The sequence below is a fragment of the Actinomycetospora aurantiaca genome (assembly GCF_037401875.1).
Lineage (GTDB): Bacteria > Actinomycetota > Actinomycetes > Mycobacteriales > Pseudonocardiaceae > Actinomycetospora > Actinomycetospora aurantiaca.
In genome coordinates this window covers 1-56316 of the sequence record NZ_JBBEGN010000001.1, presented here as the reverse complement: position 1 = coordinate 56316, position 56316 = coordinate 1, and the positions used below count along the sequence as shown (strand labels likewise).

The following is a 56316-nucleotide window of genomic DNA, read 5'->3' as shown; positions in this document are numbered from 1 at the left end:
TCGGTCTCGTCAACCGCGTGTACGCGACCCCCGACGAGCTGGCCGGCGCCGCCGTCGAGCTGGCGAGCCGCATCGCCGCCAACTCCCCGCTGGTGACCCGCGGCGTCAAGGACGTCCTGGACGCCGAGCGGGGCCCGCGCGTCGAGGCCGGGCTGCGCTACGTCGCCGCCTGGAACGCGGCGTTCCTGCCGAGCGCCGACCTGCAGGAGGCGTTCACCGCGTTCGCCGAGAAGCGGAAGCCGCAGTTCGGCTGACGGCGGGGCATCGCCCGAACCGTACGAACGGGCCGTTCATCACGGAAGAAGGTGACGAACGACCCGCTCGTCCGGATCGGGTCGCTGAGTCAGTCCGCCACCACCGCGAGCTCCCGCCGCCGGCCGAGCAGCCGCCGCAGCTCGCGCTCGACGTGGGCGTCCGACCGCCGCTCCAGCCACCGCCGGCCCGCAGCGCTGCGCGAGACCACGAACGACTCCAGCACCCCGCGGACCACCTGCGGCACCACCGTCCACGGCACGACGACGGGTTGACCCAGGTCGCGCAGCCCCTCGCGGCCGAGGAAGAGCCGCAGGTGACCCAGGACCCGCCGTCGTTCCCACCAGCCGCGCAGTCCGCCGCCGACCTTCGTGCGCTGGCCCTCGACGAGCGCCGTCGTCAGCGCCACCCCGGCGGGCGTCGGGCCGCCCTGCGCGAGCAGCAGGTGGTGGTCGAACGCGTGCTGGGCGCGCTCGGTGGTGAACAGCCAGTCCTCGTCGACCCCCAGGAGGAACCCGACGTAGCGCCACAGGTGCATCACCGCGTCCGACTCCGCGCGGGTGACCCGCCGGCCCAGCACCCGGGCACCGAGCAGCGTGGTCGCGCTGAACAGGGCCAACGTGCCGGCGAGGTCGCTGCGGTTGACCGGCAGGCCCAGCTGCGACGCGTCCCAGTCGGGCGAGCGCTCGAACCGGTCGTTCACCACGGCGTGCATCGCGCGGACGTGCGCGGTCAGCCGGAACCCCTCGCCGCCGCGGGCCATCCCGCCCGGCGCACTCACCGCCCGTCCCCAGACGAGCGTCTCGCCGAGCCGGCGCATCGCACCCGCCCCGGTCAGCCCGCCGGTGAGGACGAGCAGGTCGGCCGGCCCCTCGTACCGGTAGCCGCCGATCAGCGCGAGGGCGAGCAGCACGTCGTCGCGCGTGGACCCCAGGCGCCGGTAGACCGCCGCCCCCCGCTCGAGCAGGTCGCGGTCGAGCCACACCGGCTCGCGCTCGAGCTCGGCGACGAAGCGGCGCAGGGCGGGCGGGTCGGCGTCGGTGGTCCCGTCGGCGAGCGCCCGGTTCAGCGCAGCCATCGTGGTCCGGGCAGACGCGCCAGGGCGCATCGCCGCCGCGAGGTCGGCGCCGACCTCGTCGCGCAGCAGCATCCGCCGCCCGATCTCGTCGACGAGGTCCTCGTCGACCTCGCGCACCCGGCCCAGGAGCGCGAGCGGCCGGGCGATGCGGGCGTTGCGCTCGGGAGCGCCACGGAACCGGCGCGGGACGGTGACGGGGAGGGCGTCCGCGGTCATGCCATGACGCTCACACGAGCCGGTCGTCGGCTTCAACTCGCGTTCCCGACGGCGGTCGTGGCTGGTCAGGGCCTCGGTCCGCCGGGAGGACTCGCATCCGGTTCGCCGTGTCCCCCGACGGGGGGACACCGCTGTCGTCCGCAGGACCGGCCCGCCGGGGGACGGAGTCGACCCGGTCCCGGCGACAGGATTCTTCCTGTCAGCACGGAGAACGACCCCACCGGGACCGCTCCCCGCACCACCTCCCTCACCCTCGGGAGCACGTCATGCGCCTCACCCGGATCGCCGCCGCCACCCTGATCGCCGGCTCGCTCACCTTCGCCGGCACCGGCGTCGCCCTCGCCGACACGATCACCCCGGCCACCGCCCAGAGCACCCAGGGCAGCGCCGCCGCCCAGGCCGAGCCCGGCGACCTCATGCTGTCGGCCACCTCGGTGAAGCCCGGGCAGAGCGTCACCTTCTCCGGCTCGGTCGCCACGCCGACCACCGGCTCCGGCGCGATCTCCGTGACCTCGCCGGCCTTCGCGGGCGGCGCCACCATGACCCGCACCGACCCGACCGCGTTCTCCGGCTCGGCCACGGTCGCGAGCGGCGTGCAGCCCGGCACCTACACCGTCACGGCGTCGTCGTCGGCCGGGACGGTGAGCGCGAAGCTGACGGTCGTCGGGGCCGGCCCGGCGCCCACCCCCGCTCACCACGGCGGGACCGGCACCCACACCTCGGGGCACGGCCCGGCGTCGACGGAGACGGCGTCGACCAGCACCGACACCCTGAGCACGATCACCGACACCACCGGCGCCGACCTCCTGCCCTGGGCGCTCGGCGGGCTCGGCGCGATCGTCCTGGTGGGCGGCGGCGCGTACGCGATCGGCCGCGGGCGCAACGCCGACCGCCGCACCGAGCAGGCCGCCGAGGCCCGCCAGCAGTACCGCGAGCCGCGCACGGAGGTCATGCACCGCCGGTGAGCCGGAGCGACCTCAGCCGGGGACGTGGACCACGGTCCGCGTCCCCGGCCCCGTCGTGTCCAGGGTGAAGCGGCCGCCCACGCCCTCCACCCGCGCGCGGGTCGAGGCCAGTCCCAGGTGCCCGTCGGCGAGGCGGGCGGAGAGCACCGCCGGGTCGAGTCCCACGCCGTCGTCGGCGACCTCCAGCCACCGGCCGCCCTCGTCGTCGCCCAGGCGCACCGACACCGACGAGGCGTGCGCGTGCTTCGCGACGTTCGTGAGCAGTTCCCGGGCCACGCCGAACAGCAGCCGGTCGCGGGGGCCGGTGATGAGCGGCTCGGCCTCCACGGACACGGCGAACCCGCCCTGGGCGGCCGCCCGCTCGGCCACCCGGCGCACCGCAGCCACCAGCCCGGCCTCGTCGAGCACGTAGGGGTGCAGCGCGAACACCACCTCCCGGAGCTCCCGGACGCCGGCCCGCAGCGCCTCGTCGGCGGCCTCCGCCCCGGGGACCTCGTCCAGCTCCTGGCCGGCGACGAGCAGGGTCTGCAGCGCGTGGTCGTGGAGGTCCTCGGCCAGCCGGCGGCGCTCGCGGGCCTCGGCGTCGAGCACCTGCGCGGTCAGCGCGTCCGCGTCGAGGAGCAGGGCCCGGACCCGGTCGGAGCGGCGGGCGAGGACCACCGAGAGCAGGAAGGTCGCCACGGCGACCACCGCGAGCACGGCCGCCTCGGCGCCCAGCGTCGTCGCCGCGACCGGCGGACGCTCGATCGCGGCCGTCGTCAGGAAGGAGAGGATCGTGGCGACGCCGACGACGGCCGAGAGTCCCGGGCGGTACCGGAAGGCCGCGAGGACGGGGACCACGACGTAGGCCAGCGTCGGCAGCGTCCCCCCACCCCCGGCGAGCAGCGACAGCACCGTGATCGCGACGAGGTCCGCCGCGGTCGCGACGAGCCCGGTCCGCGGGCCGGCCGGACGGGCGACCACCCACGCGAGCCAGGCCGCCGCGAACCCCGCATACACCGCGAGCGTCGTCCAGAACGCCGGGCCCTCCGCGCGCGCCGGGTCGAGCACCGCGGCGAGCGCGACGAGCCCGACCAGCCCGAAGCGCAGCAGGCTCGTCGTCCGGGACGCCTCGGCGGAGAACTGCGCGAGCGCCCGGTCGGCGGGCGTGCTCACTCGAGCAGTCCCCGCCGCATCGCCTCGGCCACGGCCGCCGCCCGCTCGGTGACCTCCAGCTTCTCGTACATCCGCTGCACGTGGGTCTTCACCGTGCTCGGCGCGACGTAGAGCTGCTTCGCGATCGCAGGCGTCGAGAGCCCGGTCGCCATGAGGCGCAGGATCTCGGTCTCGCGCTCGGAGAGCTGCGGTCCGCGGTCGGCGCGCCGGTGCCGGATCTCCCCGGCCAGCCCGGACGCGAGCTCGGCCGGCAGCACCGTCCCGCCCTCGGCCACCGTCCGGACCGCCTCCACCAGTTCCCGACGGCGGGTCTCCTTGGGTAGGTAGCCCGCCGCGCCCTCCTCGAGCGCGCCGTAGACGATCGCGGGGTCGGTGAACGCGGAGAGGACGACGATCCGGGTGCGGACCCCGTCGCGGGCGGCCCGCCGGACGATCTCCGTGCCCTCCAGCCCCGGCATGCGGTGGTCGACGAGCGCCACCTCGGGGCGGTGCTCGACGATCGCCGCGAGGGCCGCGTCGCCGTCCTCGGCCTGCGCGACGACGTCGATCCACCCGCTGCCGGTCAGGGCGCGGACGACCCCGTCGCGGTACATCTCGTGGTCGTCGGCCACGACCACGGTGACCGGCGAGCGGGAGTCACGCACTCGCCCAGAACTCCGTCGCGACCGCCAGCCAACGCTCGGCCGCGTCGACGTGCGGGCCATGGCCGGAGCCCTCGAACATCTCCATCCGCACGGTGCCGCCGGCGTCGGCGTAGCGCTCCAGCACGGTGCGGACTTGGGCGACCATCGGCTGCGGCGGGAAGGCGTCCGCGCCCGGCCAGCCCGGCACGATCCCCGCCTGCCCGAGCGTGCCGAGCTCCAGCATCGACCCGTCGGCGACGACGACGTCGCCGGTCCCGTGGGTCCACAGCACCGGCGGCTTCGGGTCGAGGTCGGGCAGCCACGACCAGTCGCAGTACTTCGGCGAGAGCGCGTTGAGCAGACCGCGGGTCCCGGGGGCCGCCCCGGGCCAGTGCTCCGAGGTCGTGAAGTCGCCGGGGTAGCCGTCCTCGCTGATCTGCGACAGCAGGATCTCGTCGACGAGGAGATCCTCCCGCTCCGGCGGCAGGCGTAACTCGGGGTTCCAGTACGTGTTCGTCATGACGGCGCGCGGGCTCAGCGCGTCGTCGGCCGAGCGGTCGCCCTCGCGCAGCTTCGCGACGAACTGCGGGTTGGCGACGCCGGCGCCGGAGCCGGCGAAGTCGTCCCAGCAGGGCCGGCCGTCGGGGAACGTGCCGCCGTAGCCGTAGGGGGAGACCGGGTCGAGGAAGGTCAGCGACGCCACCGGCCGCTCCCGCGCCACCAGCGCGATCGCCGCGCCCGCGGTCGACCAGCCGACCAGGTGCGGCCGCTCGATCCCGAGGGTGTCGAGGTAGGAGCCGAGGTCGTCGGCCCAGTCGCCGAGCCCGCGGGTGGCGTCGATCGGCGCGGGCTCGGTGCGGCCGAACCCGCGCATGTCCGGGGCGAGGAACCGCCACCGGTCGCTCGCCGGACTCATCAGGTGTTCGAAGAAACGACCGGTGGACAGGTTGCCGTGCACCAGCACCACCGGCTCGCCGTCCGCGGGCCCGGACGTGAGGTGGTGGATGCGGATGCGGGCCTCGACGGTGCCGGCCTCGACGCCGGGGAGCAGCTCACTCATGGTGCGCGGAACGCTAGTGGCGTGCGGCCGCGGAGGGGAGTCCTCACACGGCGGGACCGCGCGTGACCCGGCGCGGGTGCAGCACGATCCGGACCAGGTCCTCGGCCGCCCAGACCGCCTTCGACTCGGCGCGCTTGTCCTCGTCGTCCCAGTAGCGGTCGGTGAGCCGGTCGGCCAGCTCGCGCCCGCCGTCGTCGTGCACGGTCGCGTCCGCCTCCACCGACACCCAGGCCTCCGGCTCACCGGGTGGGGTGGCGACGACGAACGACGCCTGCGGGTCGGCGGCGAGACGGCGGACCTTGAGCGAGCCCGCGAGCGAGAACATCTGGAGCTCGCCGTCGTCGGTCGCCTCGAACCACACGGGACGGGGCGCCGGGAGCCTGGTGCCCGCGGGCGTCACGGTGATCAGGCCGTAGAGGCGGCGGTCGAACAGGGCACGGTCGGAGTCGGTGAACACTGTTCAGACCCCCCACGCGCCGACGGCGGCCTGCTCCACGGCCCAGTCGCCGAAGGCGCGGGCGGGGCGGCCGAGAAGCCGTGGCACGTCGTCGCTGACCCCGTCGAGGTGGCCCTCGGCCATGATCGCCCAGAGCCCGACGAGCTCGGCGACGTCCGCCTCGCCCAGCCCGAGGGTGCGCAGCTCGTCGGCGTAGGCCTCGGGGGTGAGCGGCTCGTAGCGCAGGTCGCGGTCGGTGGCGGCGGCGAGGATCGCGAGCGCGGACTCGAGGGTGAGCGACTCGGGACCGGTCAGCTCGTAGACGCGGTCCTCGTGCCCCGGCTCGGTGAGCACGCGGGCGGCGACCGCGGCGACGTCGCCGAGGTCGATCAGGGAGTCCGCGATCCGCTGCCCGGGGAGGGCCAGCCGCCCGGTGCGCACGGCGGGCTCCCACAGCTCCTCGGTGAAGTTCTGCGCGAAGTTCGACGAGCGCAGGACGGTGCCGCGCCCGGACGCCCGGACGGCCTGCTCGGTCGCGACCATCGTGTCGCCGAACCGGCCGTCCCAGTGGTCGAACCCGCGCCCGGAGAGCATCACCAGCCGCGCGACCCCGGCCGCGACCGCCGCGTCGACGAACGACGGCACCGGCCCGGCGTCGTCCCCGGGTGCGACGACGTAGACCGCGTCCGCGCCGTCGAGCAGCTCCGGCCACGTCGCCGGCTCGTGCCAGTCGAAGCGCACCGGGCCCTTCCGGCCCGCGACCCGCGTGCGGTGCCCCGCGACGCGCAGCGCCGCCGCGACCCGTCGTCCGGACTTCCCGTTGCCTGCCAGTACCGCGATGTCTGCGCTGTTCATGCCGTCGAGCCTGCGCCGATCCGGACACCGCGCCCATCGGTACTCCTCCAGGACACCTTCGCGAGCGTCTACCCTCGGCTGCGTGGACGCCGTCGGGACGCTGCTGGGGACGGTCCACGTCGACGACCCGGTGCTGCGGGTGGAGCGGCTGGCCCCCGGGCGGGCGTCGATCCCGACCGGGCACCGCTGGGCCCTGGTCACCCTCGCCGCCGGCGAGCTCGCCCTGCCCGACGCCGTCCTCGGGCCGGGCGACGCGCTCCTGACCCGCGGCCGCGGGCCGATGCCGGGGAAGGTCGGGGACGCCGGCACCACGGTGCTGGTGGCCGACTTCGCGCTGCAGGGCGAGGTCGGGCTGGCCCGGTTGCCCGAGGCGGTGGTGTGCCCCGCGGACTCCGAGATGTGCCGGCTGCTCATCGAGCGCCTCGCCGAGCAGCTCGACGCCGCCCCGTCCCAGGACGTCGTGTCCGCGCGGCTGCTCGACTGGATCGTCACCGAGACGGTCCGCGACGCCCTCGTGGCCGCCCCGACGGCCTCGGTGTCCGACCCCGTCGTCGCGGCCGCCCTCGCCGCCGTGCACGCCGACCCGGCGGGCGGGTGGACCGTGGAGGAGCTCGCCCGGCGCGCCGGGGTCAGCCGCGCGGGGTTCGCGCAGCGGTTCCGTGACGCCGTCGGGGTCGCCCCGCTGGCCTACGTCCGCGCGCTGCGGTTCGACCTCGCCGAGCGCGCCCTGCTGACCGAACCCGACGTCACCGTCGCCGCCGTCGCCCGCCGCGTCGGCTACGCGAACCCGTTCAGCTTCTCGACGGCGTTCCGGCGGGACCGCGGGGTCGCGCCCAGCGAGGTCCGGGCCCGGGCCTGATCAGCCGAGCGGGACCCGCGCGAGGATGCCGTCGACGTCCACGCCGCGGGGGAGCGTGCCGAAGGCGGCGCCGTGCTCGCCCGCCACGCGGGAGCCGACGAACGCGTCGGCCACCGCCGCGGGCGCGTGCCGGACCAGGAGCGCCCCCTGCAGGACGACGGCCATCCGCTCCGCGAGCCAGCGGGCGCGGTCCTCGGCGACGTCGCGCAGGTCGTCCTGGACCGCCTTCCACGCGACGTCGAGCCGGTGGTCGGCGCCGGCCGCGGCCTCGACCTCCGCGCGGTAGGCCTCGACGGCCGCCGGCTCACGGGACAGGACCCGCAGCAGGTCGAGCGCGTTGACGTTGCCCGAGCCCTCCCAGATCGAGTTCAGCGGCGATTCGCGGAACAGCCGCGGCATGCCGGACTCCTCGACGAACCCGTTCCCGCCCAGGCACTCCAGCGCCTCGCCGACCAGCGACGTCTGGCGCTTGCAGATCCAGTACTTGCCGAGCGTGACGCCGATCCGCCGGAACGCGGCCTCGTGCTCGTCGGTCGCCGACCGGTCCTGCGCGCCCGCGAGCCGCAGCGCGAGCGTCACCGCGGCCTCCGACTCCAGCGTCAGGTCCGCGAGCACCGCCCGCATCAGGGGCTTCTCGGCGAGCGTCGAGCCGAACGCCGACCGGTGCTGCGTGTGCCAGACCGCCCGCCGGACCGCGTCGCGCATCCCGGCGGCCGAGCCCAGCGCGTTGTCCAGCCGGGTGCACGCGACCATCTCGATGATCGTCCGCACGCCGCGACCCTCGTCGCCGACCCGGAACCCGATCGTGCCGTCGAACTCCGGCTCCGACGAGGCGTTGGAGCGGTTGCCGAGCTTGTCCTTCAGCCGCTGGATCGCGAACGGGTTGCGGGCGCCGTCGGGAAGGATCCGCGGGACGAGGAAGCACGTGACGCCGGCTGCGGTCTGCGCGAGCACGAGGAACACGTCGCACATCGGCGCGCTCGTGAACCACTTGTGGCCGGTGAGGGAGTACGTGCCGTCGGCGTTCGGGGTCGCCGTCGTGGTGTTGGCGCGGACGTCCGAGCCGCCCTGCTTCTCGGTCATCCCCATGCCCGCCAGCAGACCCGTCTTCGATGACGGGTCGGTGAGCCCGGGCTGGTAGCTCCGGGCCATGAGCCCCGGCCCGTACTGCGCGAACAGCTCCGGCGCGTGCTTCAGGGCCGGCACCACGGCGTGCGTCATCGACACCGGGCAGCCGTGGCCGGCCTCGGCCTGCGACCACACCAGGAACCCCGCCGCCCGTGCCACGTGCTGACCGGGGCGGCCCTCCCACACGGCGCCGGCGAAGCCTCGTTCGACCGCTTCGCCGAGCAGCGCGTGGTAGCCCGGGTCGTAGTCGACCTCGTCGACGCGGTGCCCGAACCGGTCGTGCGTACGCAGCCGCGGCTCGTTGCGGTGCGCCGCGTCGGCCCACTCCCGGACCTCCGCGCTCCCGGCACGGCGCCCCGTCTCGTGCAGCTCGTCCAGCGCCCACCCCGCGCCCTCGCGGTCGACCGCCTCCAGCAGGGGCGGGTCGGCCGCGAGGTCGACGTCGACGAGGTCGGGAGCCTGGTTCGTGACGACGTGCGTGGGGGCCATCGCCCGATTCCACCACGCCGGGTTACCTGTGGGTAGGCCCTCAGGTGAGCACGGCGAAGACACCGGCCGCGACGGCGAGGAACACCAGCGAGGCCACGGTGCCGAGGACATCCGTGCGCGGCTGCGGCGCGTCCCGGGTCGGCTCGAGCCACCGACCCAGCGCCCGCGTGACGACCGGCATGACGACCCACGTCAGCAGCCCCACCGACAGCACGTTCCCCACCAGCAGGCTCGCCCACAGCGGGGCCGCCGGCCACAGCGCGGAGAGCCCCAGGGTGAGCAGCACGACCGTCGGGTAGAGCCCGACCAGCACCGACAGCGCCGTCTTCCACGACGGCGTGGCCGGGCCCGCCGCACCCGTCGTCGGGAACCAGCTGCCGAACGACGCGGGGACCCGCTGGAGCCGGAAGTCGCGGAAGCGCTCGCTCTCGCGGATCAGGTGCTCGCGCTCCGGGGAGGCGAGCCAGGTCTCCAGCGCGTCCTCGGAGGCGAACCGCGTGACCGCGACCCAGTCGTCCTGGACTCCGCTCACCGGCGGGTGCAGCTCCGTGCCGCGGTGCCCCGGCGACCGGCGCTCGGCCTCGGTCATCCGGTGCTGCCAGGCGAGGAAGTCCGCCTCGTCGTGGGGCGGGACGTGGTGCGCGACGACGACGGTGACGAGGTCCGTCGCCGGCTCGACGCTCATCAGTAGGGGTGGCGGTCGGGGGTGGCCAGGTACTCCTCGTACACCTTCGCGCCGAGGTCCGGGCGGAGCTGCTCGATCTTGATGCGCCGCTCGCTGAGGGGCCGGCCGAAGTCCTCGTACTGGAACTGGTCGTCGAAGCCGACGCCGCGGGTGGCCTCGAGGTCGTTGGCGAAGTAGACGGCGTCGCAGCGCGCCCAGTAGATGGCGCCCATGCACATCGGGCAGGGGATCCCGCTGGTGTAGACCTCGGTGCCCATGAACATCCGGGCGCGGGCCTCGACGACGTCGGGGGACCCCTCGGGGCGGGGGACGAGGGCGAGGTGGTGGTCGGCGCGCTGGTCGGGGGCGATGCTCGGCACGTACGGGTTGAGCACCGTCGCGGCCTTGCGGAGCATCTCGACCTCGGCGTGCGCGGTGACGTCGCCGGTCAGCAGCACCCGGTTCTGCCCGCGGGCGACGATCTCGCCGTCCTTCGCGAGCACGGCGCCGAACGGCCCGCCCCAGCCCCTGCTCACGGACTCCGCCGCCAGCCGGCAGGCCTCCGCCATCAACTCGTCGTGGGTCATGCCTGGCCTCTCGCCGTGGGTCGCGCGGGGTTGCGGACGTGGCGGAACGCTAGGCCGAATGCGGGTGTACGAATAGCTCGTTCGGAGCAACGGATGATCTCGCGTCGGACTCGGGACGCTGCGTGCTCGATCGGGCACGGTCCGTCACCTCGGGTCGCGGACCGTGCGCGAGAACCGATTCCGCCGGAATCGGTTCTCGCGCAGGATGCGGAGGTGCCGGGCCGCCGTGGCCCGGCGGCTGCCCCCTCGGCGAGTGCTCCGTGAGGCAGCCTCGGCGGCCTCGGAACCTGCGCGATGTCGCACTCGGCGCGACGATCCGCCGCTCCGGCGGCTGCCTCACCAGCGAGTGCTACGTCAGGCAGCTCCGGCGGCCCCGGAACCTGCGCCAGGTCGCACTCGGCGCGACGATGCGGACCATGGCGACGTCCCACGACCACGACGCCGGGGGAGACCCGGAGACCCTCGCCGCGAAGCAGGAGCTGCGCGAGCACGTGTGGGCGCGGCTGACCGAGGAGAAGCAGGCCCGCTTCCCGGGCGCGCGGAACCGCATCCCGAACTTCGTGGGCGCCGAGAAGGCCGCCGACCGGCTCCGGGACACCGACGTCTGGCACAACGCCCGGACGATCAAGTGCAATCCGGACTCCGCCCAGTGGCCGGTGCGGCAGCGGGCGCTCGAGGACGGCAAGACGGTGTACATGGCGGTGCCGCGCCTGGCCGAGGCGAACCCCTTCTTCCTCCTGGACCCCGACGACCTCGGCGACCGCACCCCGCGCCAGGCCTCCTCGATCAAGGGCGCCACCGCCGCGGGGCGCACCGTCGCCGTCGAGGACCTGGAGCCGGTCGACCTCGTCGTCGCCGGGTGCGTGGCGGTCACCGAGGACGGCGCGCGGCTGGGCAAGGGCGGCGGCTTCTCGGACTTGGAGTTCGCGGTCGCGTTCGCGACGGGCCTGGTCACCACGACCACGCCCGTCGTCACGACCGTGCACGAGCTGCAGGTCGTCGACGCCATCCCGACCGTCGCCCACGACGTCACGCTCGACCTGATCGTCACCCCGGAACGCGCCCACACCAGCCGTCACGAACCGCGTCACGAACCCGCGATCGCCTGGGACGAGCTGACCGCACAGAAGATCGAGTCGATCCCGCTGCTCGCTTCCCGGAGCCGGATGCGCATGGCACGGTGAGAGCCGGGTCACCCACTCGACGACGAGGAGACAGACGATGGCCGACGTGCCCTCGATGCGAGACCTGCTCGGCGACAACCCGCCGCAGAACTGGGGCAAGTGGGGTGACGACGACGAGGTCGGCTCGCTGAACTACCTCGACTCCGCCCAGGTGCTCCGGGGCGTCGCGAGTGTGAAGAGCGGCCAGGTGTTCACGCTGCAGTGCCCGATGGGCCACCCGCACGGCGACCCGGTCTTCCCGGGCCGCGAGGGCATCAAGCGCGAGATGGTCTGGGACCAGGAGCTGTTCGAGTCCGGGCAGGGTCCGTCGTTCCCCGGCGGCATCCGCGCGACCGACGACAAGGCCGAGATCTTCCTGCAGGGCTCCTCGCAGTACGACGCGCTCGGCCACGCCTGGTACGACGACACCCTGTGGAACGGCCGCTCGGCCGACACCACCAACGGTGGCGGGATGAGCTGGGCGTCGGTGCTGCCGATCGCCGAGCGCGGGATCGCGGGACGCGGCGTGCTCATCGACATGGCCCGCCACCGCGGCAAGGAGTGGCTGGACAAGGGCGAGACCTTCACCCACGACGACCTGCAGGAGGCGGCGTCGAAGCAGGGGACCTCCATCGAGGACCGCGACATCCTGCTGATCCGCACCGGCTTCCTGAAGTACTTCTACGCCACGCCGGCCGAGGAGTTCTACGAGGGCTTCGTCGAGCCGGGCCTGACGTACTCGCGCGAACTGGTCGAGTGGTTCCAGTCCAAGGAGATCCCGAACCTCGTCACGGACACGATCGCCAACGAGGTCACGGCGAACCCCGAGACGGGCGTCCTGCTCCCGCTGCACGCCTCCCTGCTGCGCAACCTCGGCGTGAGCCTCGCCGAGATCATCTGGCTCGACGACCTCGCCGACGCCTGCGCCGCTGACGGCCGCTGGGACTTCCTCTACACCGCCGCGCCGCTGAAGATCCACGAGGCGACCGGTTCCCCGGTGAACCCGGTGGTGATCCGGTGAGCGACTCCGTCTACGAGTCCAAGCCCTGGCTCGCGCGCTACCGCGACGACTACAACCACGGCGCCGTCACGATCGAGTTCGCGAGCGCGCTGGACATGTTCCGCGCGGCGCTCGAGCGCGACCCGGACTGCGAGATCGTCCGCTACTTCGACGGCACGCTGACGATGCGCGAGCTCGACGAGCTCTCGGACGCGTTCGCCGTCGCGCTCGTCGACCGCGGCTTCGCCGAGGGCGACCGGCTCGCCACGTACCTGCAGAACATCCCGCAGGTGCTGGTGGTCGTCGTCGGGACCTGGAAGGCCGGCGGCATCGTCGTCAGCGTCAACCCGATGTCGCGGCAGCGCGAGCTCACGACGATCCTGACCGACTGCGAGGCGACCGCGATCGTCTCGCAGGAGGACCTCTGGTCGATCGCGAGCGAGGTCGTCCCGAACACGAGCGTGCGGATCGCGTTCTCCACCTCGCCGCTGGAGTTCCAGACCCGCCACGACGAGCGCCTCTTCTCCGGCATGGAGCGGACCGACTGCGCGGGGGCCGAGGACCTGACGACGGTCCTGGAGCAGTTCCGCGGGCGGAAGCCGGAGCCGGTGACGCTGACCGGCGACGACGTCGCGTTCCTCGGCTACACGAGCGGGACGACGGGCCCGCCCAAGGGCGCGATGAACACCCACGCCAACATCGTGTTCAACGCGCAGACCTACCGGGACTGGATCCAGCTGGGGCGCGAGGACTCCGTGTTCGGGGTGGCGCCGCTGTTCCACATCACCGGGGTGGTCGGGCACCTGGCGATCGCGCTGCTGCTGCCGTGCCCGCTGGTGCTGGCCTACCGGTTCGAGCCGTCCGTGGTGGTCGAGGCGATCCGGGAGCACCGGCCGACGTTCTCGATCGGCTCGATCACCGTGTTCATCGCGATGATGAACGCGCCGGGTGCGGACAAGGACGCGCTGGCGTCGCTGGTCAAGGTCTACAGCGGTGGCGCGCCGATCCCGCCGTCGACCGTGAAGGCGTTCCAGGACCAGTTCGGGCACTACATCCACAACTTCTACGGGCTCACCGAGACGAACTCCCCGTCGCACGGGGTCCCGCTGGGGGCGACGGCGCCGGTCGACGAGGCGTCGGGCGCGTTGTCGGTGGGCGTGCCGATCTTCGACACCGTCGTGCGGATCGTGCGCGACGACGGGTCCGAGGCCGACGTGGGCGAGGTCGGGGAGATCACGACCAAGGGCCCGCAGGTGGTGCCGGCCTACTGGGGCAAGCCCGAGGAGACCGAGAAGGCGCTGCGCGGCCCGGGCGGGATCGTCGAGCTGAAGACCGGCGACGTCGGCTACATGGACGCCGAGGGCTGGTTCTACGTCGTCGACCGCAAGAAGGACCAGATCAACGCCGGCGGCTACAAGGTCTGGCCCCGCGAGGTGGAGGACGTCCTCTACGAGCACCCGGCGGTCCGCGAGGCGGCCGTCGTCGGGGTCCCGGACGAGTACCGGGGCGAGACGGTGAAGGCGTTCGTCTCGCTGCGGCCGGGGCAGACGGCGGAGCCCGACGAGCTCATCGCGTTCTGCAAGGAGCGGATGTCGGCCTACAAGTACCCGCGCCAGATCGAGCTGCGGGACGAACTGCCGAAGACGGTCACCGGGAAGCTGCTCCGGCGGGAGCTGCGGGGGACCTGATCCGTACGAGCGGGCCGTTCGTCACGATCTACCGTGACGAACGGCCCGTTCGTACGTTTCCGGCCCGGCGCCTCAGCGCGAGGAGCGCCGCAGGCTGAGGGCGAGACCGATCTCCGACGCGCCGCGCAGCAGGAAGCCGAACCCGGCGAGCAGCGCGATCGTCCCGACGGCGGCTCCGGGCGAGAACAGCAGGACCATCGCGGCCAGCAGGGCGAGCACGCCCATGCCGATGTTCCAGCCGCGGTGCTCCTTCGAGCGCGCGGCGACGAACAGGTCGTTGATCCCGGCGAAGAGGAACCACAGCAGCAGGCCGACGACCATGATCGTCACGCCCGTGCCCGGGAAGAAGATCACCAGGATGCCGGCGAGCGCGGTGATGATCCCGAAGATCGCCACCCACCACCGGCCCGGCGCGCCGTGCTGCACGCGCAGGGCCACGGTCGCCTCGATGATGCCGGAGATGAGCAGGCCGATCCCCAGGAAGATCGCGAGCACGAGGACCGTGGCGATCGGGAAGACGAGGGCGATCAGGCCGACGACGACGCCGAGGATGCCGTCGGCGAGGATCCAGCCCCAGCGCTTGGCGACGTGGGACATGTCGATCGTGGAGGTCACGTCTCGTTGCGTACACCCTGGGTGGTTCGCGCACCAGCACGGCGCGCTCACACGTGATCAGGGAGGCTGGCCCGCGTGCTCCGGTTGCTCGTCCTCGTGTTCCTGACGGCGGGATGTGCGGCGGCTCCCGCGCCCGCCCCGGCGGCCCCCGACCCGGACGTGCAGTTCGCGTCGATGATGATCCCGCACCACGAGCAGGCGCTGGAGCTCTCCGCTCTCGTCGCCGGGCGCACCACGGACCCGACCGTCACCGACCTCGCGTTCCGCATCGACCGCGACCAGGTCGAGGAGGTCGGCCAGCTCCAGGGCTTCCTCAACCTCCGCGGCGGACCGCCCCCGATGCCGATGCACGCGATGGCGGGCATGGCGGACGCCCCGACGCTCGAGGCGCTCCGGACCTCGTCGGGACCGGCCTTCGACCGACTCTGGCTCCGCACGATGATCGCCCACCACGAGGGTGCGCTCACGATGGCGCGGGACTACCCCGGCGGTGCGCTGACCGAGTTCGCGCGGACGTTGACGCTCACCCAGCAGGCCGAGATCGACCGGATGCGAGGTGCGCTGGGCTGACGGGCAGCTACCGGTAGCGCTCCTCCAGTTCCCGGATCTCGGTGATCCCGACGATCTCGGTGAACGCGTCGAGGCCGGGCACGTCCAACTGCTCCAGGGCGCCCGTGGGAGAGCCCTCCTTCGCCAGGTGCTCCAGCATCTGCCGCACCCCCGAGGCCGCCGCCAGCAGCGTCGAGACCGGGTAGAGCACGAGCGCGAAGCCCAGGTCCGTCAGCCGCGACAGGGGCGGCAGCGGGGTCCGCCCACCCTCGGCGCCGTTGAAGACCAGCTTGTACCCGGAGAGCTCGGAGGCGACCTTCTCCAGGTCGTCGCCGGAGGTCGGGGCCTCGACGAACAGCACGTCCGCGCCGGCCTCGGCGAACGCCCGGGCCCGGTCGATCGCCGCGTCGACCCCGGACACCTGACCGACGTCGGTCCGCGCGATCAGCACCAGGTCGGGGTCGGTCCGGGCGTCCACCGCCGCCCGGATCTTCGCGGTCATCTCCTCCAGCGGCACGACCTGCTTGCCCGCCAGGTGTCCGCACTTCTTCGGCATCACCTGGTCCTCCAGGTGCAGCCCCGCGACGCCCGCCTGCTCGTACTCCCGCACGGTGCGGATGACGTTGATCGGGTTGCCGTAGCCGGTGTCGGCGTCCGCGATCAGCGGCACGTCGACCGTCGACACCATCCGGCGGGCGTTGTCGACCATCTCGGCCTGCCCCAGCAGCCCCACGTCCGGGCGGCCGAGCAGACCCGCCGTCGTCCCGAAGCCGGTCATGTAGACGACGTCGAACCCGGCCTGCTCGACGAGCCGCGCGGTCAGCGCGTCGTAGGCGCCGGGCGCGACGACGGGCCGCCCGGAGTCGAGCAGGCTCCGCAGCCGGGCCCGTCGGCCGGTGGGGTGACTGAGCAGGTCGGCCATGACCCGTCCTCTCGTTGTGTACAAACTTGCGCTGGAAGCTGGTCAGATGCTGCCCGGAACCCTACGTTGCGTACAACACCGCGGGAGGGTGCATGACGACGACCACGGGACGCGCGCACGTCGCGCTCCGCGAGTCGATCCTGCGCGGCGACCTGGCACCGGGCGCCCACCTCGGCGAGGTCGAGCTCGCGGAGCGGCTGGGCGTCTCGCGGACCCCCGTGCGCGAGGCGCTCTCCCGGCTCGCCGCGGAGGGCCTGGTGGAGGTGCTGCCGCACCGGGGCGCCCGCGTCGTCCGGCTCTCGCCCGAGGACCTCGACGGCATCTTCGACGTCCGGCTCTCCCTCGAACCGCGGGCGACCGCCCGGGCCGCCACCCGGGCCACGGCGGAGGACCTGGATGTCCTGGACGACCTCGCCCGCCGGATGCTCGAGGTCGGCGCGCCCGGCCCCGACCAGGACCTCGACGCGATCGTGCCGCTCAACCGCGACTTCCACGCGCGGCTGCTGACGACGGCCGACGCCCCGGCGCTGTCGGCCGCGCTCAGCAACGTGGTGCACACCCCCGTCGTCCTGCGCACCTTCCACACCTACGACCCGGCGTCGCTGGCCCGCAGCCTCGCCCACCACGCCGAGATCGTCGCCGCGATGCGCGCCGGCGACGCGGACTGGGCGTCCTCGGTGATGCGCAGCCACATCGGCAACGCGCGCGCGGTGATGGTGAGGAGCCGATGAGCAATCCGCACGGGACGAACTTCGCCGGCCGGCTCGGGTGGGGGAGCAGCCCTGCCCTCGTCGTCGTGGACCTGGTCCGCGCGTACACCGAGCCCGGCGGCCCGTTCTTCCTCGACGGCCACCAGGACCGCGTCCTCGCCGCGACGGCGGACCTGGTCGCGGCGGCAAGGCAGGCGGCGGTCCCCGTCGTCTGGACCGTCGTGCGCTACGCCCCGGACCTCTCCGACGGCGGGTTCTTCACGGCGAAGGTGCCCGCCCTCGCCTGCTTCGCCGAGGGTGCCGACGGCGGGTGGGGCGAGCTCGCGCTCGCACCCGCGGCCGACGACGCCCTGCTCGTCAAGCAGCACGCCTCGTCGTTCGCCGGGACGTCGCTGGCCGGGACGCTGCGGGCGCAGGGCGTGGACACGGTCGTCGTCGCCGGCGTCTCCACCTCGGGCTGCGTGCGCGCCACCGCGACCGACGCGCTCGCCGAGGGCTTCCGACCCGTCGTCGTGACGGAGGCCTGCGGCGACCGCAGCGACGCGCTGCACGAGAACAACCTGGCCGACCTGGACGCGAAGTACGCCGACGTCGTCGGACTTCCCGAAGCCCTCACCCATCTCGGAGGTCACCGGTAATGCAGTACGGCGTCTTCATCCCGAACGCGACCAACGGCTACATCATCTCCACCGGCAGCCCGTTGTACCGGCCGAGCTTCGCGCACAACGTCGCGATCACGCAGGAGGCCGAGCGTCAGGGGCTCGACTTCGTCCTGTCGATGATGAAGCACCGCGGCACCGGCGGACCGAGCGACTTCTGGGGCGAGTGCCTGGAGTCGTTCACGCTGTTCGGCGGGCTCGCGGCCGTGACCGAGCGGATCGGGCTCTACCCCTCGGTGACCACCCTCGCGACGCACCCGATCATGGCCGCACGCATGGTGGCGACGATCGACGAGATCTCCGGCGGTCGCTGCGGGCTCAACATCGTCACCGGGTGGAACAAGCCGGAGTACACGCAGATGGGGCTGTGGCCCGGCGACGACTACTTCAACCGCCGCTACGAGTTCGCCGCCGAGTACGTCCAGGTGCTGCGGGCGCTCTGGAGCGAGGGCCCGACGACCTTCCACGGCGAGTTCTTCGACTTCGACGAGGCCGACATGCGCCCGAAGCCGCTGCACACCCCGACGGTGGTCTGCGCCGGGCAGTCGCCCGCCGGCCAGGCGTTCACCGCGAGGTACGGGGACCGGAACTTCATCATGGCCGAGCGCTCGAAGGTCGGGTCGATCGCGACCGGGGTGAAGGAGCTGGGCACGGGCGAGGGTCGCGACGTCGGCACGTTCGCGCTCTACTGCATCATCGCCGAGGAGACCGACGAGGCGGCGGACGCGCTCTGCGACCACATCGTCGCGAACGCGGACCTCGAGGCGATCAGCGTCATGACGACGGGTGCCTCGCTCGACACGAACCCCGACGGCACCTCGGCCCAGTTGCTCGCCTCGTTGGAGCGCCCGGCCGCCGAGGGCAACATGGCGTTCCTGTCGCTGCCGGTGATCAAGGGTTCCTACGAGCGGGTCGCCGCGCAGCTCGACGAGATCGCGGTGACCACCGGGATCGACGGCGCGCTGCTGACCTGGCCGGACTTCGTGGACGGCGTCACCAAGTTCGGCGAGCGCGTGAAGCCGCTGCTGAAGGAGGCCGCGCACACGCCCGTCGGGGTCTGATCGACGAGGATGGGCGCGTGAGCGTCCTGTCCGCCCCCCAGATCCCGATGCTCTTCGTCGAGCTGGACGCCGTGCGCCGGACCGAGGAGGACCTCGGCCGGCCGTACAAGGGCCCGCTCGACGTCGAGGTCCACCTCGACGCCGTCGAGCGGCTGCGGCTGTGGAAGGCCGGGGGCGGGCGGGTCGTCGGGTTCGCGCACCTGCCGGGCGTGGCGCGCGGGGAGCTCGCCGAGGACGTGGCGGTCCGCCTGCTCTGGACGGTCCACGAGCGGGCGGGCAACCCGTTCGACACGCTGGTCCACTGCCCGCACGACCCGGAGGCCCCCACCCCGGACCTGTCCCGCTGCTGGTGCCGGCCCCCGCTGCCGGGTCTGCTGATCGCCGGGCAGGAGCAGGTCGCGCTGCGCCAGCGGGAGCGCTACCCGGTCTGGATGGCGCTCGTCGTGGCCGCGAGCGCCCCGGTGCGGGAGTGCGCCGAGGGACTCGGCCTCGACGTCGTCGACGCCGCCGAGTGGCGGTGGGGCGCCGCCGGGTGATGTTCCCCGGATCACCGTCCGAAACGCGCTGACCTGGGCGGATGGCGCAGAACGTCCCGTGGTCGGCGCGCGGCCACAGGTGTATGCCGGAGCTACGCAACTATCGGCTCCGAGGTGACCACCATGTCCGACCGACCCATGTCCGAGCGCAAGCACGTCGTGCCCGCGCCTCCGTCCCACTGCTGGGAGGTGCGGGGCTGGCAGCCGCCGCCCCCGCCGTCGGAGGAGGAGTCCGGCTGGCGCACCGTGGCGTTCTGCCCGACCCACGACGACGCGGTCGCCATCGCGCACGCGCTCGTGGCCACCGGGGCGGACGGGTCGTTCGAGTACGCCGAGGTGTGGGGGCCGTCCGAGGACGACGGCGGACGATCCCACGTCTGCGAGCGCTACCCCGAGCCGGACTCCGACGAGCGGCGCGCCATGTGGTTGCGCGCAGCTTCATCGCTGTACACGGACGGCCTGACCGTCTGACCGGGAAGGGCCCGGCCCGTGTCAGGATGGCCGCATGGGCCAGGCCACCCGGGACGGGTTCTTCGACGCGGCCCTGCGCCTGCTCGCGGCCGGTCACGACGACGGGTCGGAGGGCGCCCGCCCCCGCCCCGGCCTGCGGCTGGCGCCGCTGTGTCGGGCCGTCGGCGTCACGACCGGCTCGTTCTACCACCACTTCGAGGGCTGGGACGGGTTCGTCGCGGCCCTGCTCGAGCACTGGGAGACCACCGAGACGGCGCGGCTCGTGGAGGCGGCGGGCCGCGAGGCGGACGCGGTCCAGCGGCTGTCGCTGCTCACCCACCTCGCGCTGACGTTCCCGCACGAGGCCGAGGCCGCGATCCGCGCGTGGGCGCACGTCGACCCGCGGGTCGCGGTGGTGCAGCGGCGGGTGGACGACGCCCGGAGGGCCGCGGTCGCCGAGTGCGCCGACGAGGTGCTGCCCGGCCAGGGCGAGCAGGTCGCGTCGCTGGCCCTGGACACGCTGATCGGGTTCCAGTGCCGCCTGCGCCCGCTGGAGGTCGACGACCTGCGCGCCCGCTTCGCCCTGATCCTGCGGCTCAGCGGGCTGCCGACCCCGGACGGACTGCTGCCGCGCCGCTAGGGTGATCACCATGGCGGCCGTTCGCATTGCTAACTGTGCCGGGTGGTTGTGGGACCGGTCCTCCGGTCTGCGGGACGCGCTGGCGGGTCCCGTCGACGTGGTCACCGGGGATTACCTGGCCGAGCCGACGCTGCGGCAGCTGGCGCTCGAACGCACGAAGGACCCCGCGCTCGGCTACGCCCGCTCCTTCCTCGCCCAGTTCACCGACGGTGTGGACCTGCTGGTGGAGCGCGGGGCGAAGCTGGTCGTGGACGCGGGTGGGCTGAACCCGGCCGGCCTCGCCGACGAGTGCCGCCGCGTGCTCGCCGAGCGCGGCCACGCCCTCGTCGTCGCCCACGTCGAGGGGGACGACGTCCTCGGCCGCCTCGGTGAGTTCGGGGCCCTGGAGCACCTCGACGACGGCCGGCCGCTCGCGGAGTGGGGCCACGACCCGGGCACCGCCAACGCCTACCTCGGTGGCTGGGGCATCACCGCGGCGCTGGGCGCGGGCGCCGACGTCGTGATCACGGGCCGCGTCACGGACGCCTCCCTGACGACCGGGGTGGCCGCCTGGTGGCACGGCTGGGGCCTCGAGGACTGGGACGCGCTGGCCGGCGCGGTGGCCGCGGCCCACGTCATCGAGTGCGGGCCGCAGGCCACCGGCGGCAACTTCTCCGGGTTCACCGAGGTCCCGCGCGTCGACGACCTCGGCTACCCAATCGCCGAGATCGCCGCCGACGGCACCGCGGTGATCACCAAGCACGACGACGCGGGCGGCACCGTCACCACCGACACCGTCACCGCGCAGCTGCTCTACGAGATCCAGGGGCCGACCTACCTCAACCCGGACGTCACGGTCGACCTCGCCGACGTCGTCGTCACGCAGGAGGGGCCGGACCGGGTCCTGCTGAGCGGCGTCCGCGGCACCCCGCCGAGCCCGACGACCAAGCTCGCGATCACCGCGCCCGGCGGGTTCGAGTCGAGCGTCTCCTTCTACGCCACCGGACTCGACCTCGAGGCCAAGGCGGACCTCCTGCGCACCCACGTCGACCGGATCACCGCGCCGCTCGACCTCTCCCTGCTCCGCGTCGACCGGATCGGCACGCCCGTGGAGGACCCCCGCGACCAGTGGGCCGCCGCCCAGCAGATCCTCGTGACCGCGCAGGCCCGGGACCGCGGCCAGGTCGGCGCCGAACGCTTCATCGCCCCGCTGACCGGCCTGTTCCTGCCCGGCTACCCGGGGCTCTACGTCAACCCGCTCCGGGTCGCGAACCCCGTCGTCGAGTACTGGCCGACGCTCGTGCCGACCGGGGCCCTGCACCACGAGGTCGTCCTCGCCGACGGCAGCCGCGTGCCGGTGAAGGACACGCCGGTGCGCGCGGAGTTCCGAGGGCAGCCGCCGTCCGTGCCGGCCGCGAGCGGCTCCTCTCACGACAGAGCAACGAGCACGCCGATAGGGAGGCGTGCCCCGCTCGGGCTCGTCGCGCACGGCCGGTGCGGGGACAAGGGCGGCAACTCCAACGTCGGGTTCTGGCCGCGCGGGACGTCCGACGCGGCGTGGAACTGGCTGCGCGCTGCGATCACCACCGATTGGATCGCCGAGGTCTACCCGGGCGTGGAGATCGAGCGCCACGAGTTCCCCGGCCTGCGCGCCGTGCACCTGGTGATCCACGGGATCCTGGGGAAGGGTGCCTCGTCGAACGGCCGCCCGGACATCGCGGGCAAGGCCGTCGCCGAGTTCCTCCGCGCCCGGCACGTCGACGTCCCCGAGGAGCTGCTGCCGTGACCCTGACGCAGCGGCTGGAGCGCGCGTGGGCGCACCCGGTCGCCTCCGACGAGCCGTTCGACCTGCTCGGGGAGCTGGAGACGGTCCTCGGCGGGGTCGGGCTCTCGGCGGCGGACGCCGGCGGGGCCATCACGACGACGGGTGCCGATCCGGTCGTGCCCTCCCCGATGCGCGTCGGCGGGGCGGCGACCGTCGGGCTGCTCGCGAAGTCGGTGGCCGCCGCCGCGGTGCACCGGTGGCGCGGCGGGCCCGGCCAGGACGTGCACGTCGACCTGCGCCGCGCCCCGCACCGGCTCTGCCCGTTCTACGACCGCACGTGGGAGCGGCTGGGGCGCTACCCGGTGGGGTCGTCGCTGGAGACCGGCAACGCCATGGGGTTCTCGTTCTTCCGGTGCGCCGACGACCGCTGGGTGATGCCGCAGAACATGTACGCGGGCCTGCGCACCCGCGCCCAGGAGCTGCTCGGCGTGCCGCTGACGAAGGAGCGGGTCGCGGCCGCGATCGGGGAATGGACGGCGCTGGAGCTCGAGGCGGCGGCCGCGGAGGCCGGCGTCGTCATGCCGATGGTGCGCTCCCTGCCCGAGTTCCTCGCCTCCGAGCAGTACCCGCACCTCGCCGACCTCCCGCTGATCGAGGTCACGAAGGTGGCGGACTCGGATCCGCAGCCCCTGCCCGCCGTCGGGAACGCGCCGTTCGACGGGCTGCGGGCGCTCGGCATGGGGCACGTGATCGCGGGCGCGGGGTTCGGGCGGTCCTTCGCCCTGCACGGCGCGGACGTGCTCAACCTGTGGCGGCCCGGGGAGGGGGAGCACGAGTCGACGTACGCGTCGGCGAACGTCGGGATGCGCTCGGCCTGGCTCGACCCGCGCGCCGACCGCGCCGTGCTCGCCGACCTGCTCTCCGGCGCCGACGTCTTCTTCCACAACCGGCGGCAGCAGTTCCTGGCCGAGGCCGGGCTGACCCCGCAGGAGGTGGGCGCCGAGCACCCGGGGCTGATCTCGGTGACGGTGTCGCTGCACGGGCTGACCGGACCCTGGGCCGGGCGGCCCGGCTTCGACCAGTCGGCCGGGTCGGTGACCGGGATGATGCTGCTGGAGGGGTCGCCCGACCGGCCCCGGCTCCCGCCGATCCTGGTGGTCAACGACTACATCGTCCCGTGGCTCGCCCAGGCGGGGGTGGCGGCGGCGCTGCGCCGGCGGGCGGACGAGGGCGGCTCGTACCACGTGCACGTGTCGCTGACGCGGGTCGCGCTGTGGATCCTGTCGCTGGGGATCTTCGAGAAGGAGTGGGCGCACTCGGCGGCCGGGTCGGCCGGGGAGCACGAGTACCTGGACCCCGAGACCTTCACCGCCGCGACGCCGATGGGCGACTACCAGGGCGTCACCGACCAGGTGGACATGTCGGTGACGCCCGGGTCCTACGACCCGGTGCTGGACGCGCGCGGGTCGTCGGCCCCGGCCTGGCGTCAGAGCTCGTAGAGCAGCTCCAGGAACTCCGGGTTGTTCAGCGCGCCGTGCCGGGCCTCGCGGACGGCGGCGATCGCGTCGTCCGGGGTGTGGCCGTCGCGGATCAGCGACGCCGCGGAGAGCAGGCCGGACCGGTTCATCCCCGCTGCGCAGTGGATCAGCACCCGCTTGCCGGACGCCCGCATCGAGCGCACCAGGTCGGCCAGCGCGACCAACGTCTCGCGGTCGGGCTTCGGGCCGTCCTCGATGAGCCAGTGGACGTAGAACTCCACGTCCTCGAGCGGGGGCTCCTCGCCGGAGAGGTCGAAGACGGCGTCCCACGGCTCGCCGGGGCTGGGGTGGCCGGACTGCCAGAGACCGGGCACGACCTCGTTCGCCGGCCACGGGGGCGCCTCGTCGACCAGGTCGTCACGGAGATGGGCGGGGACGTAGCCCTCGAGGGGTTCAGAGCTCACCCGGTTCCTGTACCCGCTCCGCCCGCGGTCGCGCCCGAGGATTTCGGCGGTCGGTCACGGGCCGGGGTCCGGGCGCCGGTGCGACGGCGCGCCCGGGCGGCCGCCGACGAGGTCGGCGACGGTCCGGCGGCGCGGGGCGCCGGCGTCGTGCCGTCCCGACGACGGCTGCGGCCCCGACGCCGGGCCGCGCGGGCCGGGTACGGGGCCCCGCGGCGTCACGAGCGGGCCGTTCGTCACCGAAGAGCGTGACGAACGGCCCGGTCGTGGGTCCGGGGGTGGGGCGCCGTGACGCGGACGACGGGGCGTCGGGTGGCCCGGAGGCGGCGGCGCGACGGTGCCGGATTCCCTGGCACTGGGTGCAAGCAGTGCCGCATTGCTCGCACGGCCACTCACGGCGGTGCGGGCGGTGACGGCGGCCTCCGCCGCGGCGAGGGCGAGCAGGCGCAGCGGGTTCGTGACGGCGTCGGGGACGACCTCGACGGGACGGCGCGGCGGCACGGGTACCGGGCGCGGCGGAGCCGGGACCGGCACCGGCCCGTCGTCGGGAAGGGCCCCCTGCTGCGCCGCCCAGAGGTCGGCGTAGACGCCGGGGCGGGCGAGCAACTCGTGGTGGCGCCCACGCGCGACGATGCGGCCGGCGTCGAGGACGACGACGAGGTCGGCGTCCCGGGCGGGGGTGAGGTCGTGGCTGACGACGATGGTCGTGCGCCCGCCGGAGAGGCGTTTCAGCGGGTCGAGGACGGCGCGGGCAGTGGGGGCGTCGAGGCCGGTGGTGGGCTCGTCGAGCACGAGCACCGGCGAGGTCCGGAGCAGGGCCCGGGCGATGGCGAGGCGCTGGCGCTGGCCGCCGGAGAGGGTCGCGCCGTCCTCACCGATGGGCGTGTCGAAGCCCTGCGGGAGCTCGCGGACGAACGCGAGCGCGCCGGCGTCGCGGGCGGCCGCCTCGACCTCGGCGCGGGTCGCGTCCGGTCGGGCGTAGGCGATGTTCTCGGCGACGGTCAGGTCGAACAACATCGGCTTCTGCGGCAGCAGCGTGATCGCGTCGCGCACCGCCGCGATCGTCCGGTCCCGGACGTCGACGCCGTCGAGCAGCACCGCCCCGTCCTGGGGGTCCACGAACCGCAGCAGCATCCGGGTCAACGTCGACTTCCCGGCGCCGCTGGGGCCGGTGACCAGCACGAACCGGCCCGGTTCCACCGTGAGCGACACGCCGTCGAGCCCGGCGGAGTCGGTGCCGGGGTAGACGTAGCGCAGGTCGCGCAGCTCCAGGCGGCCTCGACGGACGGGGGAGGGGTCCGCGTCGGCGGCGTCGACGACCTCGGGCTCGGCGTCGAGGACCTCCAGGAGCCGCTCGCACGAGGCCGACGCCGAGGTGATCGTCAGGTGCAGCGAGCCGAGCTGGGACAGCGGCGGGTAGAGGTAGCCGAGGTAGGCCGCGAACCCGAAGAGCCCGCCGACCGTGAGCTCGCCCGAGGCGATGAAGGCGGCCCCGGCGACGAGGACGGCGAGCAGGGCACCGCTCTGGATGATCGTCGTGATCGGCGCGTAGACCATCTGCAGCCGGCTCTCGCGGGCCCGGGCGCGCCACCAGACCTCGCCGTGATGGTCCAGCCGCGCGCTCTCCACCGCCTCGGTGCCGTACGCCTGCACGAGCGGGAGGTTCTGCAGCGACTGCTGGATGGCGTTGCCGACCTCACCGGCCGCGGCCCGCTCGGTGCGCGCGGCGGTGCGGGTGAAGCGCCCGGTGATCCGGCTCGTCAGCCACATCAGCGGGGCGAGCGCGACGACGATCAGCGCGAGCTGCCACTGCACGATCACCGCGGCCGCGGCGTAGGCGGCCGCCGTGCCGACCGCGATCACCGTCGTGACGATCCCGGAGGAGGCGAGGGCCTCGACCCCGTCGATGTCGGTGGAGAGCCGGGAGATCAGGTCGCCGGTCGGGTGCCCGGAGAAGAACGACGGCCCGAGCCGCTGCAGGTGGGCGAAGACCTCGTGCCGCAGCCGGAAGACGAAGCGCTCCGCGGCCCCGACCATCAGCCACCCGCCGACGACCGACAGCACCCCGCCCACGGCCGTGAGGACCATCCAGTCGACCGCCGAGGGCCAGACCGCGTCCATGGACCGGGCGACGGTGGCGCCGTCGACGATGCGGGCGAACATCGTGACGACGGCGGTGTCGCAGGCCGTCGAGGCGGCCATCGCGACGAAGGCCGCGACGAGTTTCGCGCGGTCGGTCCGGGTGTAGGGCCAGAACCGCCGGAGGATCTCCCGGAGGGTCAGCATGGGCTTCGCTCGTGAGTACTTCCGGCGGCTATGGCCGCCGGAAGTACTCACGAGACGCAGTCACCTAGTCGTTGCAGCAGGACTTCGGCGTGCACTCCCGCTTGGGGGCGCAGTCCTGCGGCTTGCACTCGTGGCAGCCACAGCCGCGGTGGTGGTGGTGACGGTGCTTCGGGGGAGCGCACGCGTCGAGGAGCCGGAAGCTCATGATCGATCCTCTCGGGGGAAGGAACATCCCTCGCCGGACGGCGAGGCCCGGTCACGATCAGGTCACGAGCTGTGAGCCGGCTGTGCGTGGGCTGTCACCCCGTCGAGTGATGCGCACCTGTCTCTGTGAGCGCACCCATGGCGTGGTCAAGAGCCGGCCGCCGAGGTCAAGGAGGGTTCACGCGTCCCCCGGACGACGTTGATGGCGACGGCGACGAGGCCCAGCGCCACGACGACCCCGCCGTAGACCTCGGCGGCCGTCGCGAGCCCGACGAGCCCGACGCCGATCCCCGCGACGACCGCCGGCACGGAGAACGCGGTGTAGGAGATGACGTAGGCGACCGCGAACAGCTCCCCGCGCTCGTCGGGCGCCGCGATCTCGGCGAAGACGCCGAAGCAGGCGAGCGCCGCGGCGCCGAACCCGACCCCGGCGACGACCGTGCCCAGCCCCGCGACCACGACGGACCCGAGCGCCATCCCGCCCAGCGTCACCGCCGTCCCGACCGCGAGCAGTCCCGCGGCCGGCGCGACCAGCGAGCGCACCGGGCGGTCCCGGAGCAGGTAGGAGGTCAGCGCTCCCGTCCCGCAGAGCAGGGTCACGACGAGGCCGCCCACCAGCCGGGACTGCACCCCCAGCAGCGTCGAGGCGATCGACGGGCCGAGCGACATGTAGAGCCCGCCGAGCGCCCAGCTCGTGATGAGGACCGGGGTGATCGCGAGGACCTCGCCGCGCAGCCGGGGCGCCACCCCGACCCGCGGGATCAGCGACGACCACACCCCGGGCCGTCGCGTCGAGGTCTCGGGCAGGACGGCCACGACGACCGCCGAGACCACGAGCAGCGCCAGCAGGACGATCCACACCAGCCGCGTGGGAGCCGGGGCGAGCTGGATCAGTGCCCCCGCGCCGACCGCTCCCGCGGCGAGGCCCGCCAGGGTGCCGACCCCCGTGACCATCCCGGCACGGTGCGGCGCCTCGCGGGGGGCGAGGTCGACCATGGTGGCGCCGAGGGTCGTGATCGCGGCGCCGGTCGCGATCCCCTGCAGGACGCGCGCGACGATCAGCGCCGGGACCCCACCCGCCGTCAGGAAGACGACGAAGGAGACGGCCTCGAGAGCGATCGCGCCCGCGAGGACCGGTCGGCGGCCGACGTGGTCCGACAGCGCCCCGACGACGAGCAGCGCGCCCAGCAGGCCGAGGACGTACACCGCGAACACGACGGTCAGCGTCGCGGCGGAGAAACCGAACAGCTGCTGGTAGAGCGGGTAGAGCGGGCTGGGCACGCTGGAGGCGGCCGGGAAGAGCACGACGATGCCGCCGACGGCCGCGAACAGCCGCGCCCGGGTCCGATCCTCGGATCGCACAGATCGCTGCGTTTGCACGGGTCAACGCTAGCACGAGTTCAGCAACGATCATTGCGTTAGGTAGAGTCGGCTGCGTGAACGATGCGAGCGGGAGCCGCCCGGGCGGCCGGTCGGCCCGGGTGCGGGCGGCCGTGCACCGGGCGGTGGAGGACCTCGTCGCGGAAGGCGTGCGCACCGAGGACCTGACGATCCCGGTGGTCGCCACCCGGGCGGGCGTGCACGCGACCACGGTCTATCGGCGCTGGGGATCGGTCGCCGAGCTGCTGGCGGCCGTGGCGGAGCACCGGTTCACCGGCGACGTCGTGGTCCCCGACACCGGCGGGCTCGGCGGCGACCTGGAGCGCTGGGCCGGCGACGTGGCCCGCGACCTCGCCGACCCCGACGCCCTCGCCCTCATGCGCGCCTCCATCGGCGCGGGGGAGACCGCGTCCTGCGCCTGCACGGCCGACCGGCGCACGCAGATCGCGGCGATCCTCGACCGCGAGCGGGCCCGTGGGGGAGCGGTGCCGGACGTGGACGCGGTGGTGGACGGTCTGCTGTCCCCGCTCTACTACCGGGCCCTCTTCGAGCCGGTCGTGAGACGGAGCGGAGCGGAGCTCGACCCGAGGGCGGAGCACGACGACGGGCCCGTACCCGGGGATCGGGTACGGACCCTCGTCGGGAACCTGCTCGGGGCTCAGCTCACGCCGTAGCGGGTGCGCTTGCGCGGGAGGACGTTGGCCTGCGTGAGGTCGCCGTCGTAGTGGGCGCGGACCTTGGGGTCCATGATCGCCCGCCAGAGCGGCGGGATCACGGCGGCCACGATCATCGTCCCGTAGCCGCTGGGCAGCTGCGGGGACTCCTCGAAGTGGCGCAGCGTCTGGTAGCGGCGGACCGGGTTCGCGTGGTGGTCGGAGTGGCGCTGCAGCTGGTAGAGCAGCAGGTTCGAGACCGTGTGGTCGGCGTTCCAGGAGTGCCGCGGGTCGACGCGCTCGTAGCGCCCGTCCTCGCGCCGGCCCCGCTTGAGGCCGTAGTGCTCCAGGTAGTTCACGACCTCGAGCAGGCTGAACCCGACGACCGCCTGCACCACCAGCCACGGCAGGACCGCCCAGCCGAAGACGGCGACGAGCGCGCCGAACAGCACGAGGGTCATGGCCCAGGCGATCAGGATGTCGTTGCGCCAGGTCCAGTGCGACTTCTGGTGGCGGGCGAAGCGCTTCTTCTCGAGCTCCCAGCTGCTGGTGAGCGAGCCCCACACGCTGCGCGGCAGGAAGCTGAGCCAGAAGCTCTCCCCGAGACGGCTGCTCGCCGGGTCCTCGGGCGTCGCGACCCGCACGTGGTGGCCCCGGTTGTGCTCGACGTAGAAGTGGCCGTACGCGGAGCTCGCCAGCGCGATCTTGGACAGCCAGCGCTCGTTCTCCTCGCGCTTGTGCCCGAGCTCGTGGGCGGTGTTGATCGCGATCCCGGAGACCACGCCCATCGTCAGGGCGAGCCCGATGTCGCTCAGGAGACCCAGGTCCTGCGTGGCCCAGACCCAGCAGCTGAACACGAGGCTGACGTACTGCACCGGCAGGAACAGGTAGGTGATCCAGCGGTAGTACTTGTCGGCCTCCAGGCGCGCGCGCTCGGAGTCCGGCGGGTTGTCGTTGGTGCGGCCGATCAGCAGATCGAGCGTCGGCAGGACGACGAACAGGATGATCGGGCCGAGCCACCAGAACAGCTCCAGCCCGGTGGCGTGCACCAGGCCGTACGCCGCGATCGGCAGCGCCGGCATCACGGTGCCCAGCGGCCAGAGGTAGCGGCGCTTGTCGCGCCACGGCTCCTGGTCCTCGAGACGCTCCTCGCGCGCCTGCTCGATCGTCATCGTTCGGCCTCCTCGCGTTCCCCGGACACCGATAACCGTGACATGGTGTCGCACTAGAAACAAGACCGAGTTTTTGTCTCAGTTCGGGCACTTTGGTCGTGCCAGCCATGCGTCACTGCTGGCACCCAGTGCAAGGAAAGGCCGCATCGTCGGGGACGCCGAGTCGCCGCAGTGACGTCAGCGGCGTGTCGCATCTCCGCATGAGCACGTCGCCACTGACGTCACGTCGGCAGAAGCGGACGCATGAAGGTGCGCTCGTGGCGCAGGACGCAGCTGGACTCGTCGCGGATAGGGTCGGCCGCGACGAAGCAGCGGGACGACCGACAACGGAGGCAGACGACCGGGCTGTCGTTGAGGTAGTCCCCGGTCGGACCTGCTCCTTACCGAGTCCTTGCCCTTTGCTGACGGCCGCACCAGCTCCTTCTTCACCGCCCGGCCGAACCATGAGCCGAGGGGCCCTACGCGACGAACGCTAGGTCCGCTGCCAAGGAGAACTAGTGAGCTGACAGCGAACGGTTGCAAGCGATGACTCAGCAGATGTAGTACCGAACGGTTGGAGCGACGGCTCAACCTGGGCGCCTACCGACCGAAGCGAGACTCCGGCGAGACGACGTGATAACCCCTGTTATCGCTGCGTCCGCCCGTCTACGCAGCTCCTTCGCTTGTGACGACTGCAAGCGCTTCGGAGGTCGCGAAGATGCTGCGGACAGCTCAGCGTCATGGCTCCTTCGCCTAGGGGTTCGAGGCCGGCGGGCTACGGACGGCAATGATGAGGTTCGATCATAGTAATCAGTGGGCAGGTCCGAACGAGTTGATGGTTTAGGCCGTTGGAGTGGCCCAATGACGGAAGGCAGGAAACTTTCATGACACTTTGTCATATGGTGAAGAACCTGCAGCCGGACCAGATAAGGCGGGGCGTCGAATGACCATACTTCCGGTTCCGGGGATCGGGGCGTCGCGACCGGTGGTTGCCGGCCTGGACGGCACGCCCACAGAGAGCTCCGATAACGTACCCACCTCAGTGGAGCTTGGCGATTGGGTTCAAGAGCAAAGCTCTATGAGCTGGAACGCTGCAGTGCGAGCCGGCTTCGCTGTTGCAGAGCTTTCCACGAGCTACAACAGGAAGGTGTTTCTCGGCTCATTCAGTCGCTCCGCTTCCGTGTATAGGGCCGACGAGGAATTCGTATATGGAGTCTCCCTGCGTCTCTTGGTCAGCGTCTCCTCGTTAGACGCTTCGGCTTCACTCACTCTCCCGATTGTCGCGGCGCAGGCGCAGCTTGGTAGAGTTGAGGCAAGCGCTCGCTTGTCACTGGTGGGATTTCGCGACAATGCAGTAGGCACGCTCATCCCACCCTTGTCGGAGTTCAATGTCACTGCGTTTGGCGAGTACCTCGAAGCGGCTACCAAGATACAAGCGTACGTGGGGGCGCACTCGGAGTCGATTGCACCCACATTGCTAATGAGGCGAAGCCGAACAGCTCAACCCTTCGACTTCAACGAGAGTATCGGTGTCGTACTTGCTCTACGGTCGATCACTGCAGGAGACTCGCTCCAAGCGGCCGTCGAAAATAACTCAGACGTCGCGGGCATCGAGGAGGTCATACGATCTACCTACTCGCAACTTGCTCCGAACCTTCTGCCAGAACAGGCGCCAACCGGGGCGATTAAGCTCGACGCTGAAAGGGCGCTCGGTCCGCTGAGCTAGGAGGCGTGCATCGCGTGCTGCGGCTCGCGAGGCAGAGCTTTGATACGGGCAGGGGCGTGGAACGCAGCTGAAGTCGTTGTAAGATCTTCGGCCACCGTGATAACTCCAACTATCGCGGCACCGGCGATCGTCCCTGGCCTGCTGCGTCTCCACGAGCCGGATGTTGTCGTCCCGGCGTCGATGGGCCTGCGGCGACGGCGCGGGCGCCGGTGTAGGCCGGAGGGAGCGACTCGAGCGGAGGCCGTTCGGCACGCGTCCGGAGGCTCTAGGATCCGCTCCATGACCTCGTCCCTGCGTACCCTTGAGCAGCGCCTGCGGGCGGTCGAGGCCCGACTGACCGAGGTCGGGGGCGGGTACGGCGACACGCTCTACGAGCTCCGGCGCGCGAGCGTGCGCAACGAACTGCGTCTCGGGCGGGTGCTGGAGCATCTGGCGATTAGCGACGTGACAGACGACGAGGTCGACGAGGCGCTCGACGCTGATTGAGCGGACGTCGTTCCTCGAGGCACTGCTCCCTCACGTCGGGCCGCCGTCTGAAATTGGGGCCTCAGTGAGTGTCAGCCACTTGGTTAGGGCGTAGGTGGGGGGAGCGGTCCAGGTCCTCGCGAGCGCGGTCGTAACGCCGGGTGGTGCGGGCGTCGCGGTGCCCGGCGAAGTCCTGGACGTCGCGCAACGGTGCGCCGGCGTCCAGAGCGAGGGTGATGGCGGTGTGGCGCAGCGAGTGCGGGGAGAGCTTCGCCCATGACTCGATCGCAGCCTCGCGAGCAGTGCGGCGCACCAGTACCCAGACCGCCTTCGGGGTCAGCCGTAGCCCGGTGCGAGAGGCGAACAGCGGCCCGGCCAGCTCGGTCTGATCACAGTCCTCGACAGCGGCGCGGTGCTCGAGATAGCGGTGCACCGACTCGACCGTGCGAGGGGCGAGGGCGATGCGGGCTCGGCGGCCACCCTTGCGGCGGATGGTCAGGGTGTCGTGTACGTCCTCTCGACCGGGGTGGCGGCCAAGGTCGATCACGTCGGCCCTGAGGAGCTCATCGACGCGGAGCGCGTTGTGCAGGAGCAGACGCAGCATTGCTGCGTTCCGGCGCCGTTGGGGTCCTCGGCTGCGGTCGACGGCGTCGAGTAGGGCGACGGCTTCGTCGCGGGTCAACCCGAGGGTGGGGGGGGTGTTGAGCGTCGACGGCGGGGCGTCGGACCGCGGCCGCGGGGTTGGTGCGGGCGATGTCGAGGTCGTCTTGGTCGAGTAGGAAGCCGTAGAACGAGGACAGCGCGGACAGTCGCCGCCCGGCGGAGGTGGGAGCGGCGCCGCCGTCGAGGAGGTGGGCGAGGTAGAGATCGACCTGCACCCGGCGCGCCCGCAGGGGGTCGACCTCCCGTGCGGTGCACCATCGCTGCCAGAGCAGCAGGTCGCCGGCGTAGGCGCGGCGTGTCCTCGGTGATCGGAATCCGGATAGCCAGCCGCTCACGAGCAGCCGGACCCTGACGTCGGTCCACAGCGCGGCAGGCAGGTACTCGTCGGCGAGACCACCGAGCAGCTCCGGGGGCGGCGCCGAGCGCTGCTCCGGGACCCGAGCAGGTACCCGCCGATCATCACCGGCCGCGTGCTCGTGGTTGCTGTGGCCTGTGGTGCTCACGAGGCTCGACGCTAGGACCGAGATCTGTCAACGCGGTGACCCGGGGCCCTCTGACCTGCGTCGATGCCGCGATAATTACGCCCACGTGACCTCGACGCGAAGGCGGCGAACCTGGACGAAAGCTGGCAGGTCGGCAGGATGTCGATCTCGGGACCGACACGGCACGGCGGCTGTGGTCCGCGGGTTAGAGGAGATCGACTTCTAGGTCGGGGTGGACGCGACGGAGCCGGTCTGGGTCGCTGGAGATAGCGGGCCAGCCGCGTTCCTGGCAGATCGCTGAGACCCAGGAGGCGACCGGGTCGAAGAGGCCGTGACGTTCCCGAGCCGCGTCGATAGCAGCGCGAACAGCTGCGGCGGGCTCATCGAGTACGAGGACCGTGGGCTGGCCCAACAGGACGTCGATGTCGGCGCCGTGGTTGGGCAGGGCAAGGAGGGCCTCGGATACCACGGCGGAGGGGACGAGCAGGGTCACACCGAGCTCGGAGGCGATGGTCGACCAGCTCGCCATGGCCAGTCCGCCGCGCGCCCAAGATGCGAGCGCGCTCGCATCGAGAACCTTGCCTCCGGCGAGCAGCGGTGGCGGCTCGTCGGTCGGTGGCAGTGCGCTCAGGAGGCGTCCCCTACGGGGTAGTAGCGCCGGACGAACGCTTCACCTGGCCAGGAGACGCCGGCCTGGGCGTACACCGCGCGGTAGTGCTCAAGGGTGGGAGCTCCGAACCGTGCGGCGTGGTACTCGCTGGCGGCCGCGCACGCGGCGGGTCGTTCGGCCGCCCGCTGCGCGCGCGCCGCCATCTCGGCACCGTCGAGCTCGGCGTCCTCCGACGGGACCGGGGCCGCAGCGGAGTTGGCGGGCACGATGTCCGCGATGGGACGCCCGTCGCGGACGAGATGAACGACTGAGCCCGTCGCGGCACGCCGAATCCCCTCGGCGACGCCCTCGGCGTCGTCCGCGGAGATCTCGAACGCCTCGCTCATGGAACCAAGGTTATCGGACAGGGTCGGAGGACGGAACGCGAGCCGCTGAGCAGAGTGAGCACCCACCCGCAGAGGTGTCCGGCTTCGCCTGCGCCCGCCCGGGCAGCTTGATTGTCCCGCGGCGTCGCCGGGACGGGCTCGCATACAGACGGACGGTCTCTCCAGAACGTCGCGATAACGCCGCTTATCGGGACCTTGAGGGTTTCGGGTCCTTCGAACTGAGCAGCGGGAACAAGTCAGGCCAGCAGGACGTCGATCTCGACGTGGGGCAACCAGCTGCTCGCTGGGATGACCGGCCGTCCGCGTTGGGGACCGAGGACGAGGAAGTAGAGGAAGTAGAGTCAAGGGTTGAAAGCACGTTCATCCTCCGTAGCAAGTACGCGGCTAGCGCGTGTGAACGCTGCCAATCGGTCCGATCACGACAATGTTATTCCGCTTCTCGCGGCTCGATAGAATCGTCGCGAAGAGCCACTAGGGGTTGGAATAGGAGGAAGACAATTGCGACGATTCCCGCAGTCTCGCTGAAGGGTGCGCCGGTCCCGGTCGAGCGCATCGCCGAGTTCGCGCCGCACAAGGTCGTGAGCGACGGCGTCCGGACGAACACCCCGGCCGCGATCGAGGCGCGGGCCGTCCTCGCCCGGAGGTCGAGGGCCCGGCTGTAGTCCTCGTCCGGCGCGCGACGGCCAGACACCCCGCAGCGCCGGACCTACTGACACCCCCGACTCCCCGTCACCTTCTTGCGGCGGGTCGGGGGTGTCGCACGTCCAGGGCCCACTAGCTCGCATTCCGTCGCTGTGTCGCGCCGATCAACTTGGCGATGCGCGATGTCGCTAGGAGCTGCCCGGTCCGACACTCCTTGCGGCCGCAAGTGCACTTTTCGACGCCCATCCAGTGCTCTTCTCGAACCTCCGCGAGGGCGTTCATGGCTTGGTCTCGGGTGTGGAGCGCAGCGTCGGCGCGCATGTGCGCTCGCTTCTCCTCGCGGACCGCTTCCTCCACCCGCTCCCAGTAGAGAGTCGCATGATCGAACGCGAGTTGCGTGTACTTCTCGTGTCCCTGGTGTCCGGCGCACTCTCCACACACGTCGGGCAGATCATGACCAACTACATCGCGAACCCGCGCCACTAGGCGGCAGCAGCGACAGGTGATCTTGGCGGAGTCAACGACACTCATGGGGCCTCCCTGCGGTCGACGACCCGAAGTTACAGAGGGGGTCCGACAGTCTCGGCCTATTGAGCACGAGACACCCGCGCGATGAACTCAATCCAGTCCGGGATCATCGCGAACGCTGCGATGCCTATAGCTACGAAAGTCGCGCGGCGGGGTGTCGGGCGTCACCGCTCGACGGGCGCCGCACGGCAGTGGTCGATGCGGCCCGGTCGTTGATCGACTTACGCCGCAACTCTCCGCCGGGCGGGCGAGGAGCCCCCGCAGGAGGTTGATCACGCCGTGACGGTAGGAGCCTCAACCAATGTTGGGGAGGGCTCCGATTCGCACGTATCGCACGAGGGCGCCGGCCAACAAGATCCGCGCCCCCTACGCGCCCCCTACAAACGGCGGATCGCAGCGGGCGGCGCCGGTCGGGCCCCGGTCGACGGCGGGCACCCGGCTGTTGTCCTGACGAGCAACAACGCGGCCCATCAGGTCATCGCGAAGGGTGTCTATCGGGTATTCAGGAGACCGGCGGCCACGGACTGTAAATCCCTCTCGGATGTCGACGCATTCCCGAGCTCGAGTTCTGGGCGTTCGATGAGGGACCGATAACTCCATCTATCGCGGTGCGGTATCGCGCGAGGAGCTGTGGGCATGTAGGCGATCGGAGACTTTGCTGCGCTAATAGCAACGCTACCGGCGGCGCGCATGAATTTCAGCGAGTCGACGCTCGTGCTCGGCCATTCGCTGGTCGTGCTCAGCCTTTCGTCGGTCAGACTCTTCTTGGGTTGGCACGTTCGCCAGGATGGCGGCCATACGCTGCTCGTGCTCGACCCTCCGCTGATCCGACTCCGCTCGGGTCGGGATGTGGGCGGGTTCGGGAGTCCGATACCGGCACCGGTCCGCCGCGCCCTGACTTCGGTGCTGGATGTCGCAGCCGGGGTGCGTCCAGTGCCTGGCGGCAGCCCCACTGCCTCCGCCCCCGCCTCCGCTGCGACGCCGGCGCTTGGTCAACGGCACGTACACCCGCAGCGGTCCGATGCCGAACCCGAGCCCGATCCCCATGGCCGTCCTCCCTGTGCCAGTACGTCTGGGCATCGACCTGCCAAGTGGTCGTGTTACGGAGGCGAAGTACGCCTCGCCGCCTTCCATCGGTACAGGTGCGCCAACCGGGCCGTTCGGAGGCACGCACCGCGATAACTCCGTTTATCGCGGCACCACGGGTCGGGTGGCCAAGCTCGAACCAGAAGTAAGCCGCCCGAGTCAGACCAGTAGGACGTCGACATCGGGATCTAGGCGACGAAGGCGGCCGGCGTCGGATGTGATGACAGGCCAGCCGCGCTGCCGGGCGATGACGCATGCGTGGCCTGCACTTACGTCGAAGGTGCTCGTGCTCTCGAGCAGAGCCGCCACCTCGGCGGCCGTCGCTGGGTCGAGGTCCCGGCGCACGATCGAGGGGTGCTCAAGCAGTTCGTAGAGCTCGGTCAGGGCTTCTGGCGTCGCGGCAGGCGTGCGCAACGCTCGAACCTCGGAGAGCGCCAAGGATGGTAGGTACAGCGGTGTGGAGGCCTGGCGGGCGGTGATCAGCCAGACATTCGCAGATCGAAGGGGGTCGAGGATGGCGTCGAGGCCAGAAGGGTCGACGACCTGACCGAGCACGCCCGCACTATGTCGCGAGTTCTGGCGGAGTCAGGCTGCGGGGTGGCCGGTGGAGTCCGCCACCGGGTGGCGCCGGCGGATCTCGTCTTCGCCCGGCCAGGTCAACCCACAGGCTGCATAGCTGCGCTGGTAGTCCTCAAGGCTGGGGGCAGACCGTCTCCGAGCGACCATCCGTGCCTCGATGGCAGCGCCCCGCTCGTCAGCGCTTGCCGCAGGCGAGGCCAGAGGTGGGAGCGCGTGGCTGCTCATGTCTGCACTGTAGCCGCGCAGCGCGTCCGGCTAGAAGACACACGCTGCGAGCCCCGTCGCTTGAGCTGGGATCGGCCCCGCTTGCGCGGGCTCGACGAGCCCGCGCGCCGCGCCACCTCGGCGGCGACCAGGGGCTCGGACCGGACTCCTCCTCGGGAGCGCTCCATGCGAGCCACGGCACCTCCCGACTCACTCACCTCTGGCGTCCGGGTGTCTCCTGCCGGTGCAACTCGTCCGAGCAGCGCATCTCGCTAGGTGACGCCAGCACCCGCGGTAGTAACGCTGCGTCTGGCACAAGGCGATCTAGGCACTGACGTCGACGGCCGAGAGCGACGTGCGTACCGGGGGGATCGTGATGGGCTTCTTCACTCGCATGCTCGTGCCGCGCAAGGTTCGACGGGCGGTGCACCCTGTCCGAGCGGCCAAACGAGCGGTTACTCCCAAGCCGATCAAGAAGGCTCAACGAGCGCTTCACCCCATCGACAACGCGATCTACAGTCTCGAGCGCTCGTTCACTAGCAAGCCACGTCCGAGCCGTCGGTCGGCATCAGGCGCGAAGGCGAAGAGCAAAGCTCCGATGTTCAACCATGGGTCTTGTCCGGTCAACCACCGATCCGCGACGGCTGCAGCAAACTGTCGCCACCGCTAGGCCATGAGTTCGTCTATGCCGCGATAACTCCGAGTATCGCGGCGTCTCTCACCAACGGTTCCCGAGCGCGTCGCTCCTGAGGAGAGATCGATGAGACCCGGCGGCGCTCATCTGGTCGAGACGCGACCGCGTTAGGAAATCGATCGTTCCGGGTGGTCGTCGTAGCGCGGTACCTGACCTCCTCACGCTCGTCAGGTGTATCGGCCGGACACGTTGATGAGACCGGTGTGACGGCGCCGTTCAGATGGTGGCCCACGCTACGAGGCGTTGACCCTGCCCTGCCGATCTGACGGCTCACGCGTCTGGTCGTCGACGGAATGGGCCGATGCGCAGGCCGCGGTCGGCCTCCAAGTGTGATGGCTGACGGCGTGGCGGTGGTCGGATCGCCATCACGAGGTCGGTGAGGCCCGCGCCCACCGCTCGCCCGCCGGCGCGACGGGCCCGAAAGTATCGACGACGAGGTCCAACAGGACCGACAGGCTCGGGACGATCGCCACGCCGGTGGTGGGGGGCGGTGGTCGTTGTGGTCACGCCGGTCCCGGGGTCGATCGATGCTCGCGACCACTTTTCCGACGACGGGTCGGAGGTCCCGGCGGACGTGCCCGGAGGTCCCTGGGACCCGTCGTCGCCACGGGCCAGGCTCAGTGGCGGGCCGGGCCCCCGGCCCGCGGGAGGAGGACAGCGGCATGAAGCAGGACGAACCCTCGGTCGGGACGGGCAGCGTCGTCGTCGGGGTGGACGGGTCGCCGGGCGCGCGGACCGCCCTCGACCGCGCCCTGCGGGAGGCGGCGCGGCTGTCCGCGCCCGTCGTCGCGGTGATGGCCTACGACCCGCCCGACCTGTGGGCGATGGAGCTCGGCGCGCTGCCGCTGGACGTCGCCGAGATCGCCCGCGAGGTGCAGAAGAACACGCAGCAGGCCGTGGACGAGGCGGTGGCGCGTGCCCGGGAGGAGGGCGTGACCGTCGGCGAGGTCCGGGTCGTCGCGGCGGCCGGGTCCGCTGCCGACGTGCTCTGCCGGGTGGCGCGCGACGCCGAGCTCCTCGTCGTCGGGCACCGCGGGCGGGGCGCCTTCGCAAGCCGGTTGATCGGCTCGGTCGGCCTCGGTGTCGTGGTGCACGCCACGTGCCCGGTCCTCGTGGTCCGGCCCGTCGGCGCGGCCACCGGGACGTGAGTGCGGCGGCGCCGGCGGTGTGCGCAGGAGCGGGGCCCCGCGCCGAGGTGGGCGGCGACGACGCGTAGCGCGCCCACGTCGCCGCGAGGGCCCGACGCCCCGCACCGGGTCTCGGTCCGCGGGGACGTCTCAGTCCGCGAGGACGGTGAGCACGACGGCGACGTCGGTGACGGCCTGCAGGCCGTGCCGGCGGTGCGGGACGTCGGTGAGCGTGCCGGACGGGAGCTCCACGCCGTCCTCGCCGACGACGAGCCGGGCGGTGCCCTGCAGGACGTGCAGGATGGCCGCCCGCGGTGCCGCGTGCTCGTGCAGGGCGGCGCCGGCGGCGAGCGCGATGAGGGTCTGGCGCAGCTCCCCCTGGTGGCTCAGCGTGGCCGAGCTGCGCTGCGACGACGCGGCCCGCGCGGCCGCGAGGTGCGCTTCGACGAGGTCGGGGACGTGGTGGAGGGTCACCGCGCCACCTTCTCGCGCGGTGTCGGCGAACCGGCCGAGGCGGACGTCCCGTCGGCCGGGGACCGAGGTCCCTTCACCGTCCGGCCACGGACGAGCATCGTGACGGGGGACGGGACACGGCTCGAGGAGGGATCGGGATGACCGAGCAGTTCGACGTGGCGGGGCTCGGGGCCGGAGCGGTGGTCGTGGGGGTCGACGCCTCGCCGAGCGCCCGGGTCGCGCTGGCCGCGGCCCTCCGCGAGGGGGAGCGGCGTGGGGTACCGGTGCTGGCGGTCACCGCGTTCGACCCGCCGGACCTGTGGGGCCTGGACTCGGCGGGCCTCGTCGACGTCGAGCTCGTCGAGCGCGAGATGCGGCGGGTGACCACCGGGATCGTCGACGAGGTCGCCCGCGATCTACGGGCCGCGGGGACCGTCGTGCCCGAGGTGCGCGTCGAGGTCGCGCCCGGACCCGCGGTGAGCACGCTGTGCCTCGTGGCGCGCGGGGCGGAGCTGCTCGTCGTCGGGCACCGCGGGCGGGGCGCCGTCGCGAGCCGGTTGATCGGCTCGGTCGGCCTCGGCGTCGTCGTGCACGCGACGTGCCCGGTGCTGATCATGCGGGCGGGGGTCCCGGCCGCGGTCTGAACCCGCCGCTACCGTGACGGGCGGTCCGGACCGGGAGGAGCGGGATGGTCGACGTGCCCGACCCGACGCCCGACGAGGAGCTGCTGCGCGGGGATCCGTCGCGGTGGCGCCTGCGGGACCTGCTCGACGAGGTGGCGACGCGCGTCGAGACGCTCGGCCGCACCCGCGTGCGCACCGAGGGCCTGCTCGACGCCGTCCTCGCCGTCGCCTCCGGGCTCGACCTCGACGCCACGCTGCGCCAGGTGGTGCGGGCCGCGGCCGACCTCGTGGACGCCCGGTACGCCGCCCTCGGGGTGCTCGCCGACGACCGCGCGTCGCTCTCGGAGTTCGTGTTCACGGGCCTCGGCGACGACGTCCGGGAACGGATCGGGCACCTGCCCCACGGCGAGGGCCTGCTGGGCCGGTTGATCGAGGACCCGCGGCCGCTGCGGCTCGACGAGCTCTCCGCGCACGCCTCGTCGGTCGGTTTCCCGCCCGGCCACCCCCCGATGCACTCTTTCCTGGGGGTACCGGTCCGGGTCCGCGGCGAGGTCTTCGGCAACCTCTACCTCACCGAGAAGCACGACGGCGGGTCGTTCACCGCCGACGACGAGGCGGTGGTCTCGGCCCTCGCCACCGCCGCCGGCGTCGCCATCGACAACGCCCGCCTCTACGGGCGAACTGCGGCGCTCGGGCGCGAGGCCCGCCGTCGGGAACGGTGGCTGGAGGCGACCGGGGAGATCACCACCGAGCTCCTCGCCGGCACCGACCCCCGGGAGGCGCTCGCGCTGGTCGCGCAGCGGGCGCTGGAGCTGACCGACGCGACGTGCGCGCTGGTGGTGGAACCGGCGGGCGGGGACGCCTCGACGGTGACCGCCTCGGTCGGGATGGAGGACGTGTTCCCGCTCGGGTCCGCGGTGCGGACCGGGGAGTCGGTGCTCGGCGAGGTCGCCCGCGCCCGCACCCCGCGCCGCGAGGCCGCGCTGCGCCTGGTCGGCGGGGACGGCGGGCCCACGGACCTCGGGCCCGCGCTCGTCGTGCCGCTGCGCGCGGGTGACGACGTCACCGGCGTCCTGGTCGCCGCCCGGCGGCCCGACGCGGCCGCGTTCGACGCCGAGCAGCTCCCCGTCGTCGCCTCGTTCGCCGACCAGGCGGCCCTCGCCCTCGCGCTCGCCGCGAGCCGGCACGCCGAGCGCGAGCTGGACGTGCTCGCCGACCGCGACCGGATTGCCGCGGACCTGCACGACCACGTCATCCAGCGGCTCTTCGCCGTCGGGCTCGGCCTGCAGAGCGCCCAGCGCCGCACGACCCGCCCGGACGTGGCCGAGCGGGTCGCGGAGGCGGTCGACCAGCTCGACCAGGTGGTGCGCGAGATCCGCACGACCATCTTCGACCTGCACGCCGACACCGCCGGGCGACCCGGCGTGGGCGGCCGGATCCGCGCCGTCGTCACCGAGCTCACCGCGCACAGCGGCGTCCGCCCGGTGATCCGGGTGACGGGGCCGATCGAGGTCGTGCCCGACGTGCTCGCCGACCAGGTCGAGGCGGTCGTGCGCGAGGCCGTGAGCAACGCGGTCCGGCACGCGGGCGCCGAGGTGGTGACGGTGACGGTCTCGGTGGGCGACGAGGTGGTCGTGGACGTCGCCGACGACGGCCGCGGGATGCCCGAGGCCGCGGCGCTGTCCGGGCTGCTCAACCTGGAGCGGCGGGCCCGGGCGCACGGCGGTGACCTGATCGTCGCCGCGCGGGAGGCCGGCAGCGGGACACGGCTGCTCTGGCGGGTCCCGCTGCCCGCCTCCTGACCGGTCAGGCCCCGGCGACCGGTCGCCGGGGTACGGGCACGCCGTCGACACCGTGACCCACCCGCAGCATCGCCTGCGGCCACAGCCCGCCGCCGAGCAGCCCGCGCAGCGCCGCCCGGTGCTCCGGGACCTCGAGCGGCGGGGCGACGAACGACGCGGCGAGACCGTAGACCGTGGCGGTGAGCAGGACCCGCTGGAGGGCCTGGCCCGCCTGGACCTGGGCCAGCGGCCGGTCGACGAAGGTCCCGAGCACCAGGATCAGCGGTTCGGACTCGCGGCCGTCCGGTTCCCCTCGCCCGCCGGTGAGGTCGACGCGCCACGGGTCGTCGACGGGCGGGCGGGGGCCGCCGGCGTCGGCGGTGAGCCCGTCGAGCGCGCCCCGCGCGCAGCCGGTGTGCGCCGACCGCTCCGCGACCCAGGCCGGGTCGGCCTCCTGCGCCCGGCGGGCCGCTGCGACGAGGAGCTCGACCTCGCGTCGCTGGGTGGGGTCGTCCAGCCAGCACAGCCAGCCGCGTTCGGCTTCCGCGGCGCGGCGCAGGGCGGCGCGCGCCGCGAGGGCCACGGGCAGGTCGAGGAAGGCCCGCCGGGTCGTGTGGCGGCGGGGGATCGCGTCGGCGAGCGCCCGCTCGGGCGCGGTCGGCGCCAGGGGACCCCCGACCTGCAGGCGGGCGAGCGACCACGGGTCCGCCGGGTCGGGCAGCAGGTGCACGTGGGCGCGCCGTCCGCGGGCCCGCACCGCGAACCGCATGTTGAGCAGCGCCGCCCCGCCCGCGACGCGCACCGCCCGGCCGTCGGGGTCGGAGACCGGGAGTGCGCGCCGCGGGTCGCCCCGCACCTCGTACACGTCGGAGGCCACGGCCCGGAGCTCCCACGGCTGGCTGTTGTGCGCCGACGGCGCGAGCGCGCCGGCGGCGAGAACCTCCTCCGCACCCGACGGGGCCCGGGTCACGACGCGTCCCCCGCGACGAGCGCCCGCAGGGCGTCGGTGCCGGTGACGATGCCGACCAGGCGACCGCGCTCGACCACGAGGGCGGCCTCGAGACCGCCGTCGAGGATCGCGCGGGCGACCCGGGCGGGCGGATCCGACGGCGCGACCCGCGGTACGACGGCGTGCACGAATCCCGCGACGGTCCGGAGCGCGACGTGGCGGTCGGCGCCGAGGACCCCGACGAGGTCGCCCTGCACCACCAGGCCCACGCAGTCGGTGCCGTGCACCACCGGCAGGTGCCGGATCCGTTCGCGGTGCATCGTCTCCAGCGCCTCGGCCACGGTCGCGGCGGTCGGCACGACGACGACGCGCGTCGACACCGGGAGCGTCACACCGTCACCTCCGCCCGGGTCCCGACGGACAGGACCGGCACACCCGGGAACTCGGCGGGGCGGTGGCTGACCACGAGCAGCGTGCGGTCCGCGGCGAGCGCCGCCAGGTCGTCGCACAGGGCGGTCGCCGTGGCCGCGTCGAGGTGCGCGGCGGGTTCGTCGAGGACGAGGACCGGGCGGTCGGCGAGCAGGGCCCGCGCGACGCCGAGCCGCTGGCGCTCGCCGCCGGACACCGCCCCGCCGTGTGTCCCGAGGGAGGTGTCCAGACCGGCGGGCAGGCCGGCGGCCCACCCGCCGAGCCGGGCGCGGCGCAGGACCTCGCGGAGGTCGTCGTCGGCCGCGTCGGGGCGGGCGAGCAGGAGGTTCTCGCGCAGCGTGGAGTCGAACAGGTGCGTCGCCGGGCCGCACCACGCCTGGCGGGCGCGGACCGCGTCCCCGGCCTGGGCGGCGACGTCCACCCCGTCGACGAGGGCGTGCCCGGCGCGGGCGGGCAGGCCGGCCGCCAGGGCCGCGAGCAGGGTGGACTTCCCGGAACCCGACGGTCCCGTGACCACGAGGCGCCCGCCCGCGGGCAGGTCGAGGGTCACGTCCCGCAGCGCGTCGCGGTCCGCGCCGGGCCAGCGCACGGCGAGCCGGTTGGCGCCCAGCGCGCCGTGGCGCGGCGGGTCGACGGGCGCGGCCGGATCGACCACGGTGGCCGGGGCCGCCTCCAGGTCGGCGAGGCGGGCCAGCGAGGGCAGGGCGGCCGCCAGCCGGGTCGCGGCCTCGGGGAGGCCCGCGACGACCTCGGCGCAGGCGAGCGGGAGCAGGGCCAGCACGGCGAGCGTGGTGCCGCCGATCTCGCCGGCCCGCAGCGCGACGACCCCGAGGGCCGTGGTGGCGACGGTCGTCGCGCCCAGGGCGAGCGTCCCGAGGGTCGTCCCGGCGGCGGCGGACCACGCCGACCGCGCGAGCAGCCGGGTGAGTACGGCGTCGCGCCCGACGAGCGCGCGCAGCCGCGCGGGGCCGGCGCCGAGGGACACGAGCTCCTCGGCCGCCTCCAGGGTCTCGACGGCGGCGGTGACGACCGCGCCGCGCGCCGCCGCGGTCCGGGCGGCGGCCGCCCGCACGGACCACCACGACACGGCGGCCGCGACCGGCCCGGCGAGGACCAGCCCGACCGCGAGGGCCGTCCCCGCGGCCGGGAGCAGCCACGCCGCGGCGGCCACGGCGGCGGTCCCCACCAGCACGCCCTGCACGCCCGGGAGCACGGCCCGCACGACGGCGTCCTCGCCGGCCTCGACGTCGCCCACCAGGCGGGCGAGCAGATCCCCGCGCCGGCGGCGTGCGGTCGCGGCGGGGCCGACGCGCACGAGCGCGTTCCAGATCCGCACGCGCAGGTCGGCGCCGAGGCGCAGCGCCGTGTCGTGGGCCACGAGCCGCTCGGCGTAGCGCAGGACGCCGCGGGCCAGGCCGAACGTGCGGACGGCGACGATCGCGACCATGAGGGTGAGCACCGGCGGGTGCAGCGCGGCGCTCGAGATCAGCCAGGCCGACGTGGCGGTCAGCGCGACGCCGCAGGCCAGGGCACCCGCGCCGAGGCCGACGGCGGCCGACCACCGCCCCCGTCGCTCACGCAGCGCCCGGGCGAGCACCCGCCACGGGCCGGGCGAGCCGGGCGCCCCGCCGTCGAGGTCGACCGGCGTGGGGACGGGCACGGGGGCCCGGCGGGTCGGTGCGGGGGCCGGCGGCGGGGTCGCCGCCAGGGTCTGTGGGGCCGGGGCGGGGAGCGTGAGGACCCGGTCGCAGCGGGCGAGCACGGTGTCCCGGTGGCTCACGACGACGGCGCTACGCCCCGCGAGCACGGCCGGGAGCGCGGCGAGGATCGCATCCTCGGCGTCGCCGTCGACGCCCTCGGTCGGCTCGTCGAGCAGCAGCAGGGGCCGGTCGGCGACCAGGGCCCGCGCGAGCGCGACCCGGCGCCGCTGGCCGGTGGACAGGCCCGCCCCACCGTCCCCGACGACCGTCCCGAGGTCGACGTCGAGGGCGGCGGCCGCGGCGGCGGCGGCCAGTTCGGCGTCGTCGGCGTGGGGTGCGGCGAGGCGGAGGTTGTCGGCCACGGTGCCGGCGAGCAGCACCGGGCGCTGCGGGACCCAGGCGATGCGGCCGGCCCAGGAGGCCGGGTCGACGTCGGCGAGGTCGACGCCGCCGACCTCCACCGCGCCGCCGTCGGGACGGCGTACCCCGCGCAGCACGTCGAGCAGGGTCGTCTTCCCGGCACCACTGGGGCCGGCGACGCCGAGCACCTCGCCGGGCGCGAGCTCGAGCGAGACGGAGGTGAGGACGGGGCCACCGCGACCGGTGACCCCGACCTCGCGGAGACGCACCGGCACCCGACGGGGGTCGGGGGCGGGCCGTCCGGCTCCGGGCGCCGCGGCCGGCAGCTCCAGGATCGAGAGGACCTCCTGCGCGGCGGTGAGGCCGTCGAGGCTGTCGTGGAACCGGGCGCCGACCGCGCGCAGCGGCAGGTAGACCTCGGGGGCGAGCACGATGATGAGCAGGGCGGTGTGCAGGTCGAGCTCGCCCTGCACCAGGCGGAGGCCGACCGCCACCGCCACGAGCGCCACCGACAGCGTCGCGAGCAGCTCGAGCACGAGCGCGGAGAGGAACGCCACCCGGAGCGTCGCCATCGTCGCGGTGCGGTGGCGGTCGGCGATCTCGCGGAGCCGCCCGGCCTGGCGGCGGGCACGACCGAAGGCGACGAGGACGTCGAGACCCGCGACGAGGTCGAGGAAGTGGTGTCCGAGCACGGCCAGCGTGCGGGACCGTCGCGCCACCGCCGACTCGGTGAAGCGTCCGATCAGGATCATGAAGACCGGGATCAGCGGCACGGTCCCGGCGACGATCAGGGCGGCCACGAGGTCGGCGCCGAGGATGCGCAGGCTGACCGCGAGGGGGACGACGGCGGCCACGAGCAGCGTCGGGAGGTAGCGGCGCACGTACCCGTCGAGCCCGTCGACGCCGCGGGTGGCGAGCGTCGACAGCTCCGCGGCGGAGGGCAGCCGCGGGTCGCGCGGACCGAGCTCCAGGGCCTTCCCGACGAGGCGGGCGCGCAGGGCCGCGACGACGTCGGCGGCGGCGCGGGCCCCGGCGACCTCGCTCGCCCCGGCGAGCAGGGCCCGCCCCGCGACCACCGCGAGCAGGGCGGCCAGCGTCCCGCCGAGCGCCGCGAGGCCCGCGCCGCCGAGGAAGCCGCGGGTCACCGCGCACGCGATCAGGTCGGCCTGGGCGACGACGAGCCCCGCGGTCGCGATGCCCACCCCGGCGCAGAGCACCACGTGCCGCCGCGCGGCGGCGACGTGGCGCAGCAGGCGCGGGTCGAGGGGCTTCACGCGTGCTCCCCGACCGGGGCCTCGTGCGTGGGGGCGGGCGTGGGGATGTGGCTGCGCGAGATGCGGCGCCGGAAGACCCAGTAGGTCCACGCCTGGTAGCAGAGGACGACCGGGGTCATCACGGCCGCGACCCAGGTCATGATCGTCAGCGTGTAGGGCGTCGAGGCGGCGTTGGTCGTGGTCAGACCGAACGCGGGGTCGATCGTCGAGGGGAGCACGAACGGGTACAGCGAGGTGAACAGGAACGCGGTCGCGGCGACGATCGTCGCCGCGGTCAGCGTGAATGCCCAGCCCTCGCGGCCCGCCGTCGTCGCGAGCAGGCCTCCGACCAGCGCGAGCGCCGCGACCAGCGCGAGCGCCAGGGCCACGGGACCCTCGTGGTCGAGCCACGTCCACGCCAGGAACACCGCCGCCACCGGCACGGCACCCACGCCGAGCCGCACGGCCAGGGCGCGGGCCCGCACCCGGATGTCGCCGTCGGTCTTCAGGGACAGGAACACGGCGCCGTGCAGGGTGAATAGCAGCAGCGTCGTCACGCCCCCGAGCAGGGCGTACGGGTGCAGCAGCGTGAGCAGGGAGCCGACGAACTCGTGGTCGGCGTCGAGCGGCACCCCGCCGACGATGTTCGCGAACGCGACGCCCCAGAGCAGCGCGGGCACCACGGAGCAGACGACGATCACCGTGTCCCACGTCGAGCGCCAGCGGGCGGTGTCGCCCTTGCCGCGGTACTCGAAGGCCACCCCGCGGCCGATGAGCGCCACGAGGACGAGCAGCAGGGCGAGGTAGAAGCCGGAGAACAGGCTCGCGTACCACTCGGGGAAGGCCGCGAAGGTGGCGCCGCCGGCGACGATCAGCCACACCTCGTTGCCGTCCCACAGCGGCCCGATGGTGTTGATCATGACGCGGCGGTCGGTGTCGTCGCGCCCGAGGACGCGCAGCAGCACGCCCACCCCGAAGTCGAAGCCCTCGAGGACGAAGTAGCCGGTCCACAGGACCGCGATGAGGATGAACCAGACGTCGGTGAGCTGCATCGGAGAGTCCCTCAGTAGGCCACGGCGAAGGGGCGGTCGTCGGCGTCGTCGCGGGGCGACACCGCCTCGGGCGGCGGGGCGGGTGCGGGCCCGGCGGTGATCGCGCGGACCAGCAGCCAGCCCTCGACGACGGCGAGCCCGCCGTAGAGCAGGGTGAAGACGACGAGCGAGGTCAGCACCGAGCCGACCCCGACCGCGGGGGAGACCCCGTCCGCGGTGCGCAGCTGCCCGTAGACCACCCACGGCTGGCGGCCCATCTCGGTGAAGATCCAGCCGAACGAGTTGGCGAGCAGCGGGAAGGCCATTGAGAGCAGGGCGAGCCGGGCGAACCAGCGGCTCGGCACCCGGTCCCCGCGGGTGAACCACAGCGCCGCGAGGGCCACCAGCGCCGCGAGGACCCCGAAGCCGATCATGAAGCGGAAGGTCCAGTAGGTCATCGGCACCATCGGGCGGTAGTCGCCGGGACCGAACCGGGCCTGCTCGGCGCGCTGCACGTCGTTGATGCCCTCGACGACACCGTCGGTCGAGCCGGTCGCCATGTACGAGAGGACGCCGGGCACACGCAGGCTCCACAGCTCGCGCGACCCGTCGAGGCTGCCGACGGTGAACAGCGAGAACGACGCCGGGCCGGTGGTGTCGTAGAGCGCCTCCGCAGCGGCCATCTTCATGGGTTGCTGGGAGGTCATCACCTTGGCCTGGACGTCACCGCTCACGATCACGAGGACGCTCGCCACCAGGACCGTCCAGGCCCCGAGCCGCAGGGCCGGGCGGAACACGTCGGCCTCGTTGCGCCGCGCCAGGTGCCAGGCGCTGACGCCGAGCACGGCCGCGCCGGCCACGACGAGGGCAGCCGTGACGGTGTGGGCGAAGGTCACCAGCGCGGTCGTCTGCGTGAGCACCGCCGCGAAGTCGGTGAGCTCGGCGCGCCCGGTCGCCGGGTTGAACCGGAACCCCACGGGGTGCTGCATCCATGAGTTCGCGGCGAGGATGAAGTAGGCCGACAGGATCGTGCCGAGCGAGGCGAGCCAGATCGTGGCGAGGTGCACCCGGCGCGGCAGCCGGTCCCAGCCGAAGATCCAGAGACCCAGGAACGTCGACTCCAGGAAGAACGCGACCAGGCCCTCGATCGCCAGCGGCGCCCCGAAGACGTCCCCGACGAAGCGGCTGTAGTCGCTCCAGTTCATCCCGAACTGGAACTCCTGGACGATGCCGGTCACCACGCCCATCGCGAAGTTGATCAGGAAGAGCTTCCCGAAGAACTTCGTCGCCCGCAGCCAGCGCTCGGCGCCGGTGCGGAACCACGCCGTCTGCATGAGCGCGACGAGCACGGACAGGCCGATGGTCAACGGGACGAACAGGAAGTGGTAGACGGTCGTGATCCCGAACTGCCATCGGGCTGCATCCAGGCTGGACACCGGGGAGTCCTCTCGTCGTGGTGGACGCCCCGAAGCGTCGTCGCCGGCGGGGTCTCCGGGGCAGGTCCCGAGGTCCCGCGGTGCCGGGACCTCGGTCCCGCGTCGGCCTAAGGTGGGCGCGTGATCCGGGTGTTCCTGGTCGACGACCACGAGGTGGTCCGCCGCGGGGTGGCGGGCCTGCTGTCCGACGCGGAGGACCTGGAGGTGGTCGGGGAGGCAGGCAGCGTCGCCGAGGCCCTGGCGCGCGTACCGGCCGTGCTCCCGGACGTGGCGGTGCTCGACGTGCGGCTCCCCGACGGCAACGGCGTCGAGCTGTGCCGCGAGCTGCGCTCGCGGCTGCCCGACCTCGCGTGCCTGATGCTCACGTCGTTCCCCGACGAGCAGGCGATCCTCGACGCGGTCCTCGCCGGGGCGGCGGGCTACGTGATCAAGGACGTCCGGGGCAGCGACATCGCCGCGGCCGTGCGCGACGTCGGGTCCGGACGCCCGCTGCTCGACCACCGGGCGGCCGCGGTGCTCATGGCCCGCCTGCGCACCCCGGCGACGCCGCTCGACCCGACCGCGGACCTCACCGAGCAGGAGCGCGCCGTGCTCGACCTCATCGGCGAGGGCCTGACCAACCGGCAGATCGGCGAACGCCTGTTCCTCGCCGAGAAGACCGTGAAGAACCACATCACGCGCCTGCTCGCGAAGCTGGGCATGGAACGCCGCACCCAGGCCGCCGTCCTCGCGGCCGAGGTCCGGCGCCGCCGCTAGATGTGCGACAGGACACGGGCATCGACTCTGACGACACGGCCTCAAGGACCTCGAGCCGTAGGACGTCTCGGGAGTGCCGTCGATTTGTCCGACCGTGCGCCCTCATCGAGACCGTCGCCCGGACCTCGTCGCGGCGAACACCACCGGCTACGCCTTCTACTCCTACCCGCAGCGCGCGGGTTGGTCGGTGTCGGTGACGTCGCACAATTCTCCTTCCCCGACCCGAGGCCCCCGCTTTACCACCGGACTGGAAGTCCGTGGGCGGCGGTACCAGATGGAGACGACGTTCATCCGAGAGAATCTAGGTCAGCGCGTTCAGGCATCGCCCGCGTCGACAGGCTCTTCGCGGGCAGGTGTCCGATGTTCAGTCGGCATCTCCTGCCGCAATAATGCCAGTTATCGCGACTTGGCCAGGAGCGTGCGTCTCGTCGTCACCACGTGCCACACGCCCAAGGACGCGAGCTGTTAGCCCAACCGTGTGGACCTATCAGTGTTCGGCGCGGGCCGGGCTCCAGCGGTCCCGGGCCGATAGCACAGGGCTACTGAGGGGCGATGCCGACGACGAGCAGCCCGCTCGAGCATGCCGTTAAGCTGGGAACAGCCCCCGCGAGATCGCGGCTGGGTCGCTCGCCACGGCTGACTCCGCGCCAGATCGCGGCGGTGGCCAGGGCCGTCACCGCCCACAGCGCAGCGACCCGCATGAAGAGGACCGCATCGTCGTACGCACGCGGCGCTCCTCCCGTTCGCTGCGCCCGCGGCGTGAGGGGCAGCCCTGCTACTGTAGTGCCGTCTTATGGCTGGCGCCCCGCTCCTCTTTTATGCCGGCCGGCTCATCGGGAAGTGTGTGACAGAGTGATCGTGTCTAGACGGCAGTTGTGGTTGGCTGCCGCCGTCGTGCGTTCGCTCAAAGCTCCTCGACTGAGCGCAGGCGTCCGCTCGGGATTACTCGACGATCCCGAGAGCGCCGTACACGGCGGTGTCAGGGAGCTCGGAGGACGTACGCCACCGTCGGATGTCGACCAGACCAGGTTCGAGTAGCCGCAGCCCGCTCAGGGCCTGAGTGAGTTCCACGCGGGAGCGGATGTAGGCGGGGTTGGCGCTTTGTGCCATGACCGCGGCGAGCTCGCGCATGTGGTGGGCGGCTACTGGGTCGTCGAGGTCATCGCTGCCGTGAGACATGCCGAACGCGCTGCCAGGAGCGAGCGCCGTACGGCAAGCGGCCACGATCTCGGGAAGGTTCTCGTCGTGGGACACGTAGTGCAGCGCCGCGATGGCCAGGACCGCCACGGGGCGGGTGAAGTCGAGAAGCTCGGCGACGCCTGGAGCGGCCAGGACGTCAGCGGGATCGCGTAGGTCAGCCTGGGTGATGCTGACCAGCGGGTCACCTGCGAGGACGTCGCGGCTATGAGTAACCGCAACCGCCTCGATGTCGACGTACGCGACGCGTGCCTCGGGCCGGAGGCGGCGGGCGATGCCGTGGACGTTGCCGGCCGTGGGGATGCCCGAGCCGAGGTCGAGGAACTGGGTGATGCCCAGCTCGCAGCAGCAGGTGACGGTGCGACGCAGGAAGTCGCGGTTGGCGTGGCCCGCCTGTGCAGCGTCGGGGAAGCGCTCGAGCATCGCCGCGGCGGCTAGGCGGTCGGCTTCGAAGTTGTGGGCTCCGCCGAGCATGTAGTCGTAGATGCGGGCGGCGCTGGGGCGAGTTGCGTCGATCCATGAGCTGCCTGTCATGGTTCATAGACAAGCATGACTTGGGTGCGTACACGAGACAGTCGACTGGACCGGTTTCAAGGTTGGCACGCGGGCCTGAGGTGTCGCGTGATTCGGGTACCCATCGAGGGGTACCAGTCTGCTGGGGCAGAATAAAGATCGAGCTGCGAACAGCCAGGAATCGGGCCCTTTCATGAGGTCCGATGAGACTGGACTGCGACGGATGAAGGAGTGAGAGAGACTTATGGCTTCCCGGACCACAGTGACGCTGGTGGATGACCTCGACGGGAGCTCCGCCGACGAGACGGTCCCGTTCGGCCTGGACGGTTCGGAGTACGAGATCGATCTGTCGTCCGGGCACGCTGAGGAGCTGCGCGGGGCGATCGAGCGCTACGTCGCCGCGGCGCGCCGCACTGGTGGGCGCCGGGCGAGCGCCTCCGGCGCTGGCGCTCGTGGACAGAAGCCCGCGAACGGGGCCTCGCGTGAGCGGAACCAAGAGATTCGAGCGTGGGCGGCGAGCAACGGCGCGACGCTCGCCGACCGGGGCCGGATCCCGAGCCCTGTCGTCGAGGCGTTCGATGCTGGCGATGCGTCACGCCTGAGCGGCGGCGACGGCAGTGGAGGCGACATCGCGCCAGCGCCCTCGACAGCGCCCGACGTCGAACAGACCACCGCCAGCGACGGGGCTGAGCAGTCGCGTGGCCGTGACGGGCTGACGGCAGCGGAGCGCGAGGCCATCCGTGAGTGGGCGGTCAACGAGGGCATCGAGGTCAAGGCGCGGGGCATCCTCAAGAGGGACCTCATCGCCAACTACGAGGCCTGGTCAGCTCGTCAGAGCTGAGCCTGCGGCGCCGGCGCCGAGTATGTCGGCGCCGGCGATGCCGCGATAAGCCCACATATCGCGGTATCGAATATAGGGTTGGCCACGACGACGCCGGCCCATTGCTCTCACGAGGCGCAGGGGTCTACGAAGGTGGCAGCGCCCGTCGGTTTACCCTACGGATGTGGGCTCCAGCGCGGACTTTAACGAGCATCTGAGACCGCTATACACAGGGCAAGTGACTGATCCATTGGAGGTCATACTTCGTACACGAGAAGCGCTGACGCTCGCCGAAGAAGTCAGTGCATCTGACCCGAACTTAGGTCCGCTTCTGTTGTCTGCGTCGAGCTTACTCAATAACGCCGGTGCGGACGCGATGGACAGTGATGCTCTTCGCCAGGGTGTCGCTACGGCAGCTAGTTTGTTGACCTTCGAAGACAATCCCGTCGGATTCCGGGCACACGCAATGTACAATTTCGCGACCGGTACAGGGTCCCTCTACGACTGCGCAGTATCGAGTAGGTGCGATGGCACGTGGGAGGACTTTCGAGCCAAACACGCTCTGCCGTCATTGCGATACCAACAATCCGAAACGCTGAAGTCGGCGCGAAACGCTTACAGAGACGTCAACGGTGCCGTTTCAGCTCAGAGTGAGACTCGGGGACGAGCCCTTTGCAATCTCGGGAACATCCTCGATTCGAGCGCGCGGTGGGTGGAAGCCTACGACTGCTACGTCGCCGCCCTCGAAGCCGATCCAACTAACGGTAACGCCTCGGGTAACGCCGCCATCTTGCTGAGTGCACTCGCTGCGAGAAACCCCGCTCGTCCTGGCCACGTCGCTTCCTTATACGACCACTACCTAGCGCATGCCCAGGAGTACCACGAGCGCGTGGTCGAGCTGGCCGGGCAACATGTCGCGGAGCGTTACCTAAATATGCCCTTGCAGGGCGTCGACTATCACGTGCACGAAGGCAAGTCCGACGATAGCTACGTACGATGGATCAGTGAGAACAGGCTCCCCCTAACGGCCGCATTGGAGGGGATGGGATCAGATTCCGATAAGTGGGACGACGCTCATCTCACTAGCGTCACGTCAGAACCTGGTCAACTCCGTCCTCCCGACGTGTTCTCGATGGTCAATGTCCTGAAAGGTGAGTATCTGGTTGCCCGTCGGCTCGCCTTTGATTCCTTAAGCGCGTTAGCCTCAGGCGACAACGTCGGAGACTCTGGTACCTACGTCGATACTGTGGACGACGCAATATACGGGCACAGTGCGCAGGCTCTCGTGCTTGCACATAGGTCGGCATTAGATCTGCTGGATAAGATCGCCGTTGCCGTAAACCATTATCTGCTGGTCGGCGACGACCCGGCCAAGGTTTCCTTCAAGGGATTTTGGGCGAAGAGGGGTTCTGACAGGATGCGCAAGGAACTGGTATCTAAGTGTCCTGAATCGCGCGCCCCCTCCTTGCGCTCGCGGAGCTCGCGTTGGACGTCTCGCCGGACGGTCTTTACGCGCGAGCGTCGGCCATTAGGAACGCGGGGACCCATCGGTTCCTGATCGCATCTTCGGGCGACGAGGTAGATGTCGGGAAGTCGGCTCTCAGTCGTGCTCCGTTCAAGGTGCTGGGACAATCGACAATCGAATCGCTAAGAGTAGGTCGCGCTGCATACCTCTATCTCCTCGATTTGATAGAGGAGACCGAAACACCCCGGCGAGCTCTTCCCGGGCGAGCTACCGTTCAGCTTCACGATCAGCCGTAGGCGCTTGCACATGAAGGAGTGCCCAACCACGACGCTCCCCTAAGAGTCGCCGGGCCGCTGAGCTTGAGGTTTGCGGCCGATGTCGCCATAACCCTCACTATCACGGCGTCTAACGCACTCGCACGGTGCAGCTTAGACGTCCTACGCGGCGCTGCGTTCACCGCCCGAACCCGGCGTCGGGAGCGCATCTCGTGCCCGGAGCGGCGGAGCCGGCCGATTCAACTGCGAGCGGAGGAGGACCTGCGGTGGCGACGACAAGACGAGCCTGGGCGCCGGAAGGCGCGGTCACGCTCGGGGTGGTGTCGGATCGGGGGCGAACGCCGTGTCGACGTCGGTGTTCTCGAGTGGTGCCCGACTGAGGGGGGTAGCCCGCGGCGTTGGCCAAGGCCGCCACGGGGACGCGGTTGGAAATGGTAGTTGAGCCAGGCGGACCGTCGACGGGACCGCGGTGGCCGTGTCGACCTCCGGACCGTTACCGCGTGCCGTCGTCGTAATCTTGCTCTTCCCGACGGCGGGTCCGGCCGGATGCGCTCCGGTCGAACCGTGTCCGTCGGACCGGGTTGCGATCAGGCGGCCAGCAGGCAGGTGGCGATCCGGGCGAGCCGGTCCGCGGCGTCCGGGTGGTTCAGCCCGGGGGAGACCAGGTGGCTGATCGTCAGGCGCACCACGGCGTCGACCGCGTCCTCGACGACCCGACCCTCGGTCTCGGGACGACGCCGCCGCACCCAGTCCCCGACGAGGCCGGACCCGCCGGCGATGATCGCGTCGCCCCTCGTCGTCAGGAAGGGCAGGAGGCTCGTGTCACCGCTGCGGCTGCCGGTGAGGATGGCGCGCAGCAGCGGGTTGCCCGACGCCTCGTCCAGGGTGAAGCGCACGGCGGCGCGCACGCCGTCGGGGACGTCGGAGTTGGTGTCCAGGACCGACGCGATGCCGCCGAAGAACCGCTCCGCCTCGCGGGCGACGAGGGCCTCGCCGACGCCGTCCTTCGTGCCGAACTCGCGGTAGAGGGTGGGGCGTGAGACGCCCGAGGCGGTCGCCACCTCGCCGATCCGCACCCGGTCCCAGCCGTGCTCCACCGCCAGCTGGGCTGCGGTGTCGAGCACGCGCTCGCGCACCTGGCGTCGGAACTCGACGCGGAGTGATTCGCCGGTCATGCGTCGAGTGTCACTCATTGCGACCGAGCAAGTGGCGGGAGCACACAGGTTGCGGCCGTACGGGTGTCGACACTCCGTCCGTTACCGCATCGTGACCCGACTACTTGCTGAGCGCATCCGGCCTGCGCTGCGCGTCCGTGTGGCGCAAGCACGGGGAGGTCACGTTAGTCCAACTCAGTGAACACGGGCCGTTGGGCCGAGCGGGTGTAACGCGTCCGGGTGGCTACCGATGAGTCGGCCACAGTCAGCGCAGGACCGGTCGTCGGGGCCATCGAACGAGGGAGTCGCAAGGATGCGTGCACGTCCCGGGCGGTTGCTGCCGAGCGTGATCGTCGGCGGACTGTTGGCCTCCGGACTGGCCCTCGGCGCGGGGACCGCGAGCGCCGCGGACACCTGCAAGTACGAGGACAAGATCTACGAGATCGTGGACGCGAGCAAGGTCACGAAGGACGGCGATGGCTGCAAGCCGGCGGGTGGCCTCCTGAGCTCGCTTCTGGGCTCCGCGCTCAAGCTCGTCGCACCACCAGGCGGCCCGGGTGGCGACGACGCCGACGGTGGTGGCGTCGTGGAGCCGGGTGGGACGGGTGGCCAGACCGGTGGCGAAAACTCCGGCGGCGCCGGCGCGGGTCCATCGACGAAGCCGTCGCCCAGTGCGAGTGCGACGCCGACACCGACAAACACCCCTGCTCCGGCGCCGGCTTTCGTTGCGGCACCCGTCGGAGTGCTCCCCGCGCCGGGTCCCGCGCCCGCCCTCGGGGCCGCGGGGCCCGTCGGCGCGCTGCCCCCGCTGGCCGGGATCGCGCCTCCGGGGCTGGCGACCGGTCTGTTCGGCGCGAACAACTACGACCCCGGACTGCTGTTCGGCTCGCCCCTCGGGGACGCCGCAAGTGCCCTGTTCAACCCGAAGGCCGACAGCGACGTCACGACCGTGAGCCAGGCCCAGGTCCTCGGCAGCTCCAACGGCAGCGGGTACGGCACGCCCGTGACGATCGGCGTGATCATCCTGGCGTGCCTGATCGGGTTCGCCGTCCGGCACCGCATCATCAGCCGCATGAAGGCCCGCGAGCTGCCGGTCGACTACAGCCCGCGGCACGCGGCGCCGGAGCCGGAGACCGAGCTGGTCGAGGCGCCGGCCGACGCGCGGACGATGGTCGTCCTCACCCCGAGGTGAGCACTTACCGGGGCTATGGC

At 72.4% G+C, this 56316-nt stretch carries 54 protein-coding genes and 1 pseudogene (1 of these 55 only partly in view); 25 read left to right on the top strand and 30 right to left on the bottom strand.

The window, feature by feature from the left end:
* Positions 1–254 carry the final stretch of a crotonase/enoyl-CoA hydratase family protein gene (locus WCD74_RS00265; RefSeq protein WP_337692802.1) on the top strand. It extends 562 nt beyond the left edge of the window, so only the last 254 of its 816 coding nucleotides appear in the window; its start codon lies beyond the left edge, outside the window; its stop codon occupies positions 252–254.
* Positions 255–343: 89 nt separating this feature from the next.
* Here the strand turns inward: WCD74_RS00265 and WCD74_RS00260 are convergent, their stop codons facing one another.
* On the bottom strand, positions 344–1546 hold the full coding sequence (locus WCD74_RS00260; RefSeq protein ID WP_337692801.1) for an oxygenase MpaB family protein: 1203 nt from the start codon (positions 1544–1546) through the stop codon (positions 344–346).
* A gap of 266 nt (positions 1547–1812) precedes the next feature.
* Between WCD74_RS00260 and WCD74_RS00255 the strand changes: the two genes are divergently transcribed.
* Positions 1813–2511, top strand: a complete 699-nt coding sequence (locus WCD74_RS00255; protein WP_337692800.1) for a hypothetical protein — start codon at positions 1813–1815, stop codon at positions 2509–2511.
* Between the two features lie 12 nt (positions 2512–2523).
* Here WCD74_RS00255 and WCD74_RS00250 read toward each other — a convergent pair whose 3' ends face one another.
* The 5 genes from WCD74_RS00250 to WCD74_RS00230 are packed head-to-tail and all read right to left on the bottom strand — an operon-like array spanning position 2524 to position 6640.
* On the bottom strand, positions 2524–3666 hold the full coding sequence (locus WCD74_RS00250; RefSeq protein ID WP_337692799.1) for a sensor histidine kinase: 1143 nt from the start codon (positions 3664–3666) through the stop codon (positions 2524–2526).
* Positions 3663–4310: a response regulator gene (locus WCD74_RS00245; protein WP_337692798.1), complete on the bottom strand. Its 648-nt coding sequence runs from the start codon at positions 4308–4310 to the stop codon at positions 3663–3665. Before WCD74_RS00245 ends, WCD74_RS00250 begins: the two co-directional genes overlap by 4 nt.
* Positions 4303–5349 (bottom strand): alpha/beta hydrolase, encoded by a 1047-nt coding sequence (locus tag WCD74_RS00240; RefSeq protein ID WP_337692797.1) that lies wholly within the window; start codon positions 5347–5349, stop codon positions 4303–4305. Before WCD74_RS00240 ends, WCD74_RS00245 begins: the two co-directional genes overlap by 8 nt.
* Positions 5350–5392: 43 nt before the next feature.
* Positions 5393–5806 carry a pyridoxamine 5'-phosphate oxidase family protein gene (locus WCD74_RS00235; RefSeq protein ID WP_337692796.1) on the bottom strand — a complete coding sequence of 138 codons (414 nt, stop codon included), beginning with the start codon at positions 5804–5806 and terminating at the stop codon, positions 5393–5395.
* Positions 5807–5809: 3 nt separating this feature from the next.
* Positions 5810–6640: an NAD(P)H-binding protein gene (locus tag WCD74_RS00230; RefSeq protein ID WP_337692795.1), complete on the bottom strand. Its 831-nt coding sequence runs from the start codon at positions 6638–6640 to the stop codon at positions 5810–5812.
* 82 nt (positions 6641–6722) lie between these two features.
* Between WCD74_RS00230 and WCD74_RS00225 the strand changes: the two genes are divergently transcribed.
* On the top strand, positions 6723–7499 hold the full coding sequence (locus WCD74_RS00225) for an AraC family transcriptional regulator (RefSeq protein WP_337692794.1): 777 nt from the start codon (positions 6723–6725) through the stop codon (positions 7497–7499).
* Here WCD74_RS00225 and WCD74_RS00220 read toward each other — a convergent pair whose 3' ends face one another.
* Genes WCD74_RS00220 through WCD74_RS00210 form a run of 3 tightly spaced genes read right to left on the bottom strand, consistent with a single transcriptional unit; the run spans position 7500 to position 10367 of the window.
* Positions 7500–9116, bottom strand: a complete 1617-nt coding sequence (locus tag WCD74_RS00220) for an acyl-CoA dehydrogenase family protein (protein ID WP_337692793.1) — start codon at positions 9114–9116, stop codon at positions 7500–7502.
* 40 nt (positions 9117–9156) lie between these two features.
* Positions 9157–9801 carry an antibiotic biosynthesis monooxygenase gene (locus WCD74_RS00215; RefSeq protein WP_337692792.1) on the bottom strand — a complete coding sequence of 215 codons (645 nt, stop codon included), beginning with the start codon at positions 9799–9801 and terminating at the stop codon, positions 9157–9159.
* Positions 9801–10367, bottom strand: a complete 567-nt coding sequence (locus tag WCD74_RS00210; RefSeq protein ID WP_337692791.1) for a nucleoside deaminase — start codon at positions 10365–10367, stop codon at positions 9801–9803. Before WCD74_RS00210 ends, WCD74_RS00215 begins: the two co-directional genes overlap by 1 nt.
* A 416-nt stretch (positions 10368–10783) precedes the next feature.
* On the opposite strand from WCD74_RS00210, the gene WCD74_RS00205 reads away from it, so the two are divergent.
* Genes WCD74_RS00205 through WCD74_RS00195 form a run of 3 tightly spaced genes read left to right on the top strand, consistent with a single transcriptional unit; the run spans position 10784 to position 14218 of the window.
* Positions 10784–11551, top strand: a complete 768-nt coding sequence (locus tag WCD74_RS00205; RefSeq protein WP_337692790.1) for a 5-formyltetrahydrofolate cyclo-ligase — start codon at positions 10784–10786, stop codon at positions 11549–11551.
* Positions 11552–11588: 37 nt separating this feature from the next.
* Positions 11589–12551: a cyclase family protein gene (locus WCD74_RS00200; protein WP_337692789.1), complete on the top strand. Its 963-nt coding sequence runs from the start codon at positions 11589–11591 to the stop codon at positions 12549–12551.
* The gene (locus tag WCD74_RS00195; protein WP_337692788.1) at positions 12548–14218 is read left to right on the top strand and encodes an AMP-binding protein; all 1671 of its coding nucleotides are present in this window, start codon (positions 12548–12550) and stop codon (positions 14216–14218) included. The genes WCD74_RS00200 and WCD74_RS00195 overlap by 4 nt, the downstream gene beginning before the upstream one ends.
* A gap of 72 nt (positions 14219–14290) precedes the next feature.
* On the opposite strand, the gene WCD74_RS00190 is transcribed toward WCD74_RS00195, so the two are convergent.
* Positions 14291–14833 (bottom strand): HdeD family acid-resistance protein, encoded by a 543-nt coding sequence (locus WCD74_RS00190; RefSeq protein WP_337692787.1) that lies wholly within the window; start codon positions 14831–14833, stop codon positions 14291–14293.
* Between the two features lie 75 nt (positions 14834–14908).
* On the opposite strand from WCD74_RS00190, the gene WCD74_RS00185 reads away from it, so the two are divergent.
* Positions 14909–15403 (top strand): DUF305 domain-containing protein, encoded by a 495-nt coding sequence (locus tag WCD74_RS00185; protein ID WP_337692786.1) that lies wholly within the window; start codon positions 14909–14911, stop codon positions 15401–15403.
* A gap of 7 nt (positions 15404–15410) precedes the next feature.
* Here the strand turns inward: WCD74_RS00185 and WCD74_RS00180 are convergent, their stop codons facing one another.
* Positions 15411–16304: an isocitrate lyase/PEP mutase family protein gene (locus tag WCD74_RS00180; protein ID WP_337692785.1), complete on the bottom strand. Its 894-nt coding sequence runs from the start codon at positions 16302–16304 to the stop codon at positions 15411–15413.
* A gap of 92 nt (positions 16305–16396) precedes the next feature.
* Here WCD74_RS00180 and WCD74_RS00175 point away from each other — a divergent pair, with 92 nt between their 5' ends.
* The 8 genes from WCD74_RS00175 (at position 16397) to WCD74_RS00140 (ending at position 23603) form a co-directional block, all read left to right on the top strand.
* A complete protein-coding gene (locus WCD74_RS00175; protein WP_337692784.1) occupies positions 16397–17035 on the top strand; it encodes a GntR family transcriptional regulator in 639 nt (212 codons plus the stop codon).
* On the top strand, positions 17032–17652 hold the full coding sequence (locus WCD74_RS00170; RefSeq protein ID WP_337692783.1) for an isochorismatase family protein: 621 nt from the start codon (positions 17032–17034) through the stop codon (positions 17650–17652). The genes WCD74_RS00175 and WCD74_RS00170 overlap by 4 nt, the downstream gene beginning before the upstream one ends.
* Positions 17652–18734: an LLM class flavin-dependent oxidoreductase gene (locus WCD74_RS00165; protein ID WP_337692782.1), complete on the top strand. Its 1083-nt coding sequence runs from the start codon at positions 17652–17654 to the stop codon at positions 18732–18734. The genes WCD74_RS00170 and WCD74_RS00165 overlap by 1 nt, the downstream gene beginning before the upstream one ends.
* A 17-nt stretch (positions 18735–18751) precedes the next feature.
* Complete coding sequence (locus tag WCD74_RS00160; protein ID WP_337692781.1) at positions 18752–19270, top strand: HAD family hydrolase; 519 nt, start codon at positions 18752–18754, stop codon at positions 19268–19270.
* A gap of 123 nt (positions 19271–19393) precedes the next feature.
* Positions 19394–19741, top strand: a complete 348-nt coding sequence (locus WCD74_RS00155; RefSeq protein WP_337692780.1) for a hypothetical protein — start codon at positions 19394–19396, stop codon at positions 19739–19741.
* A gap of 34 nt (positions 19742–19775) precedes the next feature.
* Complete coding sequence (locus tag WCD74_RS00150) at positions 19776–20360, top strand: TetR/AcrR family transcriptional regulator (RefSeq protein WP_337692779.1); 585 nt, start codon at positions 19776–19778, stop codon at positions 20358–20360.
* A gap of 10 nt (positions 20361–20370) precedes the next feature.
* On the top strand, positions 20371–22125 hold the full coding sequence (locus WCD74_RS00145) for an acyclic terpene utilization AtuA family protein (protein WP_337692778.1): 1755 nt from the start codon (positions 20371–20373) through the stop codon (positions 22123–22125).
* The gene (locus WCD74_RS00140) at positions 22122–23603 is read left to right on the top strand and encodes a CoA transferase (RefSeq protein WP_337692777.1); all 1482 of its coding nucleotides are present in this window, start codon (positions 22122–22124) and stop codon (positions 23601–23603) included. Before WCD74_RS00145 ends, WCD74_RS00140 begins: the two co-directional genes overlap by 4 nt.
* Here the strand turns inward: WCD74_RS00140 and WCD74_RS00135 are convergent.
* From WCD74_RS00135 to WCD74_RS00120, 4 genes are all read right to left on the bottom strand, one after another.
* Positions 23591–24046: a protein-tyrosine phosphatase family protein gene (locus WCD74_RS00135; RefSeq protein ID WP_337692776.1), complete on the bottom strand. Its 456-nt coding sequence runs from the start codon at positions 24044–24046 to the stop codon at positions 23591–23593. The genes WCD74_RS00140 and WCD74_RS00135 overlap by 13 nt on opposite strands.
* 54 nt (positions 24047–24100) lie before the next feature.
* On the bottom strand, positions 24101–26329 hold the full coding sequence (locus WCD74_RS00130; protein WP_337692775.1) for an ABC transporter ATP-binding protein: 2229 nt from the start codon (positions 26327–26329) through the stop codon (positions 24101–24103).
* A gap of 64 nt (positions 26330–26393) precedes the next feature.
* A complete protein-coding gene (locus tag WCD74_RS00125) occupies positions 26394–26534 on the bottom strand; it encodes a hypothetical protein (RefSeq protein WP_337692774.1) in 141 nt (46 codons plus the stop codon).
* 146 nt (positions 26535–26680) lie between these two features.
* Complete coding sequence (locus WCD74_RS00120; RefSeq protein ID WP_337692772.1) at positions 26681–27895, bottom strand: MFS transporter; 1215 nt, start codon at positions 27893–27895, stop codon at positions 26681–26683.
* 74 nt (positions 27896–27969) lie between these two features.
* Between WCD74_RS00120 and WCD74_RS00115 the strand changes: the two genes are divergently transcribed.
* The gene (locus tag WCD74_RS00115; RefSeq protein WP_337692771.1) at positions 27970–28587 is read left to right on the top strand and encodes a TetR-like C-terminal domain-containing protein; all 618 of its coding nucleotides are present in this window, start codon (positions 27970–27972) and stop codon (positions 28585–28587) included.
* Here the strand turns inward: WCD74_RS00115 and WCD74_RS00110 are convergent.
* Positions 28572–29738, bottom strand: coding sequence for an alkane 1-monooxygenase (locus tag WCD74_RS00110; RefSeq protein ID WP_337692770.1), 1167 nt, complete (start codon positions 29736–29738; stop codon positions 28572–28574). The two genes, WCD74_RS00115 and WCD74_RS00110, sit on opposite strands and share 16 nt — an antisense overlap.
* Positions 29739–31722: 1984 nt before the next feature.
* Here WCD74_RS00110 and WCD74_RS00105 point away from each other — a divergent pair.
* Positions 31723–31929 (top strand): hypothetical protein, encoded by a 207-nt coding sequence (locus tag WCD74_RS00105; protein WP_337692769.1) that lies wholly within the window; start codon positions 31723–31725, stop codon positions 31927–31929.
* Between the two features lie 61 nt (positions 31930–31990).
* On the opposite strand, the gene WCD74_RS00100 is transcribed toward WCD74_RS00105, so the two are convergent.
* The 6 genes from WCD74_RS00100 to WCD74_RS00080 all read right to left on the bottom strand — a co-directional run bounded on the left by WCD74_RS00100 (position 31991) and on the right by WCD74_RS00080 (position 36860).
* Entirely contained in the window at positions 31991–32590 is a 600-nt protein-coding gene (locus WCD74_RS00100) for a tyrosine-type recombinase/integrase (RefSeq protein ID WP_337692768.1), read from the bottom strand.
* Positions 32472–32906 (bottom strand): site-specific integrase, encoded by a 435-nt coding sequence (locus WCD74_RS29890; RefSeq protein WP_373696028.1) that lies wholly within the window; start codon positions 32904–32906, stop codon positions 32472–32474. The genes WCD74_RS00100 and WCD74_RS29890 overlap by 119 nt, the downstream gene beginning before the upstream one ends.
* Positions 32907–33258: 352 nt before the next feature.
* On the bottom strand, positions 33259–33582 hold the full coding sequence (locus tag WCD74_RS00095) for a hypothetical protein (protein WP_337692767.1): 324 nt from the start codon (positions 33580–33582) through the stop codon (positions 33259–33261).
* A gap of 98 nt (positions 33583–33680) precedes the next feature.
* A complete protein-coding gene (locus tag WCD74_RS00090) occupies positions 33681–34049 on the bottom strand; it encodes a hypothetical protein (protein WP_337692766.1) in 369 nt (122 codons plus the stop codon).
* A 774-nt stretch (positions 34050–34823) separates the two neighbouring features.
* Positions 34824–35222, bottom strand: coding sequence for a hypothetical protein (locus tag WCD74_RS00085; RefSeq protein ID WP_337692765.1), 399 nt, complete (start codon positions 35220–35222; stop codon positions 34824–34826).
* 1242 nt (positions 35223–36464) lie between these two features.
* The gene (locus tag WCD74_RS00080) at positions 36465–36860 is read right to left on the bottom strand and encodes a hypothetical protein (protein WP_337692764.1); all 396 of its coding nucleotides are present in this window, start codon (positions 36858–36860) and stop codon (positions 36465–36467) included.
* A gap of 1584 nt (positions 36861–38444) precedes the next feature.
* Between WCD74_RS00080 and WCD74_RS00075 the strand changes: the two genes are divergently transcribed.
* Entirely contained in the window at positions 38445–38930 is a 486-nt protein-coding gene (locus WCD74_RS00075) for a universal stress protein (protein WP_337692763.1), read from the top strand.
* Between the two features lie 129 nt (positions 38931–39059).
* Here WCD74_RS00075 and WCD74_RS00070 read toward each other — a convergent pair whose 3' ends face one another.
* Positions 39060–39383, bottom strand: a complete 324-nt coding sequence (locus tag WCD74_RS00070; protein WP_337692762.1) for a cupin domain-containing protein — start codon at positions 39381–39383, stop codon at positions 39060–39062.
* 137 nt (positions 39384–39520) lie between these two features.
* Here WCD74_RS00070 and WCD74_RS00065 point away from each other — a divergent pair, with 137 nt between their 5' ends.
* Positions 39521–40006, top strand: coding sequence for a universal stress protein (locus WCD74_RS00065; RefSeq protein ID WP_337692761.1), 486 nt, complete (start codon positions 39521–39523; stop codon positions 40004–40006).
* Positions 40007–40050: 44 nt separating this feature from the next.
* Positions 40051–41787 carry a sensor histidine kinase gene (locus tag WCD74_RS00060; RefSeq protein WP_337692760.1) on the top strand — a complete coding sequence of 579 codons (1737 nt, stop codon included), beginning with the start codon at positions 40051–40053 and terminating at the stop codon, positions 41785–41787.
* Positions 41788–41791: 4 nt separating this feature from the next.
* Here WCD74_RS00060 and WCD74_RS00055 read toward each other — a convergent pair whose 3' ends face one another.
* The 5 genes from WCD74_RS00055 to WCD74_RS00035 are packed head-to-tail and all read right to left on the bottom strand — an operon-like array spanning position 41792 to position 48924.
* A complete protein-coding gene (locus WCD74_RS00055; RefSeq protein ID WP_337692759.1) occupies positions 41792–42736 on the bottom strand; it encodes an Acg family FMN-binding oxidoreductase in 945 nt (314 codons plus the stop codon).
* Positions 42733–43107, bottom strand: coding sequence for a CBS domain-containing protein (locus WCD74_RS00050; RefSeq protein ID WP_337692758.1), 375 nt, complete (start codon positions 43105–43107; stop codon positions 42733–42735). Before WCD74_RS00050 ends, WCD74_RS00055 begins: the two co-directional genes overlap by 4 nt.
* Positions 43104–46478 carry a thiol reductant ABC exporter subunit CydD gene (gene cydD / locus WCD74_RS00045; protein WP_337692757.1) on the bottom strand — a complete coding sequence of 1125 codons (3375 nt, stop codon included), beginning with the start codon at positions 46476–46478 and terminating at the stop codon, positions 43104–43106. The genes WCD74_RS00050 and cydD overlap by 4 nt, the downstream gene beginning before the upstream one ends.
* A complete protein-coding gene (gene cydB / locus WCD74_RS00040; protein ID WP_337692756.1) occupies positions 46475–47509 on the bottom strand; it encodes a cytochrome d ubiquinol oxidase subunit II in 1035 nt (344 codons plus the stop codon). The genes cydD and cydB overlap by 4 nt, the downstream gene beginning before the upstream one ends.
* 11 nt (positions 47510–47520) lie before the next feature.
* Positions 47521–48924: a cytochrome ubiquinol oxidase subunit I gene (locus WCD74_RS00035; protein WP_337692755.1), complete on the bottom strand. Its 1404-nt coding sequence runs from the start codon at positions 48922–48924 to the stop codon at positions 47521–47523.
* A gap of 120 nt (positions 48925–49044) precedes the next feature.
* Here WCD74_RS00035 and WCD74_RS00030 point away from each other — a divergent pair, with 120 nt between their 5' ends.
* The gene (locus WCD74_RS00030; protein ID WP_337692754.1) at positions 49045–49680 is read left to right on the top strand and encodes a response regulator; all 636 of its coding nucleotides are present in this window, start codon (positions 49045–49047) and stop codon (positions 49678–49680) included.
* 942 nt (positions 49681–50622) lie between these two features.
* Here the strand turns inward: WCD74_RS00030 and WCD74_RS00025 are convergent.
* Entirely contained in the window at positions 50623–51411 is a 789-nt protein-coding gene (locus WCD74_RS00025) for an SAM-dependent methyltransferase (protein ID WP_337692753.1), read from the bottom strand.
* Between the two features lie 223 nt (positions 51412–51634).
* On the opposite strand from WCD74_RS00025, the pseudogene WCD74_RS00020 reads away from it, so the two are divergent.
* The 3 genes and pseudogenes from WCD74_RS00020 to WCD74_RS00015 form a co-directional block, all read left to right on the top strand.
* Positions 51635–51967: pseudogene (locus WCD74_RS00020) on the top strand (histone-like nucleoid-structuring protein Lsr2); the annotation flags it as partial.
* Entirely contained in the window at positions 51941–52231 is a 291-nt protein-coding gene (locus WCD74_RS30020; RefSeq protein ID WP_444876337.1) for an Lsr2 family DNA-binding protein, read from the top strand. The pseudogene WCD74_RS00020 and the gene WCD74_RS30020, both read left to right, overlap by 27 nt.
* A gap of 868 nt (positions 52232–53099) precedes the next feature.
* On the top strand, positions 53100–53768 hold the full coding sequence (locus WCD74_RS00015; RefSeq protein WP_337692752.1) for an LA2681 family HEPN domain-containing protein: 669 nt from the start codon (positions 53100–53102) through the stop codon (positions 53766–53768).
* Positions 53769–54537: 769 nt separating this feature from the next.
* Here WCD74_RS00015 and WCD74_RS00010 read toward each other — a convergent pair.
* Positions 54538–55125 carry a TetR/AcrR family transcriptional regulator gene (locus WCD74_RS00010; RefSeq protein ID WP_337692751.1) on the bottom strand — a complete coding sequence of 196 codons (588 nt, stop codon included), beginning with the start codon at positions 55123–55125 and terminating at the stop codon, positions 54538–54540.
* 292 nt (positions 55126–55417) lie between these two features.
* On the opposite strand from WCD74_RS00010, the gene WCD74_RS00005 reads away from it, so the two are divergent.
* The gene (locus tag WCD74_RS00005; RefSeq protein ID WP_337692750.1) at positions 55418–56296 is read left to right on the top strand and encodes a hypothetical protein; all 879 of its coding nucleotides are present in this window, start codon (positions 55418–55420) and stop codon (positions 56294–56296) included.
* The last annotated feature ends 20 nt before the right edge of the window (positions 56297–56316 follow it).

Bases quoted from the DNA above. Each gene is read 5' to 3' on its own strand.
- cydB (WP_337692756.1), bottom strand. From the start codon at position 47,509: ATGCAGCTCACCGACGTCTGGTTCATCCTCATCGCGGTCCTGTGGACC.
- WCD74_RS00220 (WP_337692793.1), bottom strand. From the start codon at position 9,116: ATGGCCCCCACGCACGTCGTCACGAACCAGGCTCCCGACCTCGTCGAC.
- WCD74_RS00090 (WP_337692766.1), bottom strand. From the start codon at position 34,049: ATGAGCGAGGCGTTCGAGATCTCCGCGGACGACGCCGAGGGCGTCGCC.
- WCD74_RS00010 (WP_337692751.1), bottom strand. From the start codon at position 55,125: ATGACCGGCGAATCACTCCGCGTCGAGTTCCGACGCCAGGTGCGCGAG.
- WCD74_RS00075 (WP_337692763.1), top strand. From the start codon at position 38,445: ATGAAGCAGGACGAACCCTCGGTCGGGACGGGCAGCGTCGTCGTCGGG.
- WCD74_RS00130 (WP_337692775.1), bottom strand. From the start codon at position 26,329: ATGCTGACCCTCCGGGAGATCCTCCGGCGGTTCTGGCCCTACACCCGG.
- WCD74_RS00175 (WP_337692784.1), top strand. From the start codon at position 16,397: ATGACGACGACCACGGGACGCGCGCACGTCGCGCTCCGCGAGTCGATC.
- WCD74_RS00255 (WP_337692800.1), top strand. From the start codon at position 1,813: ATGCGCCTCACCCGGATCGCCGCCGCCACCCTGATCGCCGGCTCGCTC.
- WCD74_RS00240 (WP_337692797.1), bottom strand. From the start codon at position 5,349: ATGAGTGAGCTGCTCCCCGGCGTCGAGGCCGGCACCGTCGAGGCCCGC.
- WCD74_RS00165 (WP_337692782.1), top strand. From the start codon at position 17,652: ATGCAGTACGGCGTCTTCATCCCGAACGCGACCAACGGCTACATCATC.
- WCD74_RS00205 (WP_337692790.1), top strand. From the start codon at position 10,784: ATGGCGACGTCCCACGACCACGACGCCGGGGGAGACCCGGAGACCCTC.
- WCD74_RS00155 (WP_337692780.1), top strand. From the start codon at position 19,394: ATGTCCGACCGACCCATGTCCGAGCGCAAGCACGTCGTGCCCGCGCCT.
- WCD74_RS00180 (WP_337692785.1), bottom strand. From the start codon at position 16,304: ATGGCCGACCTGCTCAGTCACCCCACCGGCCGACGGGCCCGGCTGCGG.
- WCD74_RS00150 (WP_337692779.1), top strand. From the start codon at position 19,776: ATGGGCCAGGCCACCCGGGACGGGTTCTTCGACGCGGCCCTGCGCCTG.
- WCD74_RS00230 (WP_337692795.1), bottom strand. From the start codon at position 6,640: ATGAACAGCGCAGACATCGCGGTACTGGCAGGCAACGGGAAGTCCGGA.
- WCD74_RS00105 (WP_337692769.1), top strand. From the start codon at position 31,723: ATGACCTCGTCCCTGCGTACCCTTGAGCAGCGCCTGCGGGCGGTCGAG.
- WCD74_RS00145 (WP_337692778.1), top strand. From the start codon at position 20,371: ATGGCGGCCGTTCGCATTGCTAACTGTGCCGGGTGGTTGTGGGACCGG.
- WCD74_RS00085 (WP_337692765.1), bottom strand. From the start codon at position 35,222: ATGAGTGTCGTTGACTCCGCCAAGATCACCTGTCGCTGCTGCCGCCTA.
- WCD74_RS00215 (WP_337692792.1), bottom strand. From the start codon at position 9,801: ATGAGCGTCGAGCCGGCGACGGACCTCGTCACCGTCGTCGTCGCGCAC.
- WCD74_RS00210 (WP_337692791.1), bottom strand. From the start codon at position 10,367: ATGACCCACGACGAGTTGATGGCGGAGGCCTGCCGGCTGGCGGCGGAG.
- WCD74_RS00005 (WP_337692750.1), top strand. From the start codon at position 55,418: ATGCGTGCACGTCCCGGGCGGTTGCTGCCGAGCGTGATCGTCGGCGGA.
- WCD74_RS00110 (WP_337692770.1), bottom strand. From the start codon at position 29,738: ATGACGATCGAGCAGGCGCGCGAGGAGCGTCTCGAGGACCAGGAGCCG.
- WCD74_RS00060 (WP_337692760.1), top strand. From the start codon at position 40,051: ATGGTCGACGTGCCCGACCCGACGCCCGACGAGGAGCTGCTGCGCGGG.
- WCD74_RS00260 (WP_337692801.1), bottom strand. From the start codon at position 1,546: ATGACCGCGGACGCCCTCCCCGTCACCGTCCCGCGCCGGTTCCGTGGC.
- WCD74_RS00095 (WP_337692767.1), bottom strand. From the start codon at position 33,582: ATGGCGAGCTGGTCGACCATCGCCTCCGAGCTCGGTGTGACCCTGCTC.
- WCD74_RS00125 (WP_337692774.1), bottom strand. From the start codon at position 26,534: ATGAGCTTCCGGCTCCTCGACGCGTGCGCTCCCCCGAAGCACCGTCAC.
- WCD74_RS00170 (WP_337692783.1), top strand. From the start codon at position 17,032: ATGAGCAATCCGCACGGGACGAACTTCGCCGGCCGGCTCGGGTGGGGG.
- WCD74_RS00025 (WP_337692753.1), bottom strand. From the start codon at position 51,411: ATGACAGGCAGCTCATGGATCGACGCAACTCGCCCCAGCGCCGCCCGC.
- WCD74_RS00065 (WP_337692761.1), top strand. From the start codon at position 39,521: ATGACCGAGCAGTTCGACGTGGCGGGGCTCGGGGCCGGAGCGGTGGTC.
- WCD74_RS00200 (WP_337692789.1), top strand. From the start codon at position 11,589: ATGGCCGACGTGCCCTCGATGCGAGACCTGCTCGGCGACAACCCGCCG.